50 protein-coding genes, 5 tRNA genes and 2 other annotated features (2 of these 57 running past the window's edge) are annotated in these 57,671 nt (G+C 32.3%); of the genes, 13 read left to right on the plus strand and 42 right to left on the minus strand.

Annotation, left to right across the window (positions count from 1 at the left end; genetic code table 11):
- From ACWJKS_RS13770 to recQ, 3 genes are all read right to left on the minus strand, one after another.
- A protein-coding gene (locus ACWJKS_RS13770) for an ABC-F family ATP-binding cassette domain-containing protein (protein WP_462959800.1) crosses the window boundary here: on the minus strand, nt 1-288 show its start. 1,329 nt of this gene lie to the left of the window's left edge; 288 of the gene's 1,617 nt are visible here — the first part of the coding sequence; its start codon is at nt 286-288; the stop codon falls past the left edge of the window.
- A gap of 105 nt (nt 289-393) precedes the next feature.
- Nucleotides 394-1,620 carry a DEAD/DEAH box helicase gene (locus ACWJKS_RS13775; protein ID WP_462952820.1) on the minus strand — a complete coding sequence of 409 codons (1,227 nt, stop codon included), beginning with the start codon at nt 1,618-1,620 and terminating at the stop codon, nt 394-396.
- A 15-nt stretch (nt 1,621-1,635) separates the two neighbouring features.
- Nucleotides 1,636-3,807, minus strand: a complete 2,172-nt coding sequence (gene recQ, locus ACWJKS_RS13780; RefSeq protein WP_216303258.1) for a DNA helicase RecQ — start codon at nt 3,805-3,807, stop codon at nt 1,636-1,638.
- A 326-nt stretch (nt 3,808-4,133) separates the two neighbouring features.
- Between recQ and ACWJKS_RS13785 the strand changes: the two genes are divergently transcribed.
- Together ACWJKS_RS13785 and ACWJKS_RS13790 are read left to right on the plus strand one after the other, a co-directional pair.
- Nucleotides 4,134-4,625, plus strand: coding sequence for a YajQ family cyclic di-GMP-binding protein (locus tag ACWJKS_RS13785; RefSeq protein WP_165414514.1), 492 nt, complete (start codon nt 4,134-4,136; stop codon nt 4,623-4,625).
- 296 nt (nt 4,626-4,921) lie between these two features.
- Nucleotides 4,922-5,167 (plus strand): AbrB/MazE/SpoVT family DNA-binding domain-containing protein, encoded by a 246-nt coding sequence (locus tag ACWJKS_RS13790; RefSeq protein WP_071614011.1) that lies wholly within the window; start codon nt 4,922-4,924, stop codon nt 5,165-5,167.
- A gap of 84 nt (nt 5,168-5,251) precedes the next feature.
- Here the strand turns inward: ACWJKS_RS13790 and ACWJKS_RS13795 are convergent, their stop codons facing one another.
- The 21 genes from ACWJKS_RS13795 to ytxC all read right to left on the minus strand — a co-directional run bounded on the left by ACWJKS_RS13795 (nt 5,252) and on the right by ytxC (nt 30,154).
- Nucleotides 5,252-5,668 (minus strand): hypothetical protein, encoded by a 417-nt coding sequence (locus ACWJKS_RS13795; RefSeq protein WP_165414641.1) that lies wholly within the window; start codon nt 5,666-5,668, stop codon nt 5,252-5,254.
- A 733-nt stretch (nt 5,669-6,401) separates the two neighbouring features.
- Nucleotides 6,402-8,693, minus strand: coding sequence for an ATP-dependent DNA helicase (locus ACWJKS_RS13800; RefSeq protein ID WP_462961080.1), 2,292 nt, complete (start codon nt 8,691-8,693; stop codon nt 6,402-6,404).
- Between the two features lie 170 nt (nt 8,694-8,863).
- Nucleotides 8,864-10,795, minus strand: a complete 1,932-nt coding sequence (locus ACWJKS_RS13805) for an ABC-F family ATP-binding cassette domain-containing protein (RefSeq protein ID WP_462959801.1) — start codon at nt 10,793-10,795, stop codon at nt 8,864-8,866.
- A gap of 183 nt (nt 10,796-10,978) precedes the next feature.
- Nucleotides 10,979-11,167, minus strand: coding sequence for a hypothetical protein (locus ACWJKS_RS13810; protein WP_216303259.1), 189 nt, complete (start codon nt 11,165-11,167; stop codon nt 10,979-10,981).
- Nucleotides 11,168-11,227: 60 nt separating this feature from the next.
- A complete protein-coding gene (locus ACWJKS_RS13815; RefSeq protein ID WP_462959802.1) occupies nt 11,228-12,193 on the minus strand; it encodes an ABC transporter ATP-binding protein in 966 nt (321 codons plus the stop codon).
- 54 nt (nt 12,194-12,247) lie between these two features.
- The gene (locus ACWJKS_RS13820) at nt 12,248-13,216 is read right to left on the minus strand and encodes an ABC transporter ATP-binding protein (RefSeq protein WP_216303261.1); all 969 of its coding nucleotides are present in this window, start codon (nt 13,214-13,216) and stop codon (nt 12,248-12,250) included.
- Nucleotides 13,217-13,226: 10 nt separating this feature from the next.
- Nucleotides 13,227-14,144 carry an oligopeptide ABC transporter permease gene (gene opp4C / locus ACWJKS_RS13825; protein WP_216303262.1) on the minus strand — a complete coding sequence of 306 codons (918 nt, stop codon included), beginning with the start codon at nt 14,142-14,144 and terminating at the stop codon, nt 13,227-13,229.
- A gap of 11 nt (nt 14,145-14,155) precedes the next feature.
- Nucleotides 14,156-15,118 carry an ABC transporter permease gene (locus ACWJKS_RS13830; protein WP_216303263.1) on the minus strand — a complete coding sequence of 321 codons (963 nt, stop codon included), beginning with the start codon at nt 15,116-15,118 and terminating at the stop codon, nt 14,156-14,158.
- A gap of 70 nt (nt 15,119-15,188) precedes the next feature.
- Complete coding sequence (locus ACWJKS_RS13835) at nt 15,189-16,901, minus strand: ABC transporter substrate-binding protein (RefSeq protein WP_462959803.1); 1,713 nt, start codon at nt 16,899-16,901, stop codon at nt 15,189-15,191.
- Nucleotides 16,902-17,144: 243 nt separating this feature from the next.
- Nucleotides 17,145-17,744: a cell division protein ZapA gene (locus ACWJKS_RS13840; RefSeq protein WP_216303265.1), complete on the minus strand. Its 600-nt coding sequence runs from the start codon at nt 17,742-17,744 to the stop codon at nt 17,145-17,147.
- 212 nt (nt 17,745-17,956) lie between these two features.
- Nucleotides 17,957-19,366, minus strand: coding sequence for a group II intron reverse transcriptase/maturase (gene ltrA / locus ACWJKS_RS13845; RefSeq protein ID WP_258280593.1), 1,410 nt, complete (start codon nt 19,364-19,366; stop codon nt 17,957-17,959).
- A gap of 292 nt (nt 19,367-19,658) precedes the next feature.
- A protein-coding gene (locus ACWJKS_RS13850; RefSeq protein WP_462959637.1) for an IS3 family transposase occupies nt 19,659-20,803 on the minus strand; the annotation gives its coding sequence in 2 pieces (ribosomal slippage) (nt 19,659-20,554 and nt 20,554-20,803; 1,146 coding nt in all).
- Nucleotides 20,804-21,092: 289 nt separating this feature from the next.
- A complete protein-coding gene (gene pheT, locus ACWJKS_RS13855) occupies nt 21,093-23,471 on the minus strand; it encodes a phenylalanine--tRNA ligase subunit beta (protein WP_462959804.1) in 2,379 nt (792 codons plus the stop codon).
- A gap of 67 nt (nt 23,472-23,538) precedes the next feature.
- Complete coding sequence (gene pheS, locus ACWJKS_RS13860) at nt 23,539-24,558, minus strand: phenylalanine--tRNA ligase subunit alpha (protein ID WP_165414233.1); 1,020 nt, start codon at nt 24,556-24,558, stop codon at nt 23,539-23,541.
- 59 nt (nt 24,559-24,617) lie between these two features.
- Nucleotides 24,618-24,830: a binding site (T-box leader), on the minus strand.
- 68 nt (nt 24,831-24,898) lie between these two features.
- Entirely contained in the window at nt 24,899-25,684 is a 786-nt protein-coding gene (locus tag ACWJKS_RS13865) for a TrmH family RNA methyltransferase (RefSeq protein ID WP_216303267.1), read from the minus strand.
- Between the two features lie 12 nt (nt 25,685-25,696).
- On the minus strand, nt 25,697-26,356 hold the full coding sequence (locus ACWJKS_RS13870) for a potassium channel family protein (RefSeq protein WP_165414231.1): 660 nt from the start codon (nt 26,354-26,356) through the stop codon (nt 25,697-25,699).
- A gap of 11 nt (nt 26,357-26,367) precedes the next feature.
- Nucleotides 26,368-27,732: a TrkH family potassium uptake protein gene (locus tag ACWJKS_RS13875; protein ID WP_216303268.1), complete on the minus strand. Its 1,365-nt coding sequence runs from the start codon at nt 27,730-27,732 to the stop codon at nt 26,368-26,370.
- Nucleotides 27,733-27,850: 118 nt separating this feature from the next.
- Nucleotides 27,851-28,210: a 50S ribosomal protein L20 gene (gene rplT, locus ACWJKS_RS13880; RefSeq protein WP_165414229.1), complete on the minus strand. Its 360-nt coding sequence runs from the start codon at nt 28,208-28,210 to the stop codon at nt 27,851-27,853.
- A gap of 27 nt (nt 28,211-28,237) precedes the next feature.
- The gene (gene rpmI / locus ACWJKS_RS13885; protein ID WP_165414228.1) at nt 28,238-28,435 is read right to left on the minus strand and encodes a 50S ribosomal protein L35; all 198 of its coding nucleotides are present in this window, start codon (nt 28,433-28,435) and stop codon (nt 28,238-28,240) included.
- Between the two features lie 20 nt (nt 28,436-28,455).
- Nucleotides 28,456-28,983 (minus strand): translation initiation factor IF-3, encoded by a 528-nt coding sequence (gene infC / locus ACWJKS_RS13890; protein ID WP_165414227.1) that lies wholly within the window; start codon nt 28,981-28,983, stop codon nt 28,456-28,458.
- A gap of 34 nt (nt 28,984-29,017) precedes the next feature.
- Nucleotides 29,018-29,129 (minus strand) — a sequence feature (ribosomal protein L20 leader region).
- Between the two features lie 122 nt (nt 29,130-29,251).
- Nucleotides 29,252-30,154: a putative sporulation protein YtxC gene (gene ytxC, locus ACWJKS_RS13895; protein WP_216303269.1), complete on the minus strand. Its 903-nt coding sequence runs from the start codon at nt 30,152-30,154 to the stop codon at nt 29,252-29,254.
- Nucleotides 30,155-30,304: 150 nt separating this feature from the next.
- Here ytxC and ACWJKS_RS13900 point away from each other — a divergent pair, with 150 nt between their 5' ends.
- A complete protein-coding gene (locus ACWJKS_RS13900) occupies nt 30,305-31,000 on the plus strand; it encodes a DUF6873 family GME fold protein (protein ID WP_216303270.1) in 696 nt (231 codons plus the stop codon).
- A gap of 77 nt (nt 31,001-31,077) precedes the next feature.
- Here the strand turns inward: ACWJKS_RS13900 and ACWJKS_RS13905 are convergent.
- The 8 genes from ACWJKS_RS13905 to ACWJKS_RS13940 all read right to left on the minus strand — a co-directional run bounded on the left by ACWJKS_RS13905 (nt 31,078) and on the right by ACWJKS_RS13940 (nt 33,835).
- Nucleotides 31,078-31,152: transfer RNA gene (locus ACWJKS_RS13905), tRNA-Cys, on the minus strand.
- Nucleotides 31,153-31,170: 18 nt separating this feature from the next.
- A tRNA-Gly gene (locus tag ACWJKS_RS13910) sits at nt 31,171-31,245 on the minus strand.
- 5 nt (nt 31,246-31,250) lie between these two features.
- A tRNA-Phe gene (locus ACWJKS_RS13915) sits at nt 31,251-31,326 on the minus strand.
- Nucleotides 31,327-31,356: 30 nt separating this feature from the next.
- A tRNA-Asp gene (locus ACWJKS_RS13920) sits at nt 31,357-31,433 on the minus strand.
- A 5-nt stretch (nt 31,434-31,438) separates the two neighbouring features.
- Nucleotides 31,439-31,514 (minus strand) — tRNA-Val (locus ACWJKS_RS13925).
- A 332-nt stretch (nt 31,515-31,846) separates the two neighbouring features.
- Nucleotides 31,847-32,728 carry an Hsp33 family molecular chaperone HslO gene (hslO, locus tag ACWJKS_RS13930; protein ID WP_216303271.1) on the minus strand — a complete coding sequence of 294 codons (882 nt, stop codon included), beginning with the start codon at nt 32,726-32,728 and terminating at the stop codon, nt 31,847-31,849.
- Nucleotides 32,729-32,759: 31 nt separating this feature from the next.
- Nucleotides 32,760-33,497, minus strand: a complete 738-nt coding sequence (locus ACWJKS_RS13935; RefSeq protein WP_220287417.1) for a class I SAM-dependent DNA methyltransferase — start codon at nt 33,495-33,497, stop codon at nt 32,760-32,762.
- Between the two features lie 98 nt (nt 33,498-33,595).
- Nucleotides 33,596-33,835: a small, acid-soluble spore protein, alpha/beta type gene (locus tag ACWJKS_RS13940; protein ID WP_165414222.1), complete on the minus strand. Its 240-nt coding sequence runs from the start codon at nt 33,833-33,835 to the stop codon at nt 33,596-33,598.
- Nucleotides 33,836-34,177: 342 nt separating this feature from the next.
- Between ACWJKS_RS13940 and dapA the strand changes: the two genes are divergently transcribed.
- Together dapA and dapB are read left to right on the plus strand one after the other, a co-directional pair.
- On the plus strand, nt 34,178-35,074 hold the full coding sequence (gene dapA, locus ACWJKS_RS13945) for a 4-hydroxy-tetrahydrodipicolinate synthase (protein WP_220287415.1): 897 nt from the start codon (nt 34,178-34,180) through the stop codon (nt 35,072-35,074).
- Nucleotides 35,071-35,826, plus strand: a complete 756-nt coding sequence (gene dapB, locus ACWJKS_RS13950) for a 4-hydroxy-tetrahydrodipicolinate reductase (RefSeq protein WP_220287413.1) — start codon at nt 35,071-35,073, stop codon at nt 35,824-35,826. Before dapA ends, dapB begins: the two co-directional genes overlap by 4 nt.
- 206 nt (nt 35,827-36,032) lie before the next feature.
- Here dapB and ACWJKS_RS13955 read toward each other — a convergent pair whose 3' ends face one another.
- Nucleotides 36,033-37,184 (minus strand): pyridoxal phosphate-dependent aminotransferase, encoded by a 1,152-nt coding sequence (locus ACWJKS_RS13955; protein WP_216303275.1) that lies wholly within the window; start codon nt 37,182-37,184, stop codon nt 36,033-36,035.
- Between the two features lie 189 nt (nt 37,185-37,373).
- Between ACWJKS_RS13955 and dapD the strand changes: the two genes are divergently transcribed.
- Nucleotides 37,374-38,084, plus strand: coding sequence for a 2,3,4,5-tetrahydropyridine-2,6-dicarboxylate N-acetyltransferase (gene dapD / locus ACWJKS_RS13960; RefSeq protein ID WP_216303276.1), 711 nt, complete (start codon nt 37,374-37,376; stop codon nt 38,082-38,084).
- 239 nt (nt 38,085-38,323) lie between these two features.
- Here the strand turns inward: dapD and ACWJKS_RS13965 are convergent, their stop codons facing one another.
- Nucleotides 38,324-39,013: a single-stranded DNA-binding protein gene (locus ACWJKS_RS13965; protein ID WP_462953163.1), complete on the minus strand. Its 690-nt coding sequence runs from the start codon at nt 39,011-39,013 to the stop codon at nt 38,324-38,326.
- Nucleotides 39,014-39,195: 182 nt separating this feature from the next.
- A complete protein-coding gene (pdaB, locus tag ACWJKS_RS13970) occupies nt 39,196-39,951 on the minus strand; it encodes a polysaccharide deacetylase family sporulation protein PdaB (RefSeq protein ID WP_165414217.1) in 756 nt (251 codons plus the stop codon).
- A gap of 294 nt (nt 39,952-40,245) precedes the next feature.
- Here pdaB and ACWJKS_RS13975 point away from each other — a divergent pair, with 294 nt between their 5' ends.
- Nucleotides 40,246-40,773, plus strand: a complete 528-nt coding sequence (locus ACWJKS_RS13975; RefSeq protein ID WP_216303278.1) for a DUF4364 family protein — start codon at nt 40,246-40,248, stop codon at nt 40,771-40,773.
- A 26-nt stretch (nt 40,774-40,799) separates the two neighbouring features.
- On the opposite strand, the gene ACWJKS_RS13980 is transcribed toward ACWJKS_RS13975, so the two are convergent.
- The gene (locus ACWJKS_RS13980) at nt 40,800-41,681 is read right to left on the minus strand and encodes a YncE family protein (RefSeq protein ID WP_220287406.1); all 882 of its coding nucleotides are present in this window, start codon (nt 41,679-41,681) and stop codon (nt 40,800-40,802) included.
- A gap of 149 nt (nt 41,682-41,830) precedes the next feature.
- On the opposite strand from ACWJKS_RS13980, the gene ACWJKS_RS13985 reads away from it, so the two are divergent.
- Nucleotides 41,831-42,079, plus strand: a complete 249-nt coding sequence (locus ACWJKS_RS13985; protein ID WP_165414214.1) for a TIGR03905 family TSCPD domain-containing protein — start codon at nt 41,831-41,833, stop codon at nt 42,077-42,079.
- A gap of 87 nt (nt 42,080-42,166) precedes the next feature.
- Here the strand turns inward: ACWJKS_RS13985 and ACWJKS_RS13990 are convergent, their stop codons facing one another.
- From ACWJKS_RS13990 to ACWJKS_RS14005, 4 genes are all read right to left on the minus strand, one after another.
- Nucleotides 42,167-43,519 carry a bifunctional folylpolyglutamate synthase/dihydrofolate synthase gene (locus tag ACWJKS_RS13990; protein ID WP_462959805.1) on the minus strand — a complete coding sequence of 451 codons (1,353 nt, stop codon included), beginning with the start codon at nt 43,517-43,519 and terminating at the stop codon, nt 42,167-42,169.
- Nucleotides 43,520-43,842: 323 nt separating this feature from the next.
- Entirely contained in the window at nt 43,843-45,537 is a 1,695-nt protein-coding gene (locus ACWJKS_RS13995; protein ID WP_216303292.1) for a peptide ABC transporter substrate-binding protein, read from the minus strand.
- An 89-nt stretch (nt 45,538-45,626) separates the two neighbouring features.
- Entirely contained in the window at nt 45,627-46,604 is a 978-nt protein-coding gene (locus ACWJKS_RS14000) for an ABC transporter ATP-binding protein (protein ID WP_220319652.1), read from the minus strand.
- Nucleotides 46,604-47,614: an ABC transporter ATP-binding protein gene (locus ACWJKS_RS14005; protein WP_216303283.1), complete on the minus strand. Its 1,011-nt coding sequence runs from the start codon at nt 47,612-47,614 to the stop codon at nt 46,604-46,606. The genes ACWJKS_RS14000 and ACWJKS_RS14005 overlap by 1 nt, the downstream gene beginning before the upstream one ends.
- 178 nt (nt 47,615-47,792) lie before the next feature.
- Between ACWJKS_RS14005 and ACWJKS_RS14010 the strand changes: the two genes are divergently transcribed.
- A complete protein-coding gene (locus ACWJKS_RS14010; RefSeq protein ID WP_462959674.1) occupies nt 47,793-49,286 on the plus strand; it encodes a hypothetical protein in 1,494 nt (497 codons plus the stop codon).
- Nucleotides 49,287-49,445: 159 nt separating this feature from the next.
- Here ACWJKS_RS14010 and ACWJKS_RS14015 read toward each other — a convergent pair whose 3' ends face one another.
- Together ACWJKS_RS14015 and ACWJKS_RS14020 are read right to left on the minus strand one after the other, a co-directional pair.
- A complete protein-coding gene (locus tag ACWJKS_RS14015; protein WP_165413896.1) occupies nt 49,446-50,384 on the minus strand; it encodes an ABC transporter permease in 939 nt (312 codons plus the stop codon).
- Nucleotides 50,385-50,400: 16 nt separating this feature from the next.
- Entirely contained in the window at nt 50,401-51,318 is a 918-nt protein-coding gene (locus ACWJKS_RS14020; RefSeq protein WP_462959806.1) for an ABC transporter permease, read from the minus strand.
- Between the two features lie 211 nt (nt 51,319-51,529).
- On the opposite strand from ACWJKS_RS14020, the gene ACWJKS_RS14025 reads away from it, so the two are divergent.
- The 4 genes from ACWJKS_RS14025 to ACWJKS_RS14040 all read left to right on the plus strand — a co-directional run.
- Nucleotides 51,530-53,023, plus strand: a complete 1,494-nt coding sequence (locus ACWJKS_RS14025) for a hypothetical protein (RefSeq protein ID WP_462959674.1) — start codon at nt 51,530-51,532, stop codon at nt 53,021-53,023.
- Nucleotides 53,024-53,346: 323 nt separating this feature from the next.
- Complete coding sequence (locus tag ACWJKS_RS14030; RefSeq protein WP_462959674.1) at nt 53,347-54,840, plus strand: hypothetical protein; 1,494 nt, start codon at nt 53,347-53,349, stop codon at nt 54,838-54,840.
- A gap of 323 nt (nt 54,841-55,163) precedes the next feature.
- Nucleotides 55,164-56,657: a hypothetical protein gene (locus ACWJKS_RS14035; RefSeq protein WP_462959674.1), complete on the plus strand. Its 1,494-nt coding sequence runs from the start codon at nt 55,164-55,166 to the stop codon at nt 56,655-56,657.
- Between the two features lie 323 nt (nt 56,658-56,980).
- Nucleotides 56,981-57,671: the 5' end (the start) of a hypothetical protein gene (locus tag ACWJKS_RS14040; RefSeq protein ID WP_462959674.1), read on the plus strand. 803 nt of this gene lie beyond the right edge of the window; the window shows 691 of its 1,494 coding nt (coding positions 1-691); its start codon is at nt 56,981-56,983; its stop codon lies off the right edge, out of view.

A 57,671-nucleotide genomic window follows, 5' to 3' on the forward strand; every position in this document is an offset into this window, starting at 1 on the left:
CATTATTTCAAACAATCTTACATGCCCCATCATTACAGTTTTGACAACTTCATATTCATCAAATTCAAAATGATCTTGCTTTAAGAATGCTAATCTTTCTCCTGCTGTAATATTAACTTCTCCTGTATTAGGTTCAATTTGACCTGATAATATATTAAGAAACGTTGATTTACCGGCACCGTTCGCACCAATTAATCCATAACAATTACCTGGAGTAAATTTTATATTAACATTATCAAATAATTTACGTGCACCATATCTTAAACTTACGTTATTTGTACTAATCATATCTTTATAAATACCTCCATACATTAAGTAATTTCATTCTAGTCAAAACTACTGACTCATTATACCATACGGAAAGAAACTAGGCCAATGTAATTTATTTCTTTCTTATCTAGTTTTATTAGACTTATTAGTGTTTGATGCTTTGCTATCAGATCTAAAATTATGTTCTATTGACTTTGCTTTAGGTGTGTTTTGTAAATCAATAATTGTTCCCATACGAATATCTTTAGGCAGAATTTCTATATTAAAATCTTTTTCATAGTTTTTAATTAGATCAAGTTCTCTCTCTTCTGTTATAGATAATGCAAAACCATGTTCACCCATTCTTGCCGTTCTACCTACCCTATGTAAATAATCCTTAGGATTCTCTGGTATATCAAGATTAAATATATGTGACACTCCTACTATATCAAGGCCTCTAGCTGCTAAATCAGAAGCAACTAATAGTTGAATTTTTCCTGCATTGAAATCCTCAATAGCTTTTTTTCTATTAAGTTTATCAGAGCTTCCATGAATACCCTCAACCTTTAATCCGTGATAACCAAGCTTTGAAGTTGTAATTTCTACCTCATCACTTTTGTTTATAAATATTATTGCTTTTTCAGGTTTAGTAGCACTTATGAGTTTTCTGAGTAGAACCAGTTTCTCTCTCTTTTCAACTACGAAATACATGTGCTCTATATTAGGATTTACCTGACTTTTATCACCCACTTTAATTACTTCTGGATCCTTCATCAAAGTTTTAGCAATCTCAACAACTTTAAGCGAAATCGTAGCTGAAAATATCATAATTTGTCTATCCCTAAGCGTAGTTTTTATTATGGCCTTTACCCCATCTATGTTATCTTCATCTATCATTCTATCGCCTTCATCTATTACTATAGTCTTAACGAAGTGTGATTTCAGTTTCTTCATAGTTATAAGTTCTAAAATTCTTCCTGCGGATCCAACTATTATATGTGGCTTTTCCTTAAGAGCTTCTAGCTGTCTTTTGATGTTAACATTACCTATTATGGTAGTTGATTTGATGTTGCTATTTGAGTTCTCTGATAGCAATTCTATTTGCTTATGTATTTGCATTGCAAGTTCATGAGTAGGTGCAAGTACAATCGCTTGAATATCCTTTGATGTTGTGTCTATTTTTTGAAATATAGGTAATAAGTAAGCCAGTGTTTTACCTGAACCTGTTTCTGATTCTCCTATAATATCCTTGCCCTCAAGTCCAATTGGTATAGCCTTTACTTGAATTTCTGTAGGGCTCTGTATCCCCTGTTTAATCAAACCTTCTATAAGGTTTTCTTGTAATCCTAGTTCATTAAATAATTTATTCATATTTTCTCCTTTTTTCTAAGAAATCTTATTGTTAGCGTATTTAAATATTGTTGCTTTTATAGCTAAATAATCTATTTCTTCTGGTAATGCTTCTTTGATAGGTCTAAGCTTTGAAGCTCCAATTTTTTCTATAACTTCAATAATAAGCGCTTCCTGATGTTTTGGAATAAAATCATCTAAATTAACATCAAAACCCTCATAAGCACATTTAAATATATGTTCTTGTACTGTGAGGCTTTTTAATTTTCTCTCGTAAATTATGTCCTCTATGCTTTTACCCTCTTTATACATATTATAAGTAATAACATAGCTAGGGATCTTTCCTTCATTTTCGCAAGCTTTTTCTACCGCACATTCAGTTTGAACCTTCTCATCATTTTCATTATATAGTATTTCTGCCTTTAGTTCTATATTGTTTTCCTGCATATATTTTTTTATAACCTGAATGAATTCCTCACCATACTTCTTAAGCTTAGATTCTCCTACCCCTTTAATGTTTAGCATTTCTTTATTATTTACTGGGAAATATTCGCTCATCTCTCTTAACGCGCTATCTGCAAACACAATATAAGGTGGAACTTTTTCCCGGTCTGAAATTTCTTTTCGAAGGGACCTCAATATTTCAAACAAACCAGTATCGCGAGCTACCTTAGCTTTCTTTTTCTCAACCTTTTGATACACTTTTTCTTCATTTTTAAGTACTGCCACTGCTTTATCTTTTAAATGAACCACCGGAAATTGACCATCTGCAAGTGAAAGATATTCTTCTGCCGTAAGCACATTTATGAGGTCTCTTATCTCTTTAACAGTATATTGCTTTATTATCCCATAAGTAGATAACTTATCAAATCCAAGTTCCAAAACTTTTTTATTCTTTGAGCCACGAAGTACTTCTGCAATTAATGAAGTACCATACCTCTCCTTCATCCTAAAGATGCAAGAAAATATTTTTTGTGCCTCTATAGTTATATCTACCAGTTCACTTTCATCATTGCATGTACTGCAATTGTCACATTTATCTTGAACATTTTCTTCGCCAAAATATTCCAAAATAAACTGTCGTAAACATCTTGAAGTATGTGAATAATCCACCATAGCTTGAAGTTTCTTATATTCATTTACCTTCCTTTGAGGTGATACGACACTTTGTTCTATAAAAAATTTTTGAAGTAACACATCTGCTGCAGAAAATAACAGTATACATTCGCTAGGCTCTCCATCTCTGCCTCCACGTCCCGCTTCTTGATAATAAGATTCCATACTCTTTGGCAAATTATAATGAATTACATATCGAACATTTGATTTATCTATTCCCATTCCAAAAGCATTTGTAGCTATAATAATGTTGATATCGTCGTACAAAAACTTTTCTTGGTTTTGTTTTCGCTCTTCATCTCCTAGCCCCGCATGGTATCTTCCAACACTATATCCCTTTTTATTCAAAAGCTCATAGAGATTATTCGTTTCCTTCCTTGTAGAAGTGTATATTATCCCTACTTGGTCTTTATTATCTTGAATGTATTCTAATACAAAATCTCTTTTGTTTTCTCCACGAATAACAGTAAAGCTCAAATTTTCTCTATTAAAACCAGTTACATAAACATCCGGCTCTCTTAATTTTAATAACTTTATAACGTCTAACCTTACTTCCTCTGTTGCAGTAGCTGTAAATGCCGCTATAATTGGTCTTTCTTGTAATTTTTCTATCAAACTAGAAATTGCTGCATAACTGGTTCTAAAATCATGTCCCCATTGAGATACACAATGAGCTTCATCCACTGCTAAAAGCGATATTGTTAATCTATTTAACATATTGCAGAAGAAGTCTGATTCTAACCTTTCTGGGGCAACATAAAGAAGCTTAAACTCCCCAAGCGCTACCTTATCAATTCTTTCATTAACTTCATTAATACTTAATGAGCTATTTATATATGTTGCAGCTATCCCTATACTATTCAATGTATCTACTTGATCCTTCATAAGCGATATAAGTGGTGATATTACGAGTGTTACTCCTTTTAGCATTAGAGCAGGTATCTGGTAACACACCGATTTCCCTGCACCAGTAGGCATTACAGCAAAGGTATCTTTTCCGCTTATTATACTCTCTATTACATTTTCTTGTCCTTTTCTAAAATTATCATATCCATAATACTTTTTTAATTTTTCTTGTGCTTCACGCAACATATATTTCTTCCTCTCATACGTAATAATTTCTTACAATAGTATAACATTATTTTAAAAAATTTGTACCTTTATGGCGACGAACTTTGTATTTGTTTTAATCAAAACATGTATTATTATCTATTTTCGTCAACTTTATGATATTTAAAACATATCAAACATTTGATTTTCATGATTTAATAACATTTCATAAATAAACAAATCGCTATCAAGTTTATAGTTTTTATAATTTTTACTCATTAACTACTGGACATTTTCAAATTATTAATCTACTATTAATTAATAAGATTCTATTAATTAACATAAAAATATATAGGAGGTTTTTAATTATGGCAACTGCACATTCGTTTGACATAGTATCAGATGTCGATATGCAAGAAGTAGACAATGCAATAAACCAAGCATTGAAAGAAGTTAAACAAAGGTATGATTTTAGAAATACTATTACTGAAATTAACCTAGGAAAAGAAGATATTAAAATAATATCTGATGATGATTTTAAATTAAAATCAGTTATAGACGTTCTTGTAAGTAAGTTAATTAAAAGAGGTATATCTGGAAAAGCATTAGATCTAGGTAAACAAGAACCTGCTACATTAGGTTCTGCAAGGCAAACAGCCAAAATTGTAAAAGGTATTTCTACTGAAAAATCGAAAAAAATAATTGCTGAAATTAAATCCAGCAAAATTAAAGTTCAAGCTCAAATTATGGATAATCAGCTAAGGGTTACCGGTAAGGACCTTGACGATCTACAGCAAGTAATGGCTTTAATAAAATCGAAAGATTTTGATATTCCCCTACAATTCACTAATTATAGATAGTTACATTTTTAAAGGTTAGTACCCACTGTACTAACCTTTTTTTATTTACTATCATGATTTACACCAATTACAATCTATTATGAATATTGTAATTATTAAAATTTTATGTATATTGTATAAGATATTATAATAATGTTTAAAATGACAGACCATTATATTTTTTTTGCATAATACGTAAAAGTTTGTTAATTTTTATTATTTTTCTTAAATATTTTCATAAACCTATTGACGTTTTATGTTATTTTTGCTACAATTTAATTATAAATAAGTCGAAAGATGTTTGAGGAGGAAATTAAATGAAATCAACAGGTATTGTAAGAAAAGTGGACGAACTTGGAAGAATTGTTATTCCTATAGAATTGAGAAGAACTTTGGATATAGATATCAAGGACGCTTTAGAAATCTATGTAGATGGTGATCAAATTATTCTTAAAAAATATGAACCAGCTTGTATTTTCTGTCAAAATGCAAGAGACGTTGTAAACTACAAAGGTAAAAATATTTGTAAAGACTGTCTTGCTGAGTTAGGTTCAGGTAAATAATTCAAGATAATTTTTTATTAAATAAAATAGGGCATATAAGCCTAACAATAAAAAAAAGATATCCTTTAAAAGGATATCTTTTTTTTATGTCTTCAACCTAAACTCGCTACAGCACTTTGAGCAAGTTATAATAATTTTACCTTTTCCTCTTGGTAATCTTAATTTTTGTTCACATTTAGGACAGCTAGTTATTATATACTTCTTTTTTTCCTTTAATCTCTCTATAGGTCTATAATTTTTAATTTTAATATTAATTAGTTTAATATTTTGTTTTAAATTATTGATTTTACGATAAAAATGTCTTTCTATATTTTCAAAAACAAATTTTTCATTATTTCTCCCATGTACATTAGTTGACCTACATCTCCAAATTGAATATATAATAAGTGCTGTTCCTAAAATCCATGAATACCTAGCTACTAACAAAAATATTCCTATCAATAAGGTTGCTGTTGAAAATCTATCCCAGCCATAAACTTCTCTAGAAGATTTAACAAACATTTATACTATTCCCCCTATCATTTTCTGAAGTAGATAACAATTATTAATTGTTATCTACTTTAACATGTGTAAGCAGTAAACTAAATATAATAATTTTAATTTAGCACTTTCAGCATTGTTACTCTTATATTATATTCTAGCACTATAAATGCTATATTATTATTAATTTTCTGTAAAAAATACCCCCAAAAACCTTTTAAGCTCCTGTTACTATTACTTATTTAATTAATAGTATAGGAAATCGTCAACCTATATAGCTAACTAACCTATAGAGAGAATACGATATAAGTAAAATATAAAACTAGTTAGAATTAATATTTTACAAAAATGTTATAACATCACTGATAAATCACTAAATGAAAATGTAAATTTCATTATATTTTGTCGAATATATTTATCTATTTTCATTTTTAATCAGCTTATATTAAACTTTTAAAAATCCCATTGACTATATGTGTAATACATGTTAATCTTAGAGTAAGAAATAAGTCGAAATATACCGTTTATATATAGGAAACTTATTTTGATATAATCCCTTTAAAATTAAATACCCCCAACTATAAAAAGGAAAATATTTTATGTAGATGTATCTGTAGCGGTTATTATTAAATTAGTTTCCTTTTTTATCCCCCCACAGTATCTTATAAATAGACTTTAATTATTTGTATATAAAAAACTTGAGCAAATGCTCAAGTTTTTTTATTTTCTTAGATAATATTATTTTTACAATTCCTTATTCCCAAAATTCACAAATCTCTTTTTTAGCATGAGTGCTATTATTTATTATATGATAATTGTCCCATTCCTTTGGGAAAAGTCGTCTATACCTTTGGTTAAGGAATCTATCATCTATTAACAGCGCGATCCCACTATCTTCCTCTGTTCTAATTACCCTTCCCGCCGCCTGTAGTACTTTATTCATACCTGGGTACATATAAGAATATTCATAGCCACAATTGCTTTTATTATTAAAGTATTCTTTAATAATTTCCCGTTCAAAGCAAATCATAGGATGACCTACACCGATGATTATAACACCAATTAATGCATCACCTTTTAAATCAATACCTTCAGAAAATATACCACCTAAAACTCCAAAACCTAAAATATTCTCATCACTCGAACTACTAAAGTTTTGCAAAAATTCTTCCCTGGCATCTTCAGTCATAGAATTGGTTTGGATACTTACTTTGATATGTGGATACTTTTGCGTAAAACTATTACACACTTCCTCCATATATTTATATGAAGGAAAAAATACCATATAATTTCCATTCTTAGCACTTATTACAGAATATATGTACTCTACTATCTTTAGGTAACTATTTTCTCTATATTTATATTTAGTAGAAATGTCCTTAGCTACCATTACCCTAAGCTTACTTTTGTCAAAGGGAGAATTCAGCGTTAAATGGTAATCCTTACTTTCTCCACCCAAAATCTCTTTAAAGTATACTAATGGTAGTAGCGTTGCAGAGAAGTATATCACTGATTGACCTCTTTTTGACGCCTCGCTTAAAAGCTTAGATGGATCCAAGCAAAACATTTTTAATACTACGTCATCTAACCCACTTTCTACATAGGTTATATATTTATCATCATAAAGTTCAGCTACCCGAATAAAACTCAAAGAGTTAAAATACAATTCTAAAAAACTATCATATGTTTCAGATTTTTCATTTTTCGTGAGCCATTTTTCTAATATTTTAGTAAGCCTCGTAAGGAGGTTATATACATCCACTGGTTCAGCATTTTGTTTGTAATATCCATCTTCATTACACATTTTCTTCATGCTGTTGATAAGAGCATTTAACTTATTCAAAACTTTGTACATTTGATCGTCAAGACCTTTTATATCTTTTTTCAATTGCATAATCAATTTTTTACTAATTTGCGCTGAAAACATTTCTCTAGCTCTATCCACTAAGTTATGAGCCTCATCAACCAAAAAAGTATATTCCCCACCGTTATCAGTAAAGAATCTTTTTAAGTAAACCCTAGGATCAAAAACATAATTATAATCGCATATAACGCTGTCAGCCCACACAGTTAAATCCAATGAAAACTCAAATGGACATACGTTATATTTATTTGAGTATATCTCAATTAATTCTCTGCTAAATGTATTTTCATTTTTCAGAATATCAAGTAGCGCTTCATTAACTCTATCAAAATGTCCTTTTGCAAATTTACATTGCTGCGGATTACATGCACTACCTTTACTAAGACATACTTTATCCTTTGCTGTTAGTGTAATCGTCTTAAATTTAAGTCCATTTGATTTCATTTTATCAAAGGCATCCTCTGCAACTCGTCTTGTTATAGTTTTGGCTGTTAGGTAAAAAATCTTTGTGGTATGCCCTTCTCCCATAGCTTTAACCACCGGAAACAAAGTAGATATAGTTTTACCTATTCCTGTGGGGGCTTGCACAAACATTTTCTTTTTCTCTACTACTGTTTTATATACGCAGACAGCTAGTTCCCTTTGACCGTCCCTATAATTTTCAAACGGAAACAACAACTCTTTTATAGTACTATCTCTTTCCTTATTCCACTCACTAGCAATATTTGCCCATACAAAATAGCTAGAGATAATTTCATCAAAAAATTCTTGTAGTTTTTCAATTGAAAAAGCTTTGATAAACTGCTTAGTTTTTTGCGTATCTATTTCATAATAGGTTAATTGAACATTAATAAGCCCAAGATTATTTTGAATCCCATATATATATGCATAACATTTGGCTTGAGCCCAGTGAAGACTATTATAATCTTCCTTAATAAGTTCTATATCCTTAGCAACTGTTTTAATTTCATCTATGGTAACTTTATTATTTTTGATTAGAATACCATCAGCACGCCCCTCAATTATAATCGAGGCCCCATTATATAGTATACTGTGTTTTAAACTTACCTCAGCGCGATATTCTTCTCCAAGTAATACCGAATACTTTTCTTTATTCTCACTTTGAATTTTTTGATGTGCTTTGGTTCCCTCTACAGCTCTGCTACTCCCCATAAACCTCATATCTAAATCGCCAGCCCTTAGTACAAACTCTACTAAGTTACGCACAGATATTTTTATATCTCTATTTTTATCCACAGACCATACCTTCTTTATTAAATAAACTTATCACTCATAAATTTTCAATAACATTTCAGAAACAAAATCACCCACTTGTATAAGTGGGTGATGATTTAATTGTTTTTCTGCTGCTCTATTTTCTCAACTAATTCATTTAAATATGTCCATCGCACCATTAGCTGTTCAGCTTCAACTCCAATATTCTTTTGCTGATTAACTAGTTTCTGCAAATATTCAAAATCACTACTTCCATCATTGATTTTTTTATTAATATCCACAAGTTCTGCTTCCTTTTGCTCAATTTTACCGTCGATTTCATCAAATTCTTTCTGCTCTTTAAATGTAATTTTCAAAAGCTTCTCTTCTTTAATTGCCTCATCTTTACTGCTTGCAACCTCTTCATTTACATCTTTTTTGTCTTCTTTATCTACTTCTAGTAAATTCGGATTTTTTTCTATATATTCTTTATACTCAGAATAATTACCTACAAATTGAATTATCTTTTCATTTCCCTCAAAACTGAATATTTTGTCAGATACTCTATCTAAAAAGTATCTATCATGAGATACAGTTATAACCACACCACTAAACCCATCTAAATAATCTTCGAGTACTGCTAGAGTTTGAATATCAAAGTCATTAGTTGGCTCATCTAAAAATAGTACATTTGGAGCTTCCATAAGAATCCTTAATAAATATAGTCTTCGTTTTTCTCCACCGGATAAACTAGAAATAAATGAATGCTTAGTAGTTCCATCAAATAAGAATCTCTCAAGCATTTGAGAAGCTGTAACCTGTTCTCCATCGCCTGTAGTTATATATTCTGCACCTTCTCGAATGTACTCTATAGCACGTAGCTTTTCGTTCATCTCACCATTTTCTTGATGGAAAAAGCCAATTTTCAATGTTTCTCCCCAATCTATTACCCCTGAATCTGGGCTTAATACTCCACTTAAAATATTCATAAGCGTAGATTTCCCCATACCATTAGGTCCTATAATACCTACTTTATCTCTCCTAGTAAAAGTATGACTAAAATTACTAATTAATTTTTTATCACCATATGCTTTATATATGTTCTCTACATTCATAATCTTTTTACCAAGTCTAGTAGATGCCGAGGATAATTCTAACTTTTCGTTTGTTACATCAACTTTTCCATCGCGAAGCTCATCAAAACGGTCAATTCTCGCCTTTTGCTTAGTACTTCTAGCTTTAGCCCCACGTCTTATCCAAGCTAGTTCCTTTTTAAATAAACTCTCTCTTTTTTTCTCTATTGTATCCATTAAAGCCATTCTTTCAACTTTCTTTTCCAAAAACACACTATAATTCCCCTGATAACTATATAGATTACCCTTATCAAGCTCAATAATTTTATTTGTTATTCTATCTAAAAAATACCTATCATGAGTAATCATAAGTAGTGCACCTTTTCTACTATTTAAAAATTTCTCAAGCCAATCTATTATTTTATTATCCATATGATTTGTAGGCTCATCCAAAATTAATAAATCTGAGGGAGTAATTAGAGCACTACACAAAGCGACTCTTTTTCTTTGTCCACCTGAAAGGTTGCCTATTCGCTGCTTAAAATCGGTTATTCCAAGCTTTGTAAGTATTATTTTAGCTTCATTTTGAACTTCCCATCCGTTACATGCGTCCATCTTAGTGTTAAGGTTCATTAAAGTATTTTGAACGGATTCATCTTCTGGATTTTCCTCCATTTTCTCCATAGCTACTTCATATTCTCTTATAACCTTCATAACATCAGTTTCACTTTTAAAAATTTGCTCAAGCACTGTAGCTTCTGGGTCAAATTTAGGATTTTGAGATAAATATTCTATATTCACTTTGTTTCCCTTTAAAATTCTTCCCCCATCAGGAACTTCAAAGCCAGCTATTATTTTTAAAAAAGTTGATTTTCCTGTTCCATTAACTCCTATTAATCCAATTTTATCGCCATCACTTATACCTAATGACACTTTATTAATGAGTATTTTTTCACTATAACTTTTACTCATTTCTTCTATTGTTAATAAATTCATATACATACCATCCTTTTCATGTTCTAACATTAGGGGCATGAGATTAAATGTCCCTACACTTCAATTATACCCAAATAAGCACCCAAGTGATAGTGCAAATTCATCTTCGACAAATTTTTCATTATCTCTAGGGTGTATTTTTAAACAAGTATACATTTTTTTACAAGTATTAGTTGACTATTATTAACTTCTGATCCATACTTTCATTACAATAAATAACAACAAACCCATGACTAATGCAGCTCCCATAACTATTGGCATAAATATCTGAAATTGTGCTATAACAATGGCTACAATGTCCTTCCATCCTACACCTTCATCACAATTCAAATCACTATCCTTTATTCTTTCTAGTTCTCTTTCCTGTCTCATATATTCCCCCCTTACTTTGGAAATTCAATATACTATCCTTTTATGCTACCAATCATTACCTTACAGCAAGTGGCAAGCTACAAAATGTTTACTGCCTACATCTTTATACTGTGGACATTCATTTTTGCATCTTTCCACAGCATATTGACATCGGGTATGAAATTTACAGCCAGAGGGTGGATTTGCCGGACTTGGTATGTCTCCCTTAAGAATAATTCTTTCTCTCTTTAATGTTGGATCTGGTAGAGGCACTGCCGATAACAATGCCTTCGTATATGGATGAAGAGGATTATTATACAATTCATTTTTTGATGCTAATTCCACCAAAGATCCTAGGTACATAACCCCTATTCTATGACTAATATGTTTTACTACACTTAAATCATGCGAAATAAATAAATATGAAAACCCCATTTTTTCTTGAAGATCACACATTAAATTAACTATTTGAGATTGAATGGACACATCTAGTGCTGATACAGGTTCATCAGCAACTATAAATTCAGGATTTAATATAAGAGCTCTTGCTATTCCTATTCTCTGCCTTTGCCCACCTGAAAATTCATGTGGGTATCTTCTTATGTGATAAGGTGCAAGCCCACAAATCTCAAGCACCTCTTGAACTCTACCAGCAATTTCGCTTTTAGGCAATAACTCATGATCTATTAGCGATTCTCCAACTATTTGCCCTATAGTAAGTCTTGGATTAAGAGAACTATATGGATCTTGAAAAATTATTTGCATTTTAGGTCTTATCTTTCTTAAATCTTTTTTTGACAAATCAAATACATTTTGATTTTTAAAATAAACATTGCCTTCTGTTTTGTTTATAAGCCTTAACATGGTTCTCCCAACTGTAGTTTTACCACATCCTGATTCACCTACTAGACCCAAGGTTTCACCTTTATTTATATATAGTGACACCCCATCTACAGCTTTAACATAACCTACAGTCTTTTGAAGTATTCCACCCCTAATAGGAAAATATGTTTTTAAATTCTCTACTCTAACTATTTCATCGTGCACTTACTTCCCCTCCTTGCATTGCTTCATAGTACAAAACAGTTATTAGTTGTTTTGCTAATCATATAAAAAGCAGGCTACCTTATGTCCTTGCCTTATCTCGTAAGTAGGTGGTTGCTTCTTTCTACAAATATCCATAGCTTTCGGGCATCTTGCACAAAAATAACATTCTTCTGGCATATTAATTGGGTTTGGAACCTGTCCGGGTATTGAGTATAATCTATCTACATCTTTATCCAGTGAAGGTTTAGATTTCATTAAGCCTTCAGTATATGGATGCATTGGATTTTTAAATAACTCAATTACAGGTGCTTCTTCAATAACCTTACCAGCATACATTACTACTACATATTCTGCCATTTCAGCAATTACTCCAAGATCATGAGTTATTAGCATTATTGAAGTATTAAGCTTTTTCTTTAGATCCTTCATAATATCAAGTATTTGCGCTTGAATTGTTACATCTAATGCAGTAGTTGGCTCATCTGCTATTAAAAGCTTTGGATTACAAGACACAGCCATTGCAATCATTGCCCTTTGGCGCATACCTCCACTAAGCTCATGAGGGTAACACTTCACTATGTCCTCAGCTCTTGGCACTCCAACTAGCTTTAACATATCTACTGCTTTTTCCCTAGCCTTAGCTTTATTTAACTTTTGATGGAGCATTATTACTTCTTCTATTTGATACCCTATAGTGAATATAGGATTTAATGAAGTCATAGGCTCTTGAAATATTACTGCTATGTCATTCCCCCTTATTTTTCTTATTTCATCGCCTTTAAGTTCTAAAATATTTTTATCTTCAAACAGAATTTCGCCTCCAACTATTTTTCCGGGTGGTGACGGAATTAATCTCATTATTGACATTGCCGTAACGCTTTTACCACAACCCGATTCTCCAACTACACCTATTATTTCACCTTTTCTAATATTAAAACTAACATCATCAACAGCTTTCACAATTCCATCTTCTGTGTAAAAATATGTTTTCAAATTTTTTATCTCCACTAAATTTTTACTCATAATACACCTCCTAAACCTTTAGTTTGGGATCGATGGCGTCGCGAAGTCCATCTCCAAATAAATTTATACCCATTACCGTTAAGAAAATGCATATGCCAGGAGGCGCCCAAATCCAAGGTTTGAATTGTAATATATATGCATTATTAACTGCCTGGACCATTTGACCCCAAGACGGCGTAGGGGGAGTAACTCCAAGTCCTAGAAAACTTAATGCTGATTCCGTTAGAATTGCACCACCTATACCTAAAGTAGCTGAAACTATAATAGACGCATAGGTATTTGGTAGTAGATGACTAAATATTTTCCTTCTATCCTTAAGTCCTAAAGCTTCTGCTGCCTGCATAAATTCCTGTTCCCTAAGCGATAGTATTTGTCCTCGAACAATACGGCAAAGGCTTGGCCATCCAAGTAATCCTATAATAAACATAACTACGTACATCCTATACTGTGGGGCAACATTTAAATCTGACATTACAGCTGCCAGCATTATTAGTAGTGGCAAACTTGGAAAGCATAAGAATATATCAACTATCCTCATTATTACACTATCCACTGTTCCACCATAAAAGCCTGCTATTCCTCCTAACATGCTTCCAATTAGTACTTCAACAAATACAGCGAGCACTCCTACTGACAGAGATATTCTGCCCCCATACATCACTCTTACTAAAACATCTCTTCCCACATCATCGGTACCCAAAAGATGTTTAAAAGAAGGTGAAGATGATACATTGTATAAATCTATAGTTTCCATTTTATAAGGTGATATTAATGGACCAATTAATGCCATAATCACCATAAACAACAGTATATACATTCCAAATATAGCTAGTTTATTCTTTTTTAACCGTTTTCTTATTATCTTCCAAGGGCTTAAAATTTCTTCTTTTTTAATTTGCTTCACTTTTGGTTTTACTTCTGCTTGCATTTTAACACCTCCTATTTAAGCCTTATTCTCGGATCAACTACGGCATAAGTAACATCTGCAATTAAATTCCCAACCAAAGTTAACACTGCAAATAAGATATTTATTCCCATGAGCAGTGGATAATCACGTCCACTTACTGCAGCAATTTCTATAGGTCCTATGCCAGGCCACCCAAAAATGCTTTCTGTAATAAACGCTCCAGAAAATAATAAAGGAAGCCAAAATCCCAGTAAAGTAATAACAGGAATCATTCCATTTCTAAGAGCATGTTTATATATAACCACTTTTTCTTTAAGTCCTTTAGCTCTAGCTGTTCTTATATAATCCTGCCTTATTACCTCTAGCATACTTGATCTTGTGTATCTCATAAGACCTGCCACACTACTTAAAGTAAGTACAATTAGCGGTAGTATCATATGACGAGCTACATCTAAACCATAGGAAATGCCTGCTACTGTACTTCCAGCCGTGCTCATTCCAGAAACCGGAAGTATTTTAAGGTCTACAGCAAAAACTTTTATAAGAAGCATACCAAAAAAGAAGGAGGGCATAGAAATACCTATCAGGGCAAACACGGTGAAAAATCCATCAAATTTTGAGTACTGCTTAGTTGCAGAAACCACTCCGATTGGAATTGAGATTAATACACTTAGTATTAATGAGAGTATAGCTAGGTAAAATGTATTCCAAATATATGTGTTCATAACTTTTCCTACTGGCTGTTTAAAGTTAGTAGATTCGCCAAAATCCCCATGAAGTACTCCTCCAGCCCATCTAAGATACTGCTTATACGCCGGTAGATCTAGTCCCATTTGCTGTCTTAATTCTTGTTTTCTTTCTGGTGTTAAATGTGGGTCCATTTTACCTGTTAATGCATCACCTGGTGCCAACTGTAATATTAAAAATATTACTATAGATACCCCTATTAAAACTGGTATCATTTGCAGTAATCTTCTAGTTATATACTGCCTCATGACAATCCTCCTTTATAAACTATGCTTGGTAACCCCAAGCATAGTAAAATATAATTAAAGCATCATTTACCTATTTAGCTTTAGGTTCAATTAATTCTGCATCTGCAATTTGATAAGTAAAATTAACATATGGAGAGATGTTTATGCCTTTAACTCTTGAACTTACAGCCCACATCATTTTACATTGATCTAACAAAACATATGGAGCTTCCTCTGTGAAAAGTTTTAACCACTTTTGATATAATACCTTTCTTTCTTTTACATCCGTAGTATTACGAGCATCTGCCATTAATTTTTCACTTTCTTTATTTACCCAATTTCCTGGATTGAATCCACCGAGCTCTGCTTGCTTTTCTGAGAATAATCCTGATGGATCTGGATCAATACTTAAAGTCCAAGACATATTATACATATCAAATTTTTGTTCATCAAAAACCTTTGTACACAAAGTGTTAAATTCCATTAATTCAGGAATAACATCTATTCCTATAGCCTTCCAATTCTCCTTTACTATTGGAATTAACATTTCAACGTATTTACTTCCTTGATAAGTCATCCAATGGATTTGAAACTTTTTACCATCCTTATATCTAAAGCCATCTTCCTTTTTAATCCAACCAGATTCTTCTAATAATTTATTTGCTTTTTCAGGATTATATTCATACTTCTTTATATCATCAGTATATGCCCAAGAGACTTGCGATACTGGTGAATTACAAACATCAGCGTAACCTTTATATCTAGCATCTATAAATCCTTTTCTATTTAAACCATAGGTAAGTGCTTGACGTACTCTCTTATCTTTTAATTTTTCATTTTTAAGGTTTAAACCTATAAATCCATATCCATTATCCGGAAAAAGTTGCATATCTAAGAATCTTGCACTCTTAAGCATTTGGATATTTTCTGGTTCAGCTATAATTCTATCGATATCTACTTCACCAGCGGATAGTGATTGAATACTAGTTTGAGCATTAGTAACTTTTAATATTAACTTATTAATCTTAGCTTCACCCTTCCAATAATCAGGGTTTTTCTCAAAATCAGCTTCTTGACCTGCTTTATATGATTTTAAAATATATGGACCACTACCCATTGGTTTTAAGAATGTTTTTTTTAATTTATCTATATTACCCTTTTCAAATGTATAATAGTTCTTACACATAATTCCATAAATAAAATCAGAACTTAGCGCTGGTGCTTTAACATCTGTTAATGTAAATGAAATTGTATTGTCATCTATAACCTTTATGCCTTTAACAGTTTTAGCATCACCTTTATTGTATTCCTTATACCCAACCAATTTATCTACAGCGTCTGTTCTAGGTCCATCATACTTTGGGTCACAAATAGCTGTATAAGTAAATTCCACGTCCTTTGCAGTTAATTCTTCTCCATTGCTAAATTTAATGCCTTTGTTTAAATGGAAGGTATAGGTTTTGCTATCCTTTGAAATCTCCCATTTCTTAGCCACTTTTTCTACAGGATTTCCTTTCGCATCATTTGTCAATAACCCTTCAAAAACTAATTGAGCAATATAACCATCATCTACTGAACTTTCATATATGGGATTAAATTTTCCTTCTGGTGCTGTAAATCCAACAATTAAAGTATCTTTTCTGTTTTTTGCTGTTTGTGGCACTTTTTCTGGATTTACAGCCGCTATAACTTCTGATCCTTTTAAATCCTTCGCTGCTCTCCCAACATCACTTTTACCACAACCCGATAATACTAGAGCCATTGACATTGCTAAACTTAAACATCCAGCAATTCTTCTTTTCATTGTTTTCCCCCCTTTTTTTATAAACAATTTGATATAACTTAATAATTGTTGTTAATATAACAGTCTTTAATTTCGCTATCAATATAATTATATGTTTCATGAGCATTTTAATATTACACTTTATCAACTTAAAGTCATTATAATAAAAAATAGACTCACAATTATTTTAAAAATTGTGAGCCTTTTGTAAATATATTTCTCGTCCATTAAAAAAATCGCCTTTCGGCGACAATTAAATAATTTTTATTTTTTATGTGAAGCTAAAAGTGGATTATTAATTTTCTTTTGTTTAGCTAAACTAATTTGGTATTCTATCAACTTATTTTGTGAATCGATTATTTTGTACTTATAAGATTGAAGCTTAAATCTCATTTCTTTATTTTCTGTTTTTGTTCTTCTATTTTCTTCGATACAACTTTTACTAGTCACTTGCATCACATCTAATTGTTGTTGCATCTCTATATTTTCTTGCTCTAATGTTTTTACATATTCAGTTTTTTCTGTGTTTTTACACTTGTTAAGTAATTCTTGATTATAGTCTTCCAAATGATTTAACTGTTTTTTTAAACCTTCTAACTGCTCAGTCAATTCATTATCATGTTTTTCTAAAGATTCACCCTTACTCAAAAGTTCCTTGCAAAGTGACTTACTTTTAAACATATCATCACCTAAATTTAAAGCAGTTAAAATTGCTGCTGAGGAAGTACTAAGCTTTTCATTATTACTCATTATATTTTTTATTTTTTTATCAACATAACTAGCTACCATATGTAAATATTCTTCTCTTTCATCACCTTTTAAATTATATTCAACACCGTTTATCTTTATTGTTACAACGTTCATCTAAAACACCCTCTTAGACAGATTAGTTAAACTTATTGTACCACAATATAACTTTTAATAAAACCAATTTTTTCAAATTATGCATACAATTAATACAATATTCATTTGTTTTTTGAGATTGCATGAATCGAGTAGGAGCTAAATAATTAATTTATTTAGCGACCTCTCACACCACCGTGCATACCGTTCGGTACACGGCGGTTCAATAGAAATTAATGTTTTAATAAATATGTCTCAGATATAGAAACTAATCCTATATTTTTAAGGTATTTATTGGTCAATGTTTTGTTTAATATAGGGCTATTGGATGTTCTCCAATAGCCTTTCCTTGTATTTGCATATTGCAAAGCTTTATTGTTTGGTATTCCTAATTTAACAAGGTTCCCATATTTTGTTTTAATCTTTTTCCATTGTTTCCAAAAACACATTCTAATTCTTCGCCTTAACCATTCATCAAGTGTTTTAAGAATACTTTTAATGTCTGCAATAGCAAAATAATTTATCCATCCAACTATCACTTGCTTAAGTTTCATAAACCTATATTTCATGCTCATCGCATTACTTCTTGAAGTTAATTCTTTTAGCTTTGCTTTGAATTTGATTATAGGTTTTTGAGGAACTCTCATTCTGTATTCACCTTTTGCTCGGTAAAATGAAAATCCTAAAAATTTAAGTTTCCAAGGTCTATCTACTGTACTCTTTTCTTTATTCACTCTAAGCTTTAACTTTTCCTCAATAAATCTCGTAATACTCTTCATTACTCTATTTGCTGATTTCTCACTTTTGACGTATATATTCGCATCATCAGCATATCTACAAAAGTTTAGTCCTCGTTTTGTTAGTTCTACATCGAGTTCATGTAACATTACGTTACTTAATAATGGGGACAAAGGCCCGCCTTGAGGTGCTCCTTCTTCTGTATTCATAAATACCCCATTTATCATCACTCCACTTTGTAGATACTTTCGTATCAGAGAAATTACTCTACTATCTTTAATATCTTCCGATAGTATCCTTATTAATTTATCATGATTTATCGTATCAAAGTATTTAGAAAGGTCTATATTCACCGTCCATGTATGTCCAGCATTAATATATCCCCTACATTTTTCAACAGCTTGTTTTCCACTTCTTAAAGGTCTAAAACCGTAACTATTATCAGAAAATTTCTTTTCATATACTGGTATTAGAGTTTGTGATATCGCTTGCTGAATAACTCTATCTAATACAGTAGGTATTCCAAGTAGCCTAATTCCACCGTCAGGTTTTGGTATTTCTACCCTTCTTACGGCTAGAGGTCTATATCTACTTTCTAATAATGATTGCCTTAATTCTTGTCCATGCTCTTTTAGATAATGTAGAAGTTCATCTACTGTCAAACCATCAATCCCATGACTTCCTTTATTGGCTTTTACTCTTTTATATGCTTTATTCATATTATCTCTCGATAATATCTGCTCGAGTAAACCATTATCATATTCATTCACATCGTTTCTTCCTTCTTCTGACATAGAGGAAATACTATGCACTTCTACATTACCTTCGAGTTCCACTCTATTCTCTCGTAGAGAGCCTTCTTTATGAAGTTGTCTGCTTTTATCATATTTTCTCGTATCCTTCAAAATTCCAAAACCTCCTATTGTTCAGTCCTTCCCACGCTAACGCGTTTTGCATGGTACTATGACGTCTGCTGACTTCTGATAGTTCAGCCATACATCACTGTATGGGTTGTTATTTCTAAATTCATATCCACAACTTACCTATCAGATCTCCCCGGGTAAGAACGCAATCTTTCACTCCATCTATCTGCTACATTTACACCACTTGTTTCGAATAGTTTTGGGCTTCGTTTTGTATTGCAAACTTACCCACATGGATCTATGTCAATATCTTAGACATAAAAAGTCGAACTTTTTATGAAGCCTTTTTAGCCAAATCTTCACACTGTTGAGGAGTAATATATCCAATACTACTATGTATCCTTTTTATATTGTACCAAGCTTCTATATATTCAAATATTCCTAATCTTGCAGCATCATAATCAAAATATTTAACATGGTAAACTTCTTCTTTTTTCAATGAGGCATGAAATGACTCAATGCAAGCATTATCATATGGGCAACCTTTGGCACTAAATGAGTGTTTAATAATTTTAGTGCTCTCTATATATTCTTTAAAAGCGAAGCTTGTATATTGGCATCCCAAATCGCTATGAAGTATTAGAGGCTTAGTTGGTTTTTGTAGCTGTATACCATTTTTAACAGCTTGTAGGGCTAATGTAGTATCAATGAATTTAGCCATAGCGTGACCTATTATTTTTCTGCTATAAAGATCCATGACTGATGCTAAATAGCACCAACCATCTTTAATAGTATGGATGTAAGTGATATCTGTTACCCACTTTTCATTAACTGTAGTAGCTGTAAAATCTCTCTTTAAAATGTTTTCCTGCTCTATTATTTTATTTTTAGATGAAGTTGGTCTATATTTTTTTACTATTAAAGATCTTATCCCCAATTTTTTCATCAATCTTTGTGTTCTTTTTAAACTAATAGTTATCCCCAGTGCATTTAGTGATTTATTTATTTTAGGAGCCCCATATCGATTTTTGCTTGTGCTGTGGATATTTATAATTTCTTTTTCTATATTCTTGTTTTCAATTTCTCGCTTGCTTGGTTTCTTGTGTAAATAATTGTAATAAGAGCTTCGTGCAACACCTAAAACCTCACACATTAGTTTGATATCATGATATTTTTTGTTGTTAGTAATGAATTCAAATACAGTAGTTATTTCCTTGCGAATATACCCATTGCTTTTTTTAATATTTCAACTTCTTCTTCAAGCTTAGCATTTTTCTTTAATAAGTTTTTGTATCCTTCTGCAGTTAAAGTTATATTTTTATCCACAGCTATTGGCTTATTTTTATTTATCCAACCTGTTACCGTTGATTTTGAAAGGGCATATTCACTGCTTAACTCTGCTAAGCTTTTTCCAGAGTTATATAGCTCTACTATTGTGTTTTTAAATTCATCTGTATATTGTTTTTGACCTCTTGCCATTATAAACACATCCTTATCTTATTTATATTTTAATGTGTTCGGCTTTCCGTGTCTACAATATTATACTAACACCAACAAGCATATGCCTTATATGTAGTTTCTGTTCGTCAGACCGGAGTTTGGCCGCCAACTTCCTTCAGATTCCATCTCACGATGGACACCCTTGTCTTAAGCTATGCACTTGGCACTATTAACCCGTGCTAGGGACTTTCACCCATTAGATTGCGCCCATGCCGGGCGCACAATGATAAAACCCCCTTATTACTAAGGGAGTTTTAGTTTACTTTCATTATCTAAGTTCAGCACCTAATTTATGCTCTAGAGATCTTAATATCTTTTCATGCACCTTGTTTACTTCTTCATCTGTTAATGTCTTGTCCGAGCGTCTATATACTATAGCATAGGCTATACTTTTCTTTCCTTCTGCTATTTGTTTCCCCTTATACACGTCAAATAATTTTACACTTTCTAAAATATTTCCACCTTGCTTTACAATTATATCATCAATGTCTTGAACTAGAACCCTCTCATCAACTATAAGTGCAATATCCCTTGTTACAGCTGGAAACTTTGGAAGTGCTTTGTATTTCTTATTTAAGTCAGCATATTTATATAATATATCTAAGTTTAATTCTGCTATATAACATCTTGGCTGCACTTCATAGTTCTCCGAAACACTCGGATGAATTTCTCCAACCACACCTATAAATTCTCTCTTTACATATAGGTTTGATGTTTTTCCTGGGTGATAAGTTGGATTTTCACTTTCTCTTTTAAATGATGTATTTTTCATTCCCAAAATATCTAATACATTTTCCACTACACCTTTTAAATCCAAATAATCAGCATTTCCATACATTCCTATAGTTAATATATTTCTTTCCTCTGGAAGCTTATCTGCATCTTCATTTGGTATATACACCTTACCTATTTCGAATAACCTAGCTTCTTCATTATTCCTTGAATAATTCCTTGATAAACATTCCATCATAGATGCTATAGTTGTAGTTCTCATTATACTATAATCTTCTCCTAAAGGATTTTTTATAGTAACTACTTTTCTTAACTCACTATCTTCTGGAACTAATATTTTATTAAATATTTTAGGACTTACAAAAGAATAACTTATGGATTGATTAAGTGCACTGCCAATTAAAGAAAGCACTACTTTATCTTCTAACTTTTGCTTTTCACTTTTCCCACTTTTTGAAGTTTCACAATTAGGAATAGTAGATGGTATGTTATCATAACCATACATTCTAGCTATTTCCTCTGCGACGTCTTCTCTAATGTTAATATCAGACCTAAACGTAGGCACATGTATAACTAAAAAATCCCCTGTTATTTCTGTAGCAAGTTCTAATCTATCAAGGTATATTTTCATATTGGGCATAGATATATTAGTTCCTAAAAATTTATTAATCCAATTTGCATCTACTTCTAAAGTATGAGATTTAACTTTACTCGGATATACCTCAGTGCATCCGTCCATTATTTCACCCGCACCTAATTCTTCTATTAAATGACAAGCTCTATCCATTGCCATTTCAGCCATATTAGGATCTAAATCTTTTTCAAATTTAGAAGATGCATCGGTTCTTAAAGATAATTTCTTAGAAGCGAGTCTTATATTAACCCCATTAAAGTTTGCACTCTCAAATATTATGCTTGTGCTGTCTTCTTTAATTTCTGAATTTAAGCCTCCCATAATGCCTGCAATTGCTATTGTTCTATCTCCATCTTTAATAGTTAAAATGCTTTCATCTAAATCTCTTTCTATCTCATCCAAGGTAATAAATTTTTCTCCGTTACCCGCTCTTTCTATCACTATATCATTAGTCGTAATTTGCCTAGCATCAAATGCATGCATAGGTTGACCAAGCTCTACCATAACGAAGTTTGTGATATCCACTATATTATTTATAGGTCTAATTTCTGCTTCTATAAGTCTTTCCTGCATCCATTGTGGAGAAGGCTCAATTTTTACATTTTTTATACCCTTTAACATATATCTTCTGCAAAGTTCATCATTAATATGAACCTTATAAAGGTCTTCCACATTATCCTTGCAGGTAGCTTTATAATCAAGTGCTGGTTTTCTATACTGCGTGCCTAAAGTTGCAGCCGTTTCTCTAGCTATTCCTAGAATACTTAAGCAATCTGCTCTGTTTGAAGTTATTTCAAAATCTATTAGTACACTTTGAAGATTTAATACTTCTTTTATGTCTTTTCCAATGATGGTATCGCTTGGAAGTATCATTAGTCCATCAACTCGTTCATCAACTGCAATTCCAAGTTCTTCCTCAGAGCAGAACATACCATTTGAAACTATTCCACGGAGTTTACCTTTTTTTATTTTTAGTCCTCCATGTAACGTTGATCCGTGAAGTGCTACTGGTACTATATCCTGTTCTTTCATATTAGTAGCTGCTGTAACGATTTGTGTCGGCTCGTCTAATCCTATATTTACTTGACATATAACTAATTTCTCAGCATCCGGATGTTTTTCTATTTTTATTATTTTCCCTGTAACAACCTTCTCAATTTCAGCACCTGATATAATAACCTCTTCTACTTTTGAACCAGACATGGTTAACTTATCTCCAAGCACCTTTGGTGAAATATCTATATCTACATAATCTTTAAGCCATTTAACTGGAACTTTCATTTTATATCCTCCTAGAATTTGTATAGTATTAAATCATCTTCTGCGAAGCTGCATTATTATTTATATTTTAGAATTGTTTTAAAAATCTCATATCACTTTCATAAAGTGCTCTAATATCGTCTATTCCGTATTTTAACATTGTAATTCTATCAAGGCCAAACCCGAAAGCAAATCCGCTATAAACTTCTGGATCAATCCCACAATTTCTTAAAACGTCCGGATGAACCATGCCACAACCTAAAAGTTCTATCCAGCCGCTACCGCCGCAAACCTTGCACCCTTTACCATTGCACACAAAGCAAGTGGCATCCATCTCAGCTGATGGCTCTGTAAAAGGAAAATGATGTGGTCTAAACTTTGTTTCCATTTCGTCCCCGAACATTTTTTGCGTAAATAATTCTAGCGTCCCTTTTAAATCAGCAAAGGTAATTCCCTTATCTACTATAAGCCCTTCAATTTGATAAAATATTGGTGAATGAGTAGCATCTGCTGCATCGGATCTATAAACTTTACCTGGCGCTATCATTTTTATAGGCGGTTTCTGAAGCTCCATAGTTCTTATTTGTATTGGTGAAGTTTGGGTTCTTAAAACTATATTATCATTTATGTAAAAAGTATCTTGTTCACCTCTTGCCGGATGATTTTTAGGTATGTTTAATGCCTCAAAGTTATAATAATCTCTTTCTACCTCAGGGCCCTCTTCAATAACAAATCCCATAGATAAAAATATTTCATTAACTTTTTCAAGTGTTAACTCTAACGGATGTCTTTTACCTACTGTTTGTTTTTTCCCTGGCATAGATATATCTATAACTTCACTTTTTAGCTTCATTTCTTTTTCATTGTTTTTTAATGTATCTGAAGCTTTATCTATAAGTGTCTCTATATCCTCTCTTACTTTATTTGCTAATTTTCCAACAATTGGTCTTTCTTCATTTGATAACTGTCCCATGCCTCTTAATATTTGCGTCAATTCACCTTTTTTGCCCAAATATTTAACTCTGATATTTTCTAATTCTGTTTTAATAGCAGCTCCTTTTAATTCTTCTAAAACTGCAGCTTTTATCGTTTCTAACTTTTCTTTCATAATGAATGCTCCTCTCATATTTTGATAATTCTTTATAAAACAAAAAAAACCATCCCCAATAAAGGGACGGAAAATCCGCGTTACCACCCTAATTGACTAAAAACAGTCCTCTTAGATAAATTTATCGGTTTTACCCGCTATCGGCTACTTTTTTTCACCATTAGAACTCTGGAGTGAACTTGGATATAAAAATTTCTTAATGAAGCTCTCAGTCTAAGGCTTCTTATCCCTGTAAGTATCTTTATATTTACTTTCTCCGTCACAGTTTATTATTAATTTATGGTAGTATACAAAATATTATAACCACAACTACAAAAAAATTCAACTATGAATTTAAAAATCATATATTATTTTTCTGTCTTACGACTTCATACATCATAATTGATGCAGCTACAGCTGCATTTAAAGATTCTGCACCACCAGGCATGGGAATTTTAATTTTCAAATCACATATCTCATAAACTTCGGCGCTTATTCCATTTCCTTCATTTCCAACTGATATAATAACTTTCTCTCTAAGGTCTACATTATAGAAGTTTTTATCAGTATCCAATGAACTAGTAACTAGCTTAAATCCAGCGCTCCTAAGCTTTTGCACCACCGATAGATCACTATCGCAAATAACGGGTATTTTAAAAATAGAACCCATTGTGGATCTTAAAGTTTTTTCATTATAGATATCTACAGTTCCTTTTGTAATTATAACTCCTAGTGCTCCCGCCGCATGAGCTGTTCTAATTATAGTTCCCATATTACCTGGATCTTGTATTTTATCAGCTAACATATAGAAGCCATGATCATATTTAATCTCTACCGGTTTATTTCTAACTGTAGCAATAATACCTTGCGGATTATCCGTATCGCAAATACTTTTAAATAAACTGTCACTAACACTATAAACTTTAGTATTCTTCTGTAGCTTGTTTTTCATACAAGAGTTTTCATATTTTGAATCTCCTCTAGCACTTATAAAAATGTGCACCACTTCAAAATCAGAATCCAAAGCTTCTTCTACAAATCTGAAACCTTCAACTAAAAACATATTACTGTCTTTCCTATATTTCTTTTCTTTTAACTTTTTGATATCTTTAATCAATAAATTATCCTTACTTTGAATATGTTCCAAACTGAATGCTCCTTATTTAACTAGATTTTCCAACTTATTTAATTCTTCAATATTACCTATTGCAACAATAATATCACCTGGTTCAACAATATTATCAGCTGCTGGAGCAACATCAATATCATTGTTTCTTTTTATAGCCATTACATTTATACCATATTGAGCTCTTATATTTAATTCTCCCAGGGTTTTATTATGCCATTCTTCAGGACTAATAACTTCAGCTATACTATAATCAGGAGATAATTCAATATAATCTAATATATTTGATGATACTAAATTATGAGCAACGCGTACACCCATATCTCTTTCTGGAAAAACTACTCTGTCTGCACCTATTTTATATAATACTTTAGCATGCAGGGCATTAGTCGCTTTTGTTATCACATATTTTACTCCTAATTCTTTAACTAAGAGTGTTGCCAAAATGCTAGATTGGATATTAGAACCTATACTAATGACTGCACAATCAAAATTACGAATTCCAAGAGCCCTTAAGCTATTTTCATCATTCGCATCAGCTTGAACTGCATGAGTTACATTATCCGAAATATTTTGAACTACATCTTCATCAAAATCAACTGCTAATACATCATTTCCCAAAGAATATAATGTTTCAGCAACGGATTCTCCAAATCTTCCGAGACCTATAACGATAAACTGTTTTTTACTCATTAACCCCACCCCTATCCAATTAAAATTTTGCCTTCTGGGTATTTTATATTTCCCGATTTACTTTTTTTATTTTTAGCTAATGCTAGTATTATAGTAAGTGGTCCCACTCTCCCTGCATACATGGTAAGTAAGATTATTACCTTTCCTACAAATGTTAATTTTGTAGTTAATCCGAGTGTTAATCCAACTGTAGCAAATGCTGAAGTAGCCTCATACAAAAAGTATTCAAAAGGAATATTCGGGCTCTGTGTAATAGATAATATCATGGTAACTGATATAACAATTGTTAGGGAAATAAGTGATACTGCAAACGCTTTATACACAAATTCTTTGCTTATGCGCTTTTGAAATATTTCAGTATCTTCTCTTCCACGAACCACAGACACTATAGTCATAAAAATCACAATGGCAGTAGTCGTTTTTATTCCACCCGCCGTTGATCCAGGCGATCCTCCAATAAACATTAAAATTATTGTTAAAAACTTTCCCGCCGTGGTCATTTTACCGAGTGGTATAGAATTAAACCCTGCTGTTCTTGGGGAAACTGATGCAAAAACGGAAGATAAAAATTTGCCCTTAATAGACATTCCTTGCATAGTGTCAGCATTATTCATCTCAAAAATATACATAAGTATTGCCCCTAAAACAACCAATGCTATCGTCGAGTAAATAACTATTCTAGCATGGAGGGACAATCTTTTTGTTCCCTTGCAATTATAAATTTCTACCCAAACATAAAATCCTAACCCACCTATTATTATTAATGCTGCAATTGTTAATATTACTACAGAATTACTAGCATAAGCAGTGACACTATTAAAGTTTCCAATCAAATCAAACCCAGCATTGCAGAACGCAGACACCGAATGGAACACGCTATAATAAATCCCTTTGGCAATTCCAAATTCAGGAATAAATTGTGTTGAGAATAACACCGCACCTGTTATCTGAACATAAATTGTAAATATCAATACATATCTGACCATTTTCACTAACCCTTGTAATGAGTTTACATTCATAGCTTCCTGCATCACTAGTCTTTCCTTTAATGTTATTCTTTTCCCTAAAATTAAAAAAACTAAAGTAGCTACAGACATAAATCCAAGTCCACCTATTTCTATAAGTAACATGATCACTGTTTTGCCAAAATATGTCCAATATGTTCCCGTGTCTAGTACTATAAGTCCCGTAACACACACAGCAGATGTAGAGGTAAATATACAATCTATGAAAGGCGTAATTTTACCACTTTGCGAAGCTATAGGTAGGCTTAATAGTATAGCCCCTATGACTATGACTATAGCAAACCCTAATGCAAGTATCCGAACAGGAGTATATATGCTTTTCTTTTTAAGATCTTTAATATCTAATTTCAAATTATTCACCTCTAAATTTTCAACTATGATGTTTTACTAATTATATCACTTTACATGTTTTTGTCAAAAATGCAATAAAAAATGCAGCCGTATGGCTACATTTTTGAATAAATAATTTTTATGCTTGTAATTGTTTTTTTGCAACTTCTACTAATTCAGCAAAAGCTTTTGGATCATTTATTGCAATTTCAGAAAGCATTTTTCTGTTAATATCTATGCCTGAAAGTTTCATTCCATTCATGAATCTTGAATATGAAAGGTCATTTAACCTTGTAGCAGCATTGATTCTAGCTATCCAAAGTTTTCTAAAATCTCTTTTCTTTAATTTTCTTCCGATATAACCATTTCTAAGTGCTCTCATTACTGCTTCATTAGCTGTTTTAAATAACTTACTTCTACCACCATAGTAGCCTTTTGCAAGCTTTAATACTTTTTTATGGTTTTTACGAGAGTTAACTGCTCGCTTAATTCTTGCCATTTAATATACCTCCTAATCACCATTCAATTATAAGTATGGTAACAATTTCTTCATCGATTTTATTTGAGTTGTTGAAACATATGCTGTTTTTCTAAGGTTTCTTTTTCTTTTCGGGCTTTTCTTTGTTAATATATGACTTGTAAAAGCTTTAGCTCTTTTTAACTTACCTGTTCCTGTTTTCTTAAATCTTTTTGCTGCGCCTCTATGTGTTTTCATTTTAGGCATAATAAAATTCCTCCTCTCAGTTATGCTTTTTTGGGAGCTAAAATCATTATCATATTTCTTCCCTCTTGTCTCGCTGGTTTTTCAACAATATAAACATCACCGATTTTTTCTACAAAAGATTTTAATATCTTATGTCCGACTTTTGAGTTTTCAATTTCTCTACCTCTAAATCTTACGGTTATCTTTACCTTATCTTCATCTAACAAGAATTTTTTAGCATTACTAGCCTTAATTGCAATATCATGATCTTCTATTGTTGCACTTAATCGTATTTCTTTAAGATTAACAACTTTTTGTTTCTTTTTAGCTTCTTTTTCTTTTTTCTGTTGCTCATAGATAAACTTACCAAAATCCATTATTCTACATACTGGAGGTTTCGCGGTAGGAGACATCATAACTAAATCTAAATCTTTCTCTTCCGCAAGATTCAACGCATCTTTAGTATTCAAGATACCCAATGCAGAACCATCAGCTCCAATAACTCTTATTTCTCTAACCCTGATTTCTTCATTCATCATGAAATCTTTGTTTTTACTAATAATTTTCACCTCCTAAGTGTATTTAGATAAAAATATAATATTTAAACAATTAAAAGGACGACAAAATGCCGTCCCTAATAGTAACAAATTTAAATTACTAATTAACCTAACTAGCATTACTGTTAGGTGAGAAACGGCTGTTTCTTCTTGTAAAAGATAACTCTATTATATTAAAATATTTTTTATATTTTCACTCACAACAATTCAAAGTATACTATCTAAGTATTTGTTTGTCAACACTTTTTTATTTATTTTATTCACATATCAATATGCCTTACTACCATACAAGAGTTTCTTTTTTTATCTCTTCACATTTAACACATTTATCACAATAATAGACCCTATCTGCAAAAACCTTGTTTATCGTTTGTATTAGTTCTTTATTTTTACAATGCTCTACACAGTGTATAATTACTTTTTTAGGAGCATTGGTTATCATAGTGCTAATAATAAGTTCCTCTCGATTTTCTTTTGAATCAAATTTAACATCCGGTAACTCCATCATCATATTTCCTACTAAATCATTACCTTCTTCATCTGTTAAACGATAATTTCCGTTTTTTTCAATTAGAATATTAATCTCATCTACCTTACTATCCTGAACATCAACAAAGTATTTAAGCAATTTTATAAACTCATTATATTCTTTCTCTACCATATACTCTTCCACAACTTTATCCACTATGCACTCTAAATCTCCCTTTAGCTCTTTTGTCCTAAAGGTTAAAAATCCACTTATATTAATTTCATTATTTTCTTCTATACATTTAGTTATCTTATCAATTATACTATTTTTCCTATTCATACAATATACTCCATTAGGTCCGGATATTTCGCCCTCACTACTCAAGTATTCTTGTATCCTAGGTTTAATTTGTTCTATTTCATCATATTGCAGAAAAAAATAAGATTCATCTAAAAATTTTTTGAGTCCTTTTTTACAAAATTCCATTACAACTATTTTATATAACATGTTTGCAACATGCAAATTAAATGTTTTGATACTAGCATCGCTTAAGTTGTCATCATCACAAAAAAACTTTACTACGTGAGTATCCCCTATTATATTTTCCGATATACCTGAAAAATTTTTTTTATCTTCAAAACACTTCTTAATGTCTTTAATTTCATCAATAATACATTCCATACTCCTATTATATACAATAGTTAATAAAAGCATTTCGCACACTCCTTTCTCACTAAGATAGTATGTGTGTAATATTAATGTATATGCAAAATAGATTAAACAATTATCGACATATTGCAATTTGTGATAGCTTTGTGTTATAAAATAAACATAAGAAAATAAATATTAAATAGGAGTATTGTAATGAAAAATATTATTGTTGATTTTAGAATTCATAATGAAGAAAAAGAATATTTAGTTTCTAGAGGATATAACTTGCTTATTTGCCCACCTAGCAACATTTTATACGAGGCTGTATGTGGTCACCCTGATATGCTTATGCATATTTTAGGCAAAGATATTATAGTTCATAAAGACATGGATAATGAATTCATACTGAGCTTAATTTTGTTAAATTATAAAGTTTATAAATCAAATTCAACTTTAAAAGATAAATACCCTTATGACATATGTCTCAATTCATTAAGCCTAGGCAATCTTTTTATTCACTCAGTTAATTTTACTGATACTAATCTTTTGTCACTATTAAAAACAAGAAAATTAATAAACGTTAAGCAAGGTTATACAAAATGTTCTACTTGCATTGTAAATGATCATGCAGTCATAACTAGTGATGTTTCTATCGCTAAGGCTTTAAGCATTGAAAAAATAGATATTTTATTAATTCCACCTGGTGATATTATCCTTCCCGGGCTTAACTACGGTTTTATAGGTGGCGTAACAGGTCTTATCGAAGATAATGTCTTAGCTTTTTATGGTCACTTAGATCATTATTTGTATGGGAAAGAAGTATTAAATTTTTTAAATAAGCATAAGGTAGAACCTGTATTTTTGAGAAATGGAAAACTAATCGATAGAGGTAGTATTTTTAGAGTCTAACGAATCCAAAATATACTGAAATAAAAAAAGTAGTCTAAATGCTGAAATATCAGCATTTAGACTACTTTTTATTGTTTTGGAGGCGCCACCCGGATTTGAACCGGGGAATAAAGGTTTTGCAGACCTTGACCTTACCGCTTGGCTATAGCGCCATTATTCATAATTATAGTTGGAGCGGAAGACGAGATTCGAACTCGCGACGTTCACCTTGGCAAGGTGACGCTCTACCACTGAGCCACTTCCGCAACACTGGTGGCTAGACCAGGAATCGAACCAGGGACACGAGGATTTTCAGTCCTCTGCTCTACCGACTGAGCTATCCAGCCTTAATAATTTTCAAATTCACTAAATTCAAATGGCGACTCAAAAGGGACTCGAACCCTCGACCTCCGCCGTGACAGGGCGGCACTCTAACCAACTGAGCTATTGAGCCATATGTGGTGGGAACAACAGGGTTCGAACCTGTGACCCTCTGCTTGTAAGGCAGATGCTCTCCCAGCTGAGCTATGCTCCCACATATCTTTATCAGACTAGTACAGTTTACATCATTTCATAAAACTTGTCAACAACTTTATGTATTAACTGTTTTTTTACTTTACTGTTAACTTCCTCGTCCATGTGTACTTTGTGAGTACTTTATTATATTATAAGATTTTCTTACGGCTGTCAACCATAAATATGGTCAATATTCACGTATATTTAAATTATACTCCCTATTTATCGAATTTACTCCACTTTGCTACGATTTGAAACATATATTACTATTGAATATAGTTTGTGTATTGCTTTCTATAAAAAGCAATACCACATATACTATATTCTCTTTATCCAAAGCTGCATTTTTATCTATGAATTAGCTTCTTTAAGTAATTGCCCAATTTCTTCATGATTAAATTCATAATTTTCATTACAAAAATGGCATTTAAGTTCTTCGGTTTTACCATCATTATATAATTCTTCTAAATCCTTTTTACCTATACTTATTAAGGCCCTCTCAACCCTTTCCCTGCAGCAATCACATTTATACGTCGGCTTAACCTCTTCATGTATTTTAAGTTCCATATCTTCAAAAATAAATTCCAAAATTTCTTCGATGTTCATCCCTTTTGCTATTAATTCAGTTATAGATGGAATTTCTTCAAGCCTATACGTTATTATATCAGCTAAAAATTCGTCTGCACCAGGCATCATTTGGATTATAAAACCTCCTGAAGCTTTAATGCTCATATCCGTGTCAACTAAAACTCCGAGTCCCACAGCAGACGGCGTTTGCTCTGATACAGTAAAGTAATAAGCTAAGTCATCCCCAATTTCACCTGTACAGATTGGCACTTGACCTATGTACGGTTCCTTTAGTCCCATATCTCTTATAATCCTTAAATAACCATCCGTACCAACGGCAGCACTTACATCAAGTTTCCCCTGTTTGTTTGCAGGCAAATCTACATTAGGGTTTCCTATGTACCCTTTTACACTTACATCAGCATGTGCAGTTACTACCACGCCTCTCGCTTCTCCTCCGCCATCAATTTGAAGTGTTAAACTATCTTGCTGCGACTTTAACATGCTTCCCATAAGAGCACCAGCCGTTAGCATCCTACCAAAAGCAGCTGCTGCCGTGGGTGCACACAAATGCATAGAAACTCCCTCATTTACTAAACCCGTAGTTATTGCTGCGACTATTCTAACCTGGCCTTCCTTTGCAGTAGCTCTAACCAATTTATCCATATACTAGCCTCCTGTAAACTATTTTTGTTTTTTACTTCTTAAGTACGTAACATATTCGCTCTGTGATTTTACTTACTACTTTATCTTCATAGTTATCCATCTTTTTAATTATTTCGAACCCAATTTCTTTTATAACACTTTCTACATATTCTTCTTTATAAGCCCTTTCAGAGTGTTGCTCATCAAAGCGTCTGAACACTTGTCCTTCTTTTACAAAAAAAGTTAAATTCATTTGTACTATATCATTTTCTAAATAATTTTCCCAAATATACACTACATCATCACTATCGTAATTATAAATATTATTACCAAGCACATTGGTAAGTTTATAATAAGAGTTAATATCAAAGATGAATAACCCATCCTGTTTTAATAAATCATAAGCGCCTAATAAATACTTTTTAAAATTTTCTTTTTTTAATATATAGTTGCTAGAATCTAATCCGCAAGTTATAAGGTTAAAAGTATTATCTAAATTCAATTCACAAATATCTTGGCATACAAATTTTGCTCCTACCCGAGCATCCCTCATCTTTTTCTCTGCTTGACTTAACATATCACAAGATAAATCAACTGCCCAGGTATGCTTAAACTCATTTGCAATTTCTATAGTAAGATTTGCTGTACCACAGGCTAAATCTAAATAACTCTCCATATCTAAGTGATGCTCTTTGCAAATACATAATATTTTGGAAGCCCATGTTTTATAATCAATATCAGAATTGATTAATTCATCATATATACAAGCAAACTCTTTGTAACAGTTCATATTAACATTTCTCCTTTATATTCCTCTTAATACTATAATGGTATATAATATACTAACCTATATACCAAATATTGTCCAAATTAATTTGCTTAATATCTTTAAAAATCTTTGTTTTTAGGGAGATTTATGGCTTTCTTTCTTTTTGTCATTAAGCCTCCAATTCTTCCTGTTTCTTCTGCTGTTAATCCACTCCAACCATCCACATCTATCTTTTCTGTTAATCCTAATTCTTCCGCTATTTCATATTTTAACGATTCTCTTAGCATTTCGTTTTTAGTTAACTCTTTATTTGTTCTTAACTTAGCTTTTATAACTTTTTTCAAAGGTGTTTTACCCATCATATACCTCCTAATTATAATTGTAATATCTTATATTTTTTACAATTTGAGGTTTTTTTATTCATAATAAAAAATAAATATTACCCGTTATTTAATCATAATATGATTTAAATTACAGTTTTATAAATATACCCATTAAATTATACCTTGCTGATTTTCAGTTTTTTTTTTTTAAGTATATATATTTTTACATATGGGCTATATAATATAATCTAATGAAGAAAAATATTTTAGTGATAATTTATGTGTTTCCTAATTCATTATGAAGAATATTACGAAATGCTTCACTAAAAGCGATCTAAATTAATAACTATATAGTATAAACTACTAGGAGGTAATCTTATGAGTATTTTTAAAGGTTCTGGTGTTGCAATAGTCACTCCGTTTAATGAAAGAGGCGTAGATTTTAAAAAACTCGAAGAATTAATAGAATGGCATATCAAAAGCATGACAGATGCTATTGTAGTATGTGGTACTACAGGTGAAGCTTCTACTATGACAGAGCAAGAAAGAAAAGAGACTATAAAATTTGTAGTTGATCTAGTTAATAAGAGAATTCCAGTAATCGCGGGCACAGGAAGTAACAATACTGCCGCTGCAATAAGTATGAGTAGATGGGCAGAAAAAATAGGCGTAGACGGATTACTTGTAATTACGCCTTACTATAACAAGACTACTCAAAAAGGCTTAGTTGAGCATTTCAAAGCAATTGCAAATAGTGTAACTTCACCAATAATAATATACAACGTTCCTTCGAGAACAGGTCTTAATATTACTCCAAACACACTTCTAAAATTATGCGAAGTACAAAACATTGTAGCAATTAAAGAAGCGAGCGGCGATATAAGTCAGATAGCACAGATTAAAGCACTCTGCGGAGATAGAATAGATATCTATTCAGGTAATGACGACCAAGTTATACCTATACTTTCCTTAGGAGGTATCGGAGTTATATCTGTTCTTTCAAATATAATTCCTACAGTGATTCATAACATGTGTGAATTATATTTAAAAGGCGAGCATGCAAAAGCTCTAAAAATACAATTGGAGTATCTTCCTCTTAATGGCTCTATATTCATAGAAACTAATCCTATCCCTGTAAAAACAGCTATGAATCTTATGGGAATGGAAGTCGGGGCTTTAAGACTACCACTATGTGAAATGGATGAAATAAATTTACAGATTCTAAAAAAAGAATTAAAAGCATATAATATCCCTTTAAAGGAGGAAATCAAATGATTAGAATGCTTCTAAATGGCTGCAATGGAAAGATGGGCAAAGTTATTTCTGAAATGGCTAAAGCATCAACAACGATTTCAATTGTTGCAGGTGTTGATAAAAATTCATTTAATTTAGGCTATACATGCTATGACAGCATACTTGAATGCGAAAATGATATAGATGTGATTTTAGATTTTTCAAGGCCAGATGCTTTAGATTCCTTATGTAAGTATTCTAAAGAGAAAAATATCCCTATTGTGTTCTGCACTACTGGTTACACGCAAGAACAGTTATCTAAAATTAGTTCCCTCAGCACCGAAATCCCAGTATTCCACTCTGCAAATATGTCTATAGGTATAAATGTTGTTAATAATATACTTAAAAGCATAAGCAATATGCTTTACAAGGATTTTGACATTGAGATAATTGAAAAGCATCATAATCAAAAAGTCGATTCCCCTAGTGGTACCGCTTTACTCCTTGCAAATACAATTAAAGATTCTATAGATGACGAAACCACCTTTGTCAAAGGACGTGATGGTTTAAGTAAAAGACAACCTAATGAAATAGGGATTCATGCTATCCGTGGTGGAAGTATTATAGGTGATCATGAAGTCATATTTGCAGGAAAAGGAGAATGTATTGAAATTAAGCATACTGCAATATCAAGAGATGTTTTTGCAATAGGTGCACTTAAAGCTTGCGAATATATATACGGAAAAGAAAAAGGTCTATATAGTATGGATGATGTAGTTAATATGTCAATATAACGACAGTTCAGACGGAAAGTCTCCCATTACTACACGCTGGAGTTACGTGCCCTAACAAATAAAAAACTTCAGTTGGAGTACAAATCTCCTTCTGAAGTCGTTAATACAGCTCCGCAGGAGATGATTTAGCCTTTAAACTAGAAAAGCAACCTTCAAAGTATTAAATACTTAAATAGGTTGCTTTTCTAGTTCAATATTTTTAAAAATTACTCAGGTAATGATTTAATCCACTTTTCCATTCTATCTAAAGCCTCTTTTAACACTTCCATACTATAAGAATATGATATCCTTATGAAACCTTCTCCTCCGGTGCCAAAAGCCGAACCAGGCACAACAGCGACCTTGCCTTCATTCAACAGTCTGTTGCAAAACTCTTCGCTACTCATAGAAAATTTTGTTATAGAGGGAAATATATAAAAGGCCCCTTTAGGAATAGTTGTATCCATTCCCATTTGCTTCAACCTTTTATATACATAATCTTTTCGCCTCTCAAACTCCACTTTCATATTATTTACATCATTCATGCTAGAAAGTAATCCTTCGCACGCGCCCCATTGAGATATTGAGGCTGCACAAGAAACATTATACTGATGTACTTTCATTATATTATCCATGATATATTTGCTAGCACAAACATATCCAACTCTAAGTCCCGTCATTGAAAACATTTTAGAAAATCCACCCACCAAAATTACTTTATTCCTTAATTCATCAATTTGAGCTAATGAATAGTATTTTTCATAACATAATGAGCTATAAATTTCATCACTTATTATGTAAATATTTTTTTCTTTTAGAATTTGAAAAAGTTTATTTCGCTCGAATAATGTTAATGTTGCTCCAGTAGGGTTAGACGGATGTGACATCACTAAAATCTTAGGATTTTCTTCATTAATAAGTTTATTTAATGTTTCAAAATTAATAGTAAAATCACTGTTAAGCTTATAATTAACTACTTCTGCTCCAAAAATCTTTACACAGCTCTCATAAGCTGGATAAGCTGGAGTCGGTACCAGCACTTTGTCTCCAACATTTAAAAATGCTGCAAATGTGCATAGAAGTGCCTCACTTCCACCAACAGTCACAGTTATTTCATCAGCTGAATAGTTGATGCCTGTGCCGCATAAAAAATTAGAAATCTCATGTCGTAGCTCCGGAATACCTGCATTAGTTGTATACTCAGTTTTATTTTCATTAATAGCTTGGATCATGGCTTTCTTAATATTTTTAGGCACTGGAAAATCAGGTTGACCAAGAGTCAGTGAAATCGCCCCTTCAACTTGTGGAACCTTATTAAAAAATTTTCTAATTCCAGAAATCTCTACATTGCTTACATTTTTTGAAAATAAATTATTCATAACATCATCCTTTTCAATGTGTTTGTGCTTTCAATTATTTGCATTATAAGTATTTTACTATATAATAGAATAAAAATCAGTATTTTTTAAATTGTTCTAGGATAATGCTAATATTTATGGTGTAATCGAAATTAAATGCATAAAAATGAAAATTTGGCTTAATACTTATAATACGAAAGGAGATTAACTATGAACTATGATTTAACCGACCCTTATGAAATTGCAAGATACATAAAAGAAGCTAAAAAGGCAACTCCACTTAAACTCTATATTGATGGAGATTTATCACAATGCGAATTTGGCAATATAGAAAGTTTTGGTAACGGAAGCTTTTATATCCTTTTTGGAGAAAGTAATGAGGTATCAGATTTTCTAATAAAGTATAAAGACAGAATCAAAAAATCCAAACTTGAACAAGACAGACGAAACTCCGCTATTCCTTTGATAGATTTAAAAAATATCGATGCAAGAATTGAACCAGGTGCAATTATACGCGACAAGGTTACCATAGGTAAAAATGCCGTTATAATGATGGGTGCCATAATTAACATAGGTGCTGAAATTGGCGATGAAACTATGGTAGATATGAACGCTGTTGTTGGTGCCAGAGGTAAACTCGGTAAAAGAGTTCATTTAGGTGCAGGTGCAGTAATCGCAGGAGTGTTAGAACCTCCAAGTAAAAGTCCTTGTGAAATTGGAGACAATGTACTAATTGGAGCCAATGCTGTAATTTTAGAAGGAGTAAAAATCGGAAATAATTCTATAGTGGCAGCAGGATCTGTAGTTGTAAATGATGTTCCTGAAAATGTTGTAGTTGCTGGAACACCCGCAAAAATAATAAAAAATGTGGATAGTGGAACTAAAGAAAAAACTAAACTACTTGATGATTTAAGAAAATAACAAAAATTAAAAGAGCATATATTACTACAAATTCATCTTACTTTGCTAAGTAATTCTAAACTAATTTTATTGAAAGATACTAAACAGTACAAACTCGCTAACGCTCAAACATGTACTGTTCTTAACGTATCTTCCGATAAAATTAGTTTGAATTACTAAAGCTTGTTCGAATGTATTTTACGTAATATATGCTCTTTTCAACCCCATTAAAAGAAGAAAATTCATTCTACATATCTATACTATATAACGTCTAGAGCTTCAAGGTCCTGCTCTTCATCAATCATATCCGCTTCTACAGTGCCCTCACCATCTTTAGCAACCTTTTCCATCTTTGATATAGAGACTTCATATGCCACTTTCTTTATAACTTCGTCATCTGATAATTTCTTTTGATATTCTCTACTCTGAAGTCTTCCCCATATTCTTATATTATCTCCTACTTCAAGACTTTTACAAAACCTAGAATTTCGTCCCCAAGCAATTGTAGGTATATAATCAGATTTATTATACAATCTGTTAACTGCTAAAAGCATGTCCGCAATCTCTCTCCCAAACGGAGTTGTCCTATACACTGGACTCTTGCAAATATATCCATCTAAAAATATTTGATTTGGATTCTTACTGTGTTCTTCACAAATTTTAATATCTCTAGCAAATACCGTTAATATTAATCGGTTAGATCCGTCAACGAATTTATTGTAAGATCTAAGTTGACCTTCAACTATAAACTCATTTCCTATTGTAATATTCATACCTGCAATTAATCTTTCAGAAATTGTTATAGTTAAAATATCTGTTGTTTCACTAAGTCTCCAAACCTCAAAATCAAATACATAAAAGCCTTCTCCATACATTTCATGACTGAATTTCAATTCAGATACTACCTTTCCTTCTAAATAAATCTTGTTATTTAACATAACATTATCCATCATAATCCCTCTTTCCCTTAGTTTTTTTTAATAAACTTTCTTTAGAATATAAATATTCAGTTTTTCAATGTAATATACCTAATATTAAGAGAATTTTGTTTATATCTATTTTTCCAAAATTATAACTAATTGGTATTTCCATTATAATACAAATACACCGTGGATTTCAATACATTTAATTTTTATTTTTGTATTTGTTTTCCTGATTCATTTATATAATAGTTTTTTTTGTATATAAGATCTGATATTTTTACAAATTTATAGCCTTGAGCCTTAAAATGTTTTAAAATTTTTTCTAAATTTTCAGGGGTATACTTTGCATTATTGTGAAATAAAAGTATGGAGCCCGGCTTAGTCTTTTTAATTATTCTATTATACTCAATTTCTGCCCCCTGCTCTTTCCAATCAATACTATCTGCATCCCATTGAATACAATAATGATTTGTTGATTCTACGGTTTCAATTACTAAATTATTATATTCTCCAGATGGGCATCTAAAAAGGGTTGTTTCTTTCCCTGTTATAGCCATTATTTTAGCATCTGTGGTGGTTATTTCTTTGTTCATTCTCTCCTTGGATATTGTAGTCATTATAGGATGCTTATTGGAATGGTTTCCTATTTCATGACCTTTTTGATGCATCGTCTTTACCCTATCCGGATACTGGTCTAGCCACGCTCCCACTATAAAAAACGTTGCTTTAGCATTGTACTTATCTAATATTTTTAATATATCATCTGTTCTATCATCGCCCCAGTTTGCATCAAAAGAGATCGCAATCTTTTTCTCTTTAGTATCTACGGAGTAAATTGGTAATTTACGTTGCTCACCCAAAAACGCACCCTTAGTTTTTAAGTTATAAACACCTATAATTGATAAAATCACAATGAAAATCGCACAAAATACTATTAATTTTTTTTTTATGTAATTCATATTCATATCCTCTTATATCCTCCTTATAATCACTTTGTGCCAAAGTAATAGATATCCCCTATCGTCTCCTCGCACATTTATACTTTAAATTTATATTCTATAAGTTAATATATATGTGTATAATTTAATTTATAAAGTTTATTTCTTTTGAAAATTCAGATAAACCATTATATAGTATTAAGATTAAAAGCACCGATTCATTTCGGTGCTTTTTATGTTATAATGTTTATAGTTAATTTTACATGAAATGATACCGTTCATTATTGTTTTATATTAAGCAGACTACAAGGAGGAACAGATATGTTTGAGGATGCTTTAGACTTAGCTGAAAATAAGCTTCTTTTACTTTATATATTTTATAAAATAAAGCTCCCTATTTCTAATATTCAAATAACGCAAATTATTTTAGAGAATAATTTTATAAATTATTTTACTTTGCAACAATATATTACTGAACTTATTGCATCTAACCTACTTAAGCATACTGATCAGAAAGGTAAGCATAGATTAGTCATTTCGCAAAAAGGTGACAATGTTCTATCTTTATTTAAAGGAAGAATTTCTGAAAGCAAGATACAACTTATTGATAGCTATTTGAAAGTTCATATTGAAAACATCAAAAAAGCACTCACGGTTAGTGCTGATTACACAATAGAAAACAATAATAATTATTTAGTTAACCTAACCGCTTCAGAAGATAATTTTACACTTATAGATATTAAACTTAGTGTTGCGTCGAACAAGCAAGCACGAAATTTATGCAGTAAATGGAGAAAAAACCCTTCTGAACTTTATGCTAAAATAATTAATCTTCTCATAGATGATTAATCTTAATCTTCTATAGAAGCTGATTTTTATAAAAGTGCCATACCTGTGGGCTCTCCGCCAATAGAGATGGCTTTTTTATTTTCAGTAATTTTATCAATTCTAATAAGCAAATTGTTATAATTATCACCTACATACAAATATTTTTCATCTTCGAGTATTCCCCGAGGCATACCCCCAATTTTAATTTTTTTTATCTCTTTGTAATTATTTATGTCTAATATACTCACCGTGCCATCTCCAAAATTTGATACATAACAGTATTTTTCATTACAATACATGTCCACAGGCGAATTACCAACAGGTATCTTGTATAATACGTTATAGTTTTTTAATGAAATAATGCTTATACTTCCCTTATTGTCCATACCTATATTGCTCTCGCAAACTAAAATATAATTTCCATCCGGGGTAATTAGAGCTTTAGTAGGATATGCCCCCACCCTAATATTTTTAATATTTGTATTCTGAGCACAATCTATTATTGTTATGCTGTCACTATTCATATTTGCCACTATAATAAGGTTCTTTCTTTTACAAAGATAAATACTATGTGGTGAGTTACCACATGGAATTACTTCTACAATTGTTTTTTTGTCTAAATCAAAAACTATTATATCATCAGAATCTCCACAAATAACATATGCCCTATTATCATAAACTGATAAATCATTACAATGCATACCTATAAAATAACTTTCTGTTTCATTATTATCAATATCAACCATAGAAATACTATTATCATAACTATTAGCTGTTAATATCTTGTTTTTATATATATATATACCATGAGGACCAATTCTTTTGAGATTTTTTTTATCCAAATATATTTTTTCTTCTTCTATAAACAAATCCAAGTTAACTTTTGATATGCAATCTGCTGAAGTACTACACACATATAACTTTCTCAAATCCCTCACCTCCCCATAACCATAATATGAAAATAGCGCTAATATGCTAACATTGTTTTCATTAAAATTAAATTCTTGAAATGAGGATACTTAATAGTATATAATAACTATTGTAATTATTAATATTACAAAGGACGGAGGAGTAAATTATGTATAGTTATGAGCCAAAAGGCGTTTGTTCAAAAAAAATAACTTTTGAAGTCGTTGACGATAAAATAACAAATGTTGTTTTCACAGGAGGATGCGCTGGAAATTTAAGTGGAATTTCAACCTTAGTAAAAGGTATGGAAGTTTCCGAAGTTATAAAAAAACTTAAGGGTATTAACTGTGGTGGTAAAAGCACTTCTTGCCCAGACCAATTAGCTTTGGCACTGGAAGAATTAGTTGCAAAAGCTTAACCAAATAAATTGACACATATTATCTAGTAATATGTGTCAATTTATTTTTAACGACATTTCAGCTCCGCAGGAGATGATTTAATACTATTAATGGCTATGAACATTTCGTATTATTTTTCTCATATCGCCCACCATGTATAAAGAACCTGACACTAACAGTAAATCATCTTCATCGCAGTAGCTCAAAGCTTTTTTATATGCATCCTCATAATCTTCAATTGCCTCGCAACTCATAGTATATTTTTCTACTTGGATTTTTAATTCTTCGCAGAGTTCCGCCCTATCGCTATGGGGGGTAACAGTAATAACTCTACTCACCTTTGGAACTATAGTTTTTATCATCTCTTCCACTTGCTTATCCGCAAGGATTCCTAAAATTAATATGATTTTTTTGTAGTTAAAGTACATATCAATACTCTGCGTAAGTTTTTCTATACCATCTATATTGTGTGCACCATCTATAACTACTAAAGGCTTTTTATGCATCACCTCAAGCCTTGCTGGCCACACTACACTCCCAAGCCCTGTTATTATATGATCTCTATTAATCATTGCGCCTTGCTCTATAAGCTCCTCTATAGCATGAACCGCTACAGAACAGTTTAGTAATTGATGTTTTCCTAAAAGTGATAAATCAATAGTATAATCATTATTTGAAGTTTGCACTTTCAATTTTTGAGTTATAGCATTATTACTAGTACACATTGTTTCTTCCATTGAATCCACTGCACTATATTGTAAATTTCCCTTCCCTAAATATACCGCTGAATCCTGTGATACTTTTATTAATTTGCATTTTTTTTCTCTACATATTCTTTCTATTACTTCTTCGCTTTGTTTTTGTTGCGGAAACATAACTACGGGAATCCCCTCTTTAATAATACCTGCTTTTTCACAAGCAATTTTAGCGATAGTATCTCCGAGTATTAGCGTATGGTCCAAACTAATAGATGCAATAATACTTAAAATAGGTGTAATTACATTTGTTGAGTCAAGCCTTCCACCTATCCCTACTTCAACCACTGCAAAATCTATATTGTTTTTATAAAAATATAAAAAACCCGCGCAGGTAATGATTTCAAACTCTGTTGGATTACTATATCCTAGTTCCACTACCTTTTCTACCGCTTTAGAAACCTCTGTTACAACATCACTTAAATCTCCTTTAGAGATGTTTTTATTATTTATTTGCATTCTTTCTTCAAACTCTTCAATAAATGGCGAAGTATATGAGCCTACTTTATATCCAGCTTCGACCAAAATCGTAGTAACCATAGCAGTAGTTGAACCTTTCCCATTAGTTCCTGCAATATGTATACACTTTAATTTTTTATGCGGGTTTCCTAAAAGTTCTAATATTTTTTCAGTTCTCTCAAGCCCAAGTTTGCTACCAAACTTTGCTGTATTTTTTATGTAAGCTATAGATTCATCATAATTCATGCTTATCCTTCCTTTCAAAATAAATAACTATGTCCGGTTAAATTTTATACCAACTTAGTGGCAGTTAACAACCTTTTTTATAAAAAATCTAAAAAATTTGTAACACTTTAATCATTACTCAAATAAAATATTCTAAGTAATTCTTTTTAGGAATTATTTTATGTATAGATACTGCCTACTAATACCTGGGAAAACATTAGAGACGGTTAACATCTATTCCCCCATTAGATCTGTTAACCCACCTCTTTTATTTTCATAAAAATGCCCTACAGCATAGACTTTTATCTATTCTATAGGGCATTTTATTATTTTGCTATTTTATGTTATTTAGCAGCAGTTACGTAGGCTTTTTGGAACCAATGTTTTCCTAAAGCTGATGTACGAACTCCCATAATATTTGGTTTTGAAACCATTGTATTTGTATACCCATAAATAGGAATTACAACATCATTGTTCATAATAATGTCTTCTGCTTCATGCAAAATAGCCATTCTCTTAGCTGGATCTAATTCCTTTTTTGCAGCTATTATTTTTGCATCATATGCTGGATTACTGTATCCAGCGTCATTATTTCCTGAACTTGTTGTAAATAAATCAAGGAATGTCATTGGATCTGTGTAGTCTGCATTCCAGCCATTTCTTGCAAGAATATATTGCTTAGTATTTCTTGTTTGTATGAATACCTTCCATTCTTGGTTCTTAAGTTCTATATTTACTCCAAGATTTGTTTTCCACATATCTTGAACTGCAGCAGCTATATTTTGGTGTCCCGCAAGGGTGTTATAGAGTAAAGTTATTTTAGGGAATCCTTTTCCATCTGGATACCCTGCTTCAGCTAGTAATTTTTTAGCTTGAGCTATATCTCCCTCCGCTGGGTAGTAAGCTTTATTTGCAAAATCCTTACCATTTGGTTCTAGACTCCCTTTTGGAACAAATGACGTTGCTGGGGTTTGCCCACCTTTACTAACGTTATCAACTATGTCTTTTCTGTTAAGGGCAAGCGATAATGCTTTTCTTACTTTAGGGTTTTGTATAGCCTTAGCAGCCTCTGGATTTATCTTAACCGCCTCTGCTGTAAGATTTAGCACATAGTAGTAAGTTGCATAATTAGGAGTGATTTTGCAACTACCATCTGCTACAAGCGCAGGAATTTCTGATTGTGGTGGATCTTTAATGAGATCCATTTGACCGGCTTTATATGCTGAAAGTGCTGCTGTTTGATCCTCTAACATTTTATAGTTAAGAGTATCAAGTTTAATATTTTTAACATCCCAATATTTGTCGTTTTTTACAAAAGTCAAAACATCCTTAGGTTTCCATTCTTTCATTTTAAATGCACCATTAGTAATATAAGTTGCAGGTTTGGTTGCCCAAGAAGCATCTTTATCTGCTACATCTTTTCTAATCGGCATATATGTTTCGAAAGCCATAAGTGATAAGAAGTAAGCAGTTGGGTTTTCGAGGGTAACTACAAGAGTTGAATCATCTTTAGCCTTAACTCCGACTTCATCAACAGTTGCTGATTTTACACCAGCTGTTTTCTTGTCAGCTGCAAGTTCGCTTTCATTATACCCTTGGGCATTCTTCAAGTAAAAAAGTTGATAAGAATATACAGAAGCAGTTGCAGGCTTTAAAACTCTTTTCCACGCATATTCGAAATCACCAGCAACAACTGGTTTGCCATCTGACCATTGAGCGCCACTTCTAATATGAAACGTATAAGTCAAACCATCTTTTGACATTTCATACCTATCAGCCATACCTGGAATTGGTTTATCTTTATCATCCAATCTCATCAAACCCTCAAAAGCATTTCCGATAACATCTGCACTGTCACTTGCCTGACTTAATGCTGGATCGATAGTCTTAGGTTCTGCACCTAAATTGAAAGTTATTACCTGCGGCACCTTGCCATTAGCCTCTGGTGCTGCTTTAGTGCCACAGCCCGATAGCAATGATACCCCTAAGGTTACCGCAAGCAAAGTTGCACTAATCTTTGTTGATTTATTCATTTTTATTATTCCCCCCTGTTATATATATAACTATTCGTTGCAAAGCATCGAATTATACTCAATAATATATTCGCTAAACAAAATTTTTATACCATTTAAAATAAATGACAAGCCACAAAGTGGTCTGCCCCTAAATTTTTAAGCTCTGGGTCTACCTCTGAACATATTGCCTTAGCATATTTACATCTACCTTTAAATCTACATCCCGGTGGAGGATCTATAGGTGATGGTATTTCTCCCTCAAGCATAATCCTCTTTCTTAGTGCTGCACCTTCAGGGTCCGGTATTGGAATAGCCGAAAGTAGCGCCTGAGTATATGGATGCATTGGGCGGCTATATACCTCATCACTTTTACCTATTTCAACCATTTTACCTAAATACATAACTCCAATTCTATTTGATATATGCTTAACCATTGATAAATCATGAGCTATAAAAAGATAGGTTAATCCCATATTTTCTTGCAACTCTTCGAGCATATTTATAATCTGTGCTTGTATGGAAACATCAAGTGCAGATATAGGTTCATCACAAATTATAAATTCTGGTTGCACTGCTAGAGACCTAGCTATACCAATTCTTTGTCTTTGACCGCCAGAAAATTCATGTGGATATCTGCTAGAATGTTCACTGTTTAATCCCACGGTTGTTAACAGTTCTTGAATTCTTGCCATTCTATCCTTACCTTTATAAACACCATGAATGTCAATTGATTCACCAACTATGTCGCCAACAGTCATTCTTGAATTTAACGAAGCATAGGGGTCTTGGAATATCATTTGAATTTTTTTTCTATAAGGAAGCATCTGCTTTTGACTTAACTTTGATAAATCATGTCCATCGTATATTATTTGTCCACCAGTTGGTTCATATAGCTTTATTATTGTTCTTCCACAGGTTGTTTTACCACAGCCTGATTCTCCCACAAGCCCTAAAGTCTCACCTTTATTGATCGTAAAAGAAATACCATCTACTGCTTTTACATAACTATGAGCTGTACCAAACAATCCCTTTTTAACAGGAAAATATTTTTTCAAATCTTTTATTTCAACTAACACTTTTTCAACACTCATTATAAACTCCCCCTTCCAACAGGTGCTTTTACCTTAGGTGCACTAGGGTGATTTAGAAAGCAAGCTGCATTATGCTCAGGACTAATTTGAAATAATGGCGGTCTTTGCTTTTCACAAATCTTCATAGAATAATTACATCTAGCTGCAAATGGACATCCCACAGGAGGTTTTAACAAATCTGGCGGTTGACCCTCTATTGGTTTCAATTTTTCCCTTATGGTACTTTGGGGATTTGGAATACTATTTAAAAGCCCCCAAGTATATGGATGCCTTGGATTATAAAATAAGTCCTTAGTAGAACCCGTTTCTGCAATTAATCCACCATACATAACATTTATTCTGTCGCAAACATCTGCAACCACGCCTAAATCATGCGTTATAAGAATAATAGAAGTGTTTAATTTTTCTTTAATATCCTTCATAAGTTCAAGAATTTGTGCCTGTATAGTAACATCTAGGGCTGTTGTAGGTTCATCTGCAATTAACAATTTTGGTTCACAACATAATGCCATAGCAATCATTGCACGTTGTCTCATACCACCAGAAAATTCATGAGGGTATTGTTTCATTCTTTTTTCAGGACTTGGGATTCCAACTAATGAAAGCATTTTCACTGACTTATCAAAAGCTTCTTGCTTACTTAATCCTCTATGTTTAAGTAATGGTTCCATTATTTGATTACCTATGTTGAATACAGGATTTAGGGAAGTCATGGGGTCCTGAAATATCATTCCAATTTCATTTCCTCTTATTTTTTCCATTTCTTTCTCGGAAATCTTTGCTAAATCTTTTCCTTGGAATAGCATTTCACCATCTATTATTTTCCCTGTATCAGCAAGTAGTCTCATAAGTGACATCATAGTAACGCTTTTTCCACTTCCGGATTCTCCAACTATTCCAAGAGCCTCACCTTTATTTAAGTAAAAGGATACTCCACCTACAGCCTGCACCTCTCCTACATGTGTAAAAAAAGATGTTTTCAAATTATTTATTTCAAGTAATTTTTCCATAATTTCCCCCTTACTTATTTTGAGCTTTCACGGAAACTCCTTAGATCCTGTGATTACTCATTTTTAGTATCATTAATTTTTGTTGATTCCCCCACTTTTTTTGCATAAAACACTTGACAAGCCTGTAAAATTTTGCGGTCCTCCTCTTAAAGACATGTTTTAATAGGAGGATTATTTTATGCTTAAAAATTGGAGCTCTCATGCTGATTATCAGCAATTTATTATTTTAAATCTCTCATGTTTCTACAAAGCTTTTCCTAAAAAAATTATAGAACTTGAACCTTCTATCTCTAAGTTGTATTGCTTAGACTTAGATATTCTTAGAGAGATATTAAAACCTTATTATTCTAATATTGGTAGACCTGCAACTCTTCAACCTGAGATATTTCGTTCATTTTCTTTAATGCTTTTTCAAAAGGAAACAAGCATTACCAACTGGGTTAAAAAGATTCATGCCTGTGAGTTACTTGCAACCTGTATAGGCTGCACTAAAAATAATGTCCCATCACTTGGTGCTCATTATGATTTTATCTCTAGATTATGGCTTTCAAATCTGTCTACCGACAGGGTAAACCTAAAAAAAATATATTCGTATAAGAAGAAACCCTCTAAAATTAAGGCACCCGGGAAAAATAAAAAGCTTCCTAATAAAAAAACTGGTGTTGTTAAGAGAATTTCAGATTTTTTTGAAGCTGGTCGCTCATTTTCCCTAAGAGCCGAAAGGCTGCTTCAAAAAATATTCTCATTAGTTGCTGTAGAACCCTCTTTTAATCTTAACTTAATAGAAAAAGATAACCTTACAGTTGGCGGCGATGGTACTTGTGTTCACTGTAAGTCTTCTTACTATGGTTCTAAAGTTTGTGACTGCCGTGAAAATGGAATTTACGATTGCAAATGCCCTCGTAGACTTTCTGACATAAATGCTAATTGGGGTTGGGACAGCCATGAAAATCGTTGGTTTTATGGCTACACTCTCTATGCTTTATCTGTCTATAATAAAAAATATAAGATAGATCTACCTATTTATCTACGATTTGTAGAGGCAAGCAGACACGACAGTGTCACTGGAATAGTAGCATTAGCTGAATTTAGAGAACTGTTACCGCAGTTCACTATATCAAATTATGTTCTTGACTCAGCTAATGATAACTACCCTACATATGAATTATGTTCTAAATGGAACATTAATCCCTTTATTGATCTGAACTCCAAAAACAAAGGAAATTCAAAATATCCAGTTACTCTAGATATTAATGAAAAAGGATTTCCTATCTGTATTGGTGGCCATGAAATGGTCTATAACGGTTATGAAAAAAGTCGTTCACGCCTTAAATGGCGTTGCCCTTTAGTTTTAAAAAAGGTTGCTAGTTGCTCTTGCTGTGAACAGTGCTCACCTTCACCTTATGGGCGAGTAATCTACACTAAACCATCATGGGATTTGCGGTTGTTTACTCCTGTGCCTCGCGGCTCAAAACAATGGAAAACTATTTATAAAACTAGAACCTGCTCAGAACGTATAAACAATCGTATTCTAAATGATTATAAAATTCATACTTTACGAATACATGGTAAAAAACGTTATTCATTTATGACTATGATTGCTGGAATTAATATTCATCTAGATGCAAGACTTAAAGTTTCAGGTTTTAGTATTTTAAATTTATTAGAGTAGCTGTTTGACAATTAAGTACTTTTTTCTGAAAATTCCTGCATCGTGTAGGCTTGTTTGCTATACCTATTTTTATTCCTAACTGCTCTCTGAACATAAAATTTATAGCACTATAATGACTCTATACATAATTAAGTTTTACATATTAGTTTCCGTGACTACTCATTTTCTCATCTTTGGATCTAGAGCATCTCTTAAGCCGTCACCAAGGAAATTAAATGCAAGTATTGTTAAACAAATTGCCATCGCCGGGAAAAACAATTGTAATGGGTAAAGTTGGTATCCATCTAATGCTTCTGACGCAAGGCTTCCCCATGATGCTTGAGGTGCAGAAATTCCAAGTCCTATAAAACTAAGAAAAGCTTCTGTAAAAATAGCACCCGGTACAGACATTGTCATTGTTACTATTATCGGTCCCATACTATTTGGAATAAGATGTTTTAGTATTATTCTCATGCTAGACGCACCTGAAACCTTTGCAGCAAGGACAAATTCCTGTTCCTTTAGTGCCATAACTTGCGAACGAACTATTCTTGCCATTACCACCCAAAAGGATATTGCCATTGCAATTATAATATTTAACATACCCCCATCGGCTGATGGATGATTTGGTTTAGTAAGTATAACCATCAAGAGAATAACATAAATCATACTAGGTACTGACCAAATTACATCAACAATCCTCATCATTAAATTATCAACAATACCACCTGCATATCCTGCAATACTACCATACAAAATTCCTACAACAAGATTTAATATACTTGCAACATATGCAATGATAAGTGAAATTCTTGCTCCATATAATATTCTTACAAATTGGTCGCGACCAAACTTATCAGTACCGAGCCAATGAGTCGCACTAGGGTTTTGGTTTGCAATTCTAAAATTCTGAGAATAATAATTATACTTTGATAACATTGGGCCAACTATAGCAAGTATAGTTATTAATATAACAAAAACTAATCCTCCCATCGCAAGCTTGTTTTGTTTTAATCTTCTCCAAGCATCCTGTAGATAAGTTTCACTTGGTCTAACTATCTCATTCATTTTTTTCTTGTCATTTGGTATTTTTTCAAATAACTCACTATTTATCTCCATGTTTATGCACCCCCTATTATTCAATTTTTATTCTTGGGTCAATTACTGCGTAAAGTATATCAACAACAAAATTAGAAAGTACTAAGAAGGTAGCATCTAAAGTTACAAAACCTATTATCACGGTGTAATCTCTGTTTGTTATGCTTGTAATGAATTCTCGGCCCATACCTGGGATACCAAACAGCCCTTCAATTACAAAGCTACCAGTTAAAACAGCAGCGAGAAGTGGTCCAATATAAGTTACAATAGGAATTAATGAGTTTCTTAAAGCATGTTTATATATAACTGAATTTTTAGAAAGTCCCTTAGCCCTTGCAACTCTAATATAATCCGTCCTTATAACATCAAGTAAAGCCGACCTTCCAAGTCTTGCAACAAAGGCCATCGAAGATGCTCCAAGAGCAATTGACGGAAGAACATAATCCATAGGAGATTCAAGCCCTATGGCATGAAATATACCCATCCTTATTGCGAATACATAAATCATTAGTGTCGCAATTACAAAACTTGGTACCGTAATTCCAATGGTTGAAATAAACATACATAATTTATCCGGCCATTTTCCTTGATGGAGGGCTGCAACTATTCCTAGATATACACCTAATACCATAGCAAACCCTACAGAAACCACACCTAATCTAGCAGAAACCGGAAGAGAATATCCTATAATTTCATTAACTGTTCTTCCTTCATATGTCATTGAAGGACCTAGGTCCCCATGCGAAAGATTTTTTAGATACATAGTGTATTGTTTAAATACAGGTTTGTCCAAACCAAATTTCTTGTTCAAATTCTCTAAAACCTGTGGATTAAGCTTTTTTTCACCAGAAAATGGTCCGCCAGGCATTAATCGCATTAAGAAAAAAGTTATTGTGATAACGACGAAGATTGTAATCACAGTTGAAAATAGTCTTTTAACAAAGAAATTTAACATCTTTTGCCCCCCCATCTTATAATATTGGTACTTTTCTTCCCCCTTATATAAACAGAGCTTTCACGGAAACTCCTTAGCTCCTGTGATTACTCATTTTTAGTATCATTAATTTTTGTTGATTCCCCCACTTTTTTTGCATAAAACACTTGACAAGCCTGTAAAATTTTGCGGTCCTCCTCTTAAAGACATGTTTTAATAGGAGGATTATTTTATGCTTAAAAATTGGAGCTCTCATGCTGATTATCAGCAATTTATTATTTTAAATCTCTCATGTTTCTACAAAGCTTTTCCTAAAAAAATTATAGAACTTGAACCTTCTATCTCTAAGTTGTATTGCTTAGACTTAGATATTCTTAGAGAGATATTAAAACCTTATTATTCTAATATTGGTAGACCTGCAACTCTTCAACCTGAGATATTTCGTTCATTTTCTTTAATGCTTTTTCAAAAGGAAACAAGCATTACCAACTGGGTTAAAAAGATTCATGCCTGTGAGTTACTTGCAACCTGTATAGGCTGCACTAAAAATAATGTCCCATCACTTGGTGCTCATTATGATTTTATCTCTAGATTATGGCTTTCAAATCTGTCTACCGACAGGGTAAACCTAAAAAAAATATATTCGTATAAGAAGAAACCCTCTAAAATTAAGGCACCCGGGAAAAATAAAAAGCTTCCTAATAAAAAAACTGGTGTTGTTAAGAGAATTTCAGATTTTTTTGAAGCTGGTCGCTCATTTTCCCTAAGAGCCGAAAGGCTGCTTCAAAAAATATTCTCATTAGTTGCTGTAGAACCCTCTTTTAATCTTAACTTAATAGAAAAAGATAACCTTACAGTTGGCGGCGATGGTACTTGTGTTCACTGTAAGTCTTCTTACTATGGTTCTAAAGTTTGTGACTGCCGTGAAAATGGAATTTACGATTGCAAATGCCCTCGTAGACTTTCTGACATAAATGCTAATTGGGGTTGGGACAGCCATGAAAATCGTTGGTTTTATGGCTACACTCTCTATGCTTTATCTGTCTATAATAAAAAATATAAGATAGATCTACCTATTTATCTACGATTTGTAGAGGCAAGCAGACACGACAGTGTCACTGGAATAGTAGCATTAGCTGAATTTAGAGAACTGTTACCGCAGTTCACTATATCAAATTATGTTCTTGACTCAGCTAATGATAACTACCCTACATATGAATTATGTTCTAAATGGAACATTAATCCCTTTATTGATCTGAACTCCAAAAACAAAGGAAATTCAAAATATCCAGTTACTCTAGATATTAATGAAAAAGGATTTCCTATCTGTATTGGTGGCCATGAAATGGTCTATAACGGTTATGAAAAAAGTCGTTCACGCCTTAAATGGCGTTGCCCTTTAGTTTTAAAAAAGGTTGCTAGTTGCTCTTGCTGTGAACAGTGCTCACCTTCACCTTATGGGCGAGTAATCTACACTAAACCATCATGGGATTTGCGGTTGTTTACTCCTGTGCCTCGCGGCTCAAAACAATGGAAAACTATTTATAAAACTAGAACCTGCTCAGAACGTATAAACAATCGTATTCTAAATGATTATAAAATTCATACTTTACGAATACATGGTAAAAAACGTTATTCATTTATGACTATGATTGCTGGAATTAATATTCATCTAGATGCAAGACTTAAAGTTTCAGGTTTTAGTATTTTAAATTTATTAGAGTAGCTGTTTGACAATTAAGTACTTTTTTCTGAAAATTCCTGCATCGTGTAGGCTTGTTTGCTATACCTATTTTTATTCCTAACTGCTCTCTGAACATAAAATTTATAGCACTATAATGACTCTATACATAATTAAGTTTTACATATTAGTTTCCGTGACTACTCAAACAGAGCTTTCACGGAAACTCCTTAGCTCCTGTGATTACTCATTTTTAGTATCATTAATTTTTGTTGATTCCCCCACTTTTTTTGCATAAAACACTTGACAAGCCTGTAAAATTTTGCGGTCCTCCTCTTAAAGACATGTTTTAATAGGAGGATTATTTTATGCTTAAAAATTGGAGCTCTCATGCTGATTATCAGCAATTTATTATTTTAAATCTCTCATGTTTCTACAAAGCTTTTCCTAAAAAAATTATAGAACTTGAACCTTCTATCTCTAAGTTGTATTGCTTAGACTTAGATATTCTTAGAGAGATATTAAAACCTTATTATTCTAATATTGGTAGACCTGCAACTCTTCAACCTGAGATATTTCGTTCATTTTCTTTAATGCTTTTTCAAAAGGAAACAAGCATTACCAACTGGGTTAAAAAGATTCATGCCTGTGAGTTACTTGCAACCTGTATAGGCTGCACTAAAAATAATGTCCCATCACTTGGTGCTCATTATGATTTTATCTCTAGATTATGGCTTTCAAATCTGTCTACCGACAGGGTAAACCTAAAAAAAATATATTCGTATAAGAAGAAACCCTCTAAAATTAAGGCACCCGGGAAAAATAAAAAGCTTCCTAATAAAAAAACTGGTGTTGTTAAGAGAATTTCAGATTTTTTTGAAGCTGGTCGCTCATTTTCCCTAAGAGCCGAAAGGCTGCTTCAAAAAATATTCTCATTAGTTGCTGTAGAACCCTCTTTTAATCTTAACTTAATAGAAAAAGATAACCTTACAGTTGGCGGCGATGGTACTTGTGTTCACTGTAAGTCTTCTTACTATGGTTCTAAAGTTTGTGACTGCCGTGAAAATGGAATTTACGATTGCAAATGCCCTCGTAGACTTTCTGACATAAATGCTAATTGGGGTTGGGACAGCCATGAAAATCGTTGGTTTTATGGCTACACTCTCTATGCTTTATCTGTCTATAATAAAAAATATAAGATAGATCTACCTATTTATCTACGATTTGTAGAGGCAAGCAGACACGACAGTGTCACTGGAATAGTAGCATTAGCTGAATTTAGAGAACTGTTACCGCAGTTCACTATATCAAATTATGTTCTTGACTCAGCTAATGATAACTACCCTACATATGAATTATGTTCTAAATGGAACATTAATCCCTTTATTGATCTGAACTCCAAAAACAAAGGAAATTCAAAATATCCAGTTACTCTAGATATTAATGAAAAAGGATTTCCTATCTGTATTGGTGGCCATGAAATGGTCTATAACGGTTATGAAAAAAGTCGTTCACGCCTTAAATGGCGTTGCCCTTTAGTTTTAAAAAAGGTTGCTAGTTGCTCTTGCTGTGAACAGTGCTCACCTTCACCTTATGGGCGAGTAATCTACACTAAACCATCATGGGATTTGCGGTTGTTTACTCCTGTGCCTCGCGGCTCAAAACAATGGAAAACTATTTATAAAACTAGAACCTGCTCAGAACGTATAAACAATCGTATTCTAAATGATTATAAAATTCATACTTTACGAATACATGGTAAAAAACGTTATTCATTTATGACTATGATTGCTGGAATTAATATTCATCTAGATGCAAGACTTAAAGTTTCAGGTTTTAGTATTTTAAATTTATTAGAGTAGCTGTTTGACAATTAAGTACTTTTTTCTGAAAATTCCTGCATCGTGTAGGCTTGTTTGCTATACCTATTTTTATTCCTAACTGCTCTCTGAACATAAAATTTATAGCACTATAATGACTCTATACATAATTAAGTTTTACATATTAGTTTCCGTGACTACTCAAACAGAGCTTTCACGGAAACTCCTTAGCTCCTGTGATTACTCATTTTTAGTATCATTAATTTTTGTTGATTCCCCCACTTTTTTTGCATAAAACACTTGACAAGCCTGTAAAATTTTGCGGTCCTCCTCTTAAAGACATGTTTTAATAGGAGGATTATTTTATGCTTAAAAATTGGAGCTCTCATGCTGATTATCAGCAATTTATTATTTTAAATCTCTCATGTTTCTACAAAGCTTTTCCTAAAAAAATTATAGAACTTGAACCTTCTATCTCTAAGTTGTATTGCTTAGACTTAGATATTCTTAGAGAGATATTAAAACCTTATTATTCTAATATTGGTAGACCTGCAACTCTTCAACCTGAGATATTTCGTTCATTTTCTTTAATGCTTTTTCAAAAGGAAACAAGCATTACCAACTGGGTTAAAAAGATTCATGCCTGTGAGTTACTTGCAACCTGTATAGGCTGCACTAAAAATAATGTCCCATCACTTGGTGCTCATTATGATTTTATCTCTAGATTATGGCTTTCAAATCTGTCTACCGACAGGGTAAACCTAAAAAAAATATATTCGTATAAGAAGAAACCCTCTAAAATTAAGGCACCCGGGAAAAATAAAAAGCTTCCTAATAAAAAAACTGGTGTTGTTAAGAGAATTTCAGATTTTTTTGAAGCTGGTCGCTCATTTTCCCTAAGAGCCGAAAGGCTGCTTCAAAAAATATTCTCATTAGTTGCTGTAGAACCCTCTTTTAATCTTAACTTAATAGAAAAAGATAACCTTACAGTTGGCGGCGATGGTACTTGTGTTCACTGTAAGTCTTCTTACTATGGTTCTAAAGTTTGTGACTGCCGTGAAAATGGAATTTACGATTGCAAATGCCCTCGTAGACTTTCTGACATAAATGCTAATTGGGGTTGGGACAGCCATGAAAATCGTTGGTTTTATGGCTACACTCTCTATGCTTTATCTGTCTATAATAAAAAATATAAGATAGATCTACCTATTTATCTACGATTTGTAGAGGCAAGCAGACACGACAGTGTCACTGGAATAGTAGCATTAGCTGAATTTAGAGAACTGTTACCGCAGTTCACTATATCAAATTATGTTCTTGACTCAGCTAATGATAACTACCCTACATATGAATTATGTTCTAAATGGAACATTAATCCCTTTATTGATCTGAACTCCAAAAACAAAGGAAATTCAAAATATCCAGTTACTCTAGATATTAATGAAAAAGGATTTCCTATCTGTATTGGTGGCCATGAAATGGTCTATAACGGTTATGAAAAAAGTCGTTCACGCCTTAAATGGCGTTGCCCTTTAGTTTTAAAAAAGGTTGCTAGTTGCTCTTGCTGTGAACAGTGCTCACCTTCACCTTATGGGCGAGTAATCTACACTAAACCATCATGGGATTTGCGGTTGTTTACTCCTGTGCCTCGCGGCTCAAAACAATGGAAAACTATTTATAAAACTAGAACCTGCTCAGAACGTATAAACAATCGTATTCTAAATGATTATAAAATTCATACTTTACGAATACATGGTAAAAAACGTTATTCATTTATGACTATGATTGCTGGAATTAATATTCATCTAGATGCAAGACTTAAAGTTTCAGGTTTTAGTATTTTAAATTTATTAGAGTAGCTGTTTGACAATTAAGTACTTTTTTCTGAAAATTCCTGCATCGTGTAGGCTTGTTTGCTATACCTATTTTTATTCCTAACTGCTCTCTGAACATAAAAATTATAGCACTATAATGACTCTATACATAATTAAGTTTTACATATTAGTTTCCGTGACTACTCAAACAGAGCTTTCACGGAAACTCCTTAGATCCTGTGATTACTCATTTTTAGTATCATTAATTTTTGTTGATTCCCCCACTTTTTTTGCATAAAACACTTGACAAGCCTGTAAAATTTTGCGGTCCTCCTCTTAAAGACATGTTTTAATAGGAGGATTATTTTATGCTTAAAAATTGGAGCTCTCATGCTGATTATCAGCAATTTATTATTTTAAATCTCTCATGTTTCTACAAAGCTTTTCCTAAAAAAATTATAGAACTTGAACCTTCTATCTCTAAGTTGTATTGCTTAGACTTAGATATTCTTAGAGAGATATTAAAACCTTATTATTCTAATATTGGTAGACCTGCAACTCTTCAACCTGAGATATTTCGTTCATTTTCTTTAATGCTTTTTCAAAAGGAAACAAGCATTACCAACTGGGTTAAAAAGATTCATGCCTGTGAGTTACTTGCAACCTGTATAGGCTGCACTAAAAATAATGTCCCATCACTTGGTGCTCATTATGATTTTATCTCTAGATTATGGCTTTCAAATCTGTCTACCGACAGGGTAAACCTAAAAAAAATATATTCGTATAAGAAGAAACCCTCTAAAATTAAGGCACCCGGGAAAAATAAAAAGCTTCCTAATAAAAAAACTGGTGTTGTTAAGAGAATTTCAGATTTTTTTGAAGCTGGTCGCTCATTTTCCCTAAGAGCCGAAAGGCTGCTTCAAAAAATATTCTCATTAGTTGCTGTAGAACCCTCTTTTAATCTTAACTTAATAGAAAAAGATAACCTTACAGTTGGCGGCGATGGTACTTGTGTTCACTGTAAGTCTTCTTACTATGGTTCTAAAGTTTGTGACTGCC

Source organism: Clostridium sp. CM038, assembly GCF_055081105.1.

Coding starts and splice junctions, on each gene's coding strand:
- ACWJKS_RS13775 (WP_462952820.1), bottom strand. CDS start 1,620: ATGAATAAATTATTTAATGAACTAGGATTACAAGAAAACCTTATAGAA.
- recQ (WP_216303258.1), bottom strand. CDS start 3,807: ATGTTGCGTGAAGCACAAGAAAAATTAAAAAAGTATTATGGATATGAT.
- ACWJKS_RS13785 (WP_165414514.1), top strand. CDS start 4,134: ATGGCAACTGCACATTCGTTTGACATAGTATCAGATGTCGATATGCAA.
- ACWJKS_RS13790 (WP_071614011.1), top strand. CDS start 4,922: ATGAAATCAACAGGTATTGTAAGAAAAGTGGACGAACTTGGAAGAATT.
- ACWJKS_RS13795 (WP_165414641.1), bottom strand. CDS start 5,668: ATGTTTGTTAAATCTTCTAGAGAAGTTTATGGCTGGGATAGATTTTCA.
- ACWJKS_RS13800 (WP_462961080.1), bottom strand. CDS start 8,693: ATGAGGTTTATGGGGAGTAGCAGAGCTGTAGAGGGAACCAAAGCACAT.
- ACWJKS_RS13805 (WP_462959801.1), bottom strand. CDS start 10,795: ATGAATTTATTAACAATAGAAGAAATGAGTAAAAGTTATAGTGAAAAA.
- ACWJKS_RS13810 (WP_216303259.1), bottom strand. CDS start 11,167: ATGAGACAGGAAAGAGAACTAGAAAGAATAAAGGATAGTGATTTGAAT.
- ACWJKS_RS13820 (WP_216303261.1), bottom strand. CDS start 13,216: ATGAGTAAAAATTTAGTGGAGATAAAAAATTTGAAAACATATTTTTAC.
- opp4C (WP_216303262.1), bottom strand. CDS start 14,144: ATGCAAGCAGAAGTAAAACCAAAAGTGAAGCAAATTAAAAAAGAAGAA.
- ACWJKS_RS13830 (WP_216303263.1), bottom strand. CDS start 15,118: ATGAGGCAGTATATAACTAGAAGATTACTGCAAATGATACCAGTTTTA.
- ACWJKS_RS13835 (WP_462959803.1), bottom strand. CDS start 16,901: ATGAAAAGAAGAATTGCTGGATGTTTAAGTTTAGCAATGTCAATGGCT.
- ACWJKS_RS13840 (WP_216303265.1), bottom strand. CDS start 17,744: ATGAACGTTGTAACAATAAAGATAAACGGTGTTGAATATAATTTAAAA.
- pheT (WP_462959804.1), bottom strand. CDS start 23,471: ATGAAAGTTCCAGTTAAATGGCTTAAAGATTATGTAGATATAGATATT.
- pheS (WP_165414233.1), bottom strand. CDS start 24,558: ATGAAAGAAAAGTTAGAAACGATAAAAGCTGCAGTTTTAGAAGAATTA.
- ACWJKS_RS13870 (WP_165414231.1), bottom strand. CDS start 26,356: ATGAGTAAAAAACAGTTTATCGTTATAGGTCTCGGAAGATTTGGAGAA.
- rplT (WP_165414229.1), bottom strand. CDS start 28,210: ATGGCAAGAATTAAGCGAGCAGTTAACTCTCGTAAAAACCATAAAAAA.
- rpmI (WP_165414228.1), bottom strand. CDS start 28,435: ATGCCTAAAATGAAAACACATAGAGGCGCAGCAAAAAGATTTAAGAAA.
- ytxC (WP_216303269.1), bottom strand. CDS start 30,154: ATGCTTTTATTAACTATTGTATATAATAGGAGTATGGAATGTATTATT.
- ACWJKS_RS13900 (WP_216303270.1), top strand. CDS start 30,305: ATGAAAAATATTATTGTTGATTTTAGAATTCATAATGAAGAAAAAGAA.
- hslO (WP_216303271.1), bottom strand. CDS start 32,728: ATGGATAAATTGGTTAGAGCTACTGCAAAGGAAGGCCAGGTTAGAATA.
- ACWJKS_RS13935 (WP_220287417.1), bottom strand. CDS start 33,497: ATGAACTGTTACAAAGAGTTTGCTTGTATATATGATGAATTAATCAAT.
- ACWJKS_RS13940 (WP_165414222.1), bottom strand. CDS start 33,835: ATGGGTAAAACACCTTTGAAAAAAGTTATAAAAGCTAAGTTAAGAACA.
- dapA (WP_220287415.1), top strand. CDS start 34,178: ATGAGTATTTTTAAAGGTTCTGGTGTTGCAATAGTCACTCCGTTTAAT.
- dapB (WP_220287413.1), top strand. CDS start 35,071: ATGATTAGAATGCTTCTAAATGGCTGCAATGGAAAGATGGGCAAAGTT.
- ACWJKS_RS13955 (WP_216303275.1), bottom strand. CDS start 37,184: ATGAATAATTTATTTTCAAAAAATGTAAGCAATGTAGAGATTTCTGGA.
- dapD (WP_216303276.1), top strand. CDS start 37,374: ATGAACTATGATTTAACCGACCCTTATGAAATTGCAAGATACATAAAA.
- ACWJKS_RS13965 (WP_462953163.1), bottom strand. CDS start 39,013: ATGGATAATGTTATGTTAAATAACAAGATTTATTTAGAAGGAAAGGTA.
- pdaB (WP_165414217.1), bottom strand. CDS start 39,951: ATGAATATGAATTACATAAAAAAAAAATTAATAGTATTTTGTGCGATT.
- ACWJKS_RS13975 (WP_216303278.1), top strand. CDS start 40,246: ATGTTTGAGGATGCTTTAGACTTAGCTGAAAATAAGCTTCTTTTACTT.
- ACWJKS_RS13985 (WP_165414214.1), top strand. CDS start 41,831: ATGTATAGTTATGAGCCAAAAGGCGTTTGTTCAAAAAAAATAACTTTT.
- ACWJKS_RS13990 (WP_462959805.1), bottom strand. CDS start 43,519: ATGAATTATGATGAATCTATAGCTTACATAAAAAATACAGCAAAGTTT.
- ACWJKS_RS14000 (WP_220319652.1), bottom strand. CDS start 46,604: ATGAGTGTTGAAAAAGTGTTAGTTGAAATAAAAGATTTGAAAAAATAT.
- ACWJKS_RS14005 (WP_216303283.1), bottom strand. CDS start 47,614: ATGGAAAAATTACTTGAAATAAATAATTTGAAAACATCTTTTTTTACA.
- ACWJKS_RS14010 (WP_462959674.1), top strand. CDS start 47,793: ATGCTTAAAAATTGGAGCTCTCATGCTGATTATCAGCAATTTATTATT.
- ACWJKS_RS14015 (WP_165413896.1), bottom strand. CDS start 50,384: ATGGAGATAAATAGTGAGTTATTTGAAAAAATACCAAATGACAAGAAA.
- ACWJKS_RS14020 (WP_462959806.1), bottom strand. CDS start 51,318: ATGTTAAATTTCTTTGTTAAAAGACTATTTTCAACTGTGATTACAATC.
- ACWJKS_RS14025 (WP_462959674.1), top strand. CDS start 51,530: ATGCTTAAAAATTGGAGCTCTCATGCTGATTATCAGCAATTTATTATT.
- ACWJKS_RS14030 (WP_462959674.1), top strand. CDS start 53,347: ATGCTTAAAAATTGGAGCTCTCATGCTGATTATCAGCAATTTATTATT.
- ACWJKS_RS14035 (WP_462959674.1), top strand. CDS start 55,164: ATGCTTAAAAATTGGAGCTCTCATGCTGATTATCAGCAATTTATTATT.